The organism is Streptomyces soli (genome assembly GCF_003999195.1).
GTDB classification, from domain to species: Bacteria; Actinomycetota; Actinomycetes; order Streptomycetales; family Streptomycetaceae; genus Actinacidiphila; species Actinacidiphila soli.
Map to the genome: position 1 here is coordinate 1 of NZ_RJVR01000359.1, position 45,159 is coordinate 45,159.

Sequence of the window (45,159 nt, forward strand, 5' to 3'; positions counted from 1 at the left end):
CGGGCCATCGGGGTCGTGCCGTCGGCGTCGGCGGAGCCGACGGCCTGCACCTCGACGTGGTCGCCGCGAGCCACCAGGCCCACCGCTCCCGGCACCGGTCCGTTGCTGACGTGCTTCTGCAGGAGGTCGTGCAGGTTGGTCATCGGTCCACCGTCAGGGGGTCGTCGGCTTCAGGTAGGTGTGGAAGACGCCCTCCGGGTCGTACGCGGCCTTGAGGGCCTGGAGGCGCCGCCACACGGCAGGAGTGTACGACCGCTGGGCCCGGGACGGGTCGGCGGTGAGGTCGGCTTCGGCGATGTAGTGGCCGGTTCCGTACGGCTCGACGGCGTGCATGGTGTCGCGGAGCCAACGGATGTTGGCGGCGTCGTCGGCCGGTTCGTCCCAGATGGCGAAGGGGGCGAGGTAGGTCTCGCCGAGGACCGAGAAGGCCATGTCGCGGGAGAGGTTGCGGTCCCGGGATGCGGGCCAGAAGGGGGCGAGGATGAGCGTCTTGTCGGAGGGGGCGTCGGAGATCGACGCGGCGAGCTTCGGCAGAAGCGTGGTGAACGGCGTGTCGGACCAGAGGGTTTCCACGGCGTTGCGGTGGGCGGCGGGCCAGAACGCGTCGGACGCCTCGTAGAGGCCGGGGAAGGTCGTCGGCTTGTCGACCGCACTGTCGAGGGCGCGGTCGGCGAACGGGCAGTCCCGGAGGGGCTCCAGGGCCCGGCGGGCGTCGTCCGGCGAGGTCCCGAAGGCGGTGCCGGTGACGGAGATGACCTTGGGGCGCGGCGAGTTCGGCGCGAGGGCCGGGGAGGCGGTCGCGAGGGTGAAGGACGCCTCGACGTTCGCCGGGAGGCGCTCGGCGGCCTCGTTGGCCCAGCGAGTGACGGGTTCGACGTCCGCCAGGGGGAAGGTGTACGTGGTTGCCGCGATCGCCGCCGGGAGTTCGTAGAGGCGTACGTGGAAGCCGGTGGCGACGCCGAAGAAGCCGGGCCCGGCACCTCGGGCCGCCCAGAAGAGGTCGGGGTACTTGTCCTGGTTGCACGTGACGACCTCGCCGTCCGCCGTGACGACCTCGACCGCCTCGACGCTCGCGCAGGCCGGCCCGAGCGCGCCGGCGTTCCAGCCGAGGCCACCGCTGAGGAGGTAGCCGCTCAGGGCGACGGATCCGCAGTGTCCGGCCGGGAAGGCCAGGCCGTACGGGGTCAGCGCGGACACGAACTCGCTTCCGCTCAGCGCCGGTTGTACGGTCGCTGTCCGCGAATCCGCGTCGATCCGGCAGCCGTTGAGCGCCGAGAGGTCGATGAGCATTCCGCCGTCGCGAAGCGGCGACCCGCACCAACTGTGCCCGTGAGCGCGGACGGCGACCCGGAGACCTTGGGAGCGGGCAAGGCGGACGGCCTCCGCGACGTCCGCTTCGGAGGTGGCCCGGACGATGAGGTCAGGGAAGCGCTGGGGCTTGAGGCCGTTCCACAGCATCGCCTCCCAGGTGCTTTCGTACGCGGCGTCACCCCGACGGATGACTTCCCCCTCGATTGCCATGGTGAACTCCTTCGCCGTCAGCCGGTGGTCAGGGCGAAAACCATGATGCACAGCCCCCAGATAAGTGCCACGAGCGCGGCGCCCGCAATATGGGTGCGCACCGAGCGCGCCCGGCTGGGCACCAGCCAGAAGGCGAAGGCCCTGTTCACCAGCGGCATCAGCAGCCAGGTCAGGATGGAGACGCTCAGCACGTTTCCGATGAACAGGCCCAGATATCCAGGCACGCCCAGGGAGCTGAGTTCCTTACCCTCCGTCAGATTGAGCACCATCACCGTGGGATAGAGCGCCAGCACCACCGACATGGCCTGTTTCCAGTTGGGCGGGACGCCCTCCTCCGCGCCTTCCCCGAAGCGGAACCAGCCGCTGAACGCCGAGCCGACCTTGCGCACGTCGTAGGAGGAGAAGTAGTCGCGCCCTTCCTCCAGGAGTTCTTGGCGCTCGGCGGATCCGAGCCAGTCGTCGAGGTGTTCCCGGGTGTCGAAGCGGAATACGACGACCCAGTGGTCCTGAATTCCCTCGACAGGTTTGAACAACTCGGTGCCCATAAAGCCCGGATGCTTTTCCTGTGCCCTCAGGACCTTGTCCTGCCACCCCATGAAGTCGTCCTCGCGCCCGGGCCGCACCTCGTGGGAGATGACCGCCGTGACGGCCTCCTGGGCGGGCTCGGCGGGCGCCGCCCCACCGGCGAGGACCTCCTGCGTCGGCGTCCCCTCGAACAACGAGCGGCTCTCGTCGAGCAGTTCACGACGCGCACCGGACTCCAGCCACGACGTCAACTGGTCAATACGGGAGAAGCGGAAGACCACGACCCATTCGCGCTCGTCGCCGGCACCCGGTGGGTACATTTCCGTACCCTCGAATCCGTCGAATCCCCGCACCATCTGGTTTGTCCGCTCCTGCCAGCGCTGGTACTCGTCATCGCGGCCTTCCCGGACTTTCTGGGAGGTCACGACGGTCACGCTGCCGCTCTGCGGGGTACCGCTTGCAGTGACACCCATGCGGAGTAGTCTAGTTCAAAAGGAATTTAACACACAAACGGGAGCAAATTCGACTCGGCAGTGCTGAGTGGAGGTCCGAAGTATGGGACACAAGGAGTTCCTCACCGAAGCTGTCCGGCTGGCCACGGAATCCGTGGAAGAAGGCTGGGGCGGCCCATTCGGCGCCGTCATCACCCGCGACGACGAAGTCGTCGCCCGTGGCCAGAACCGCGTCCTCCTCACCGGCGATCCGACCGCTCACGCGGAAGTGGAGACGATTCGCAAAGCCGTGCAGGCTCTCAATCCTGAGGCCCCCTCGATATCGCCGGAGCACCAGAACGAGAGCACGCTCGAATACATCCCGCGACCCGAAGGATCGCCCGACTCGGTGGCCGAGCGGGCCCGCATGCTCAAGGGGTGCTCGATCTACATCAGCGGCGCTCCCTGCCCGATGTGCATGAGCGCCATCTACTGGTCGCGGATCGACAACGTGTACTACAGCTGCGATCTGAAGGACACGCGCGAGATCGGTTTCGACGACTCCTTCCAGTACGAGGACTTCCAGAAGCCCCTCAGCGAGCGCAGGATCCAGGTCGCGCAGATCTTCCCCGAGATCGGCGCCCAGGCCTACCAGGCCTGGACGGACAAGAAGGACCGCCACCCGTACTGACCTCGCGTCAGAGGACGGCAACCCCGGACAGCCCCTGAGACCGGGCGAGTTCGTGGCCGAGTTGGCGTACGACGGCCATGTCGCTGAAGGGGAGCAGCTGGTCACCGATGATCTGGTGCGGTTCGCTGCCCTTGCCCGCGACGAGGACGATGTCGTCGGGCCCTGCGGCGGAGAGAGCGAAGGCGATCGCCAGGCGGCGGTCGCCGATTCGCTCGTACGGGGTGCCGGTGGCCGCGATGCCGGGAGCGATCTGGTCGAGGATGGCGTCCGGGTCCTCGGTGCGCGGGTTGTCGGAGGTCAGGACGCAGAGGTCGGAGAGGCGGCCGGCGATCTCACCCATGGCGGCCCGCTTGGTGGTGTCACGGTCGCCGCCGCAGCCGAAGACGGTGATGACGCGGCCCGTGGCGAAACCGCCGATCGCGCCCAGTACCTTCTCCAGGGAGTCCGGGGAGTGGGCGTAGTCCACGATCACCGACGTACCCAGCTCCGTGACCTGCCGCTCGAAGCGCCCCGGCACCGGCGGCATCAGATGCAGCGCGGCGACAATCGCGCCGAGGTCGTGGCCCAGGACATGGCAGGCGGCGACAGTGGCGAGGGCGTTCGACACGGAGAAGCGTCCCGGGACGGGGATCGCCGCCGGATACGTGCGGCCCCCGTGGTGCAGGGTGAAGCGGGTGCCGGAGGCGTCCATCACGAGGTCGGTCGCGCGGTAGTCGGCGTCGGTGTCGACGGCGTACGTGGTGGTCGCGGCTCCCGGCATCAGGGTCTGGATGCGGGCGCCGACCGGGTCGTCGGCGTTGACCACGGCGCGGCGGCACAGGCCCTGGAAGAGCCGGAGCTTGGCGTCGCGGTAGCTCTGCATGGTGCCGTGGTCGTCCAGGTGGTCCTGGGTGAGGTTGGTGAAGACGCCGACGTCGATGTGGGCGTCGTCGACCCGGTGGGTGAGCAGCGCCATGGAGGTGGCCTCAAGCACCACGGCGGTCGCCCGGCGGTCGCGCATGTAGCCGAGGACGTACTGCAGGTCCGGGGCCTCGGGGGTGGTGAGGACCGACCGGGGCATCGGCACCAGTACGTCGCCGACGCGGCTGCCCGCCGTCCCGATGACGCCGACGCTCGCGCCCTCGGCGATCCGTAGGACCGACTCGACCATGTACGAGACCGAGGTCTTCCCGTTCGTGCCGGTGATGGCCACGATGTCCATGCCGCGGCCGGGCTCGCCGTGGTAGCGGGCGGCGAGCGCCGACGCCGTCACCCGGATGTCCGGTACGCCTACGACGCACACACCGCCCAGCACGAGCGGGGCGTCGCCGCCCTCCTGCACAAGGACCGCCACCGCACCCAGCTCGACGGCCTGCGCCACGGCCCGTGGACCGGGGCCGCCCTCGGTGTGGCCGGGTACGGCGACGTAGAGCGAGCCGGGGGTCGTGCGGTGAGCGTCGAAGGTCATGCCGGCGCTGATCCAGGCGGTGCCGGTGTCGCCCTGGAGAACCTGGTGGGTGTGGCCGTCGAGCAGTTCGTTCAGTTTCATGACTGTCCCCTCGAAGGCGGCTCTCCGGCACGCCGCACGTGTGCCGAGTGCCGAACGGAAGCCCGGAGGGGGACCGCAGGAGGACCGCAGGGGAAAGCAGCGCCAGGGCTACTCAGCCCCGGGAGTCTACGCCCGGCAAACCGATGATCCCGTTCCGCCGGAGTACGCTGGCCGGACCCAGGACATTTCACGCGCCGGCCCCCTGCCGCCGTCTTCCTGCGGTGAGTGGATACACCGGGCACGGGTCCGGGGACGGGCCGAGTGCCGATGACCACTGATTCTCCGCTCGCTGCTGACCGGACGGCAGGCAGTGACTTCGCCGGACTGTCCCGGCTGATCACCAGCGCGGGCCTGCTCGAACAGCGTCCTGGCTACTACCTGGCCCGGATCGGCGGCGTCGGTCTGCTGTACGCGGGCGTGTGGGCGGCCTTCGCGGTGCTGGGCAACTCCTGGTGGCAGCTGCTGACCGCAGGCGTGCTCGCGGTGCTGTTCGCCCAGGTCGCGCTCGTCGCGCACGACCTCGCGCACCGCCAGGTCTTCCGGCTGCGCCGCCCCAGCGAGACGGCGGGGCGTATCGCCGGGAACCTGTGCATCGGCATGAGCTACGGCTGGTGGCAGGACAAGCACACCCGCCACCATGCCAACCCCAACCACGAGGACCTCGACCCCGACGTCCTGCCCGACATCCTGGTCTGGTCCTCCGACCAGGCACGAGTGGCGCGCGGGCTGCCGCGCTGGATCGGCGCCCGCCAGGCGTACTGGTTCTTCCCGCTGCTCACCCTCGAGGGCATGAACCTGCATGTCGCCGGCTTCCGGGCGCTCTTCCGCCGCCGCCCCCCGCTGAAGCACCGGCGCTTGGAGGCGTCCCTGCTCTGCTTCCACGTGGTCGGCTACGCGGCCGCGCTGCTGCTGGTGCTGTCGCCGGTCAAAGCGCTGGTGTTCCTCGCGGTACACCAGGGGCTCTTCGGCCTGTACATGGGCTGCACCTTCGCCCCGAACCACAAGGGCATGCCCACCCTGACCGGAGACGACCGGCCGGACTTCCTCCGCCGCCAGGTCCTGACCTCGCGCAACGTACGCGGTGGACGCCTCGTCGACCTCGCCCTCGGCGGCCTCAACCACCAGATCGAGCACCACCTCTTCCCCAGCATGCCCACGCCCCACCTGCGGCGGGCCCGGCCCATTGTGAAGGCGTACTGCGACGAGCGCGGCGTCACGTACACCGAGACGGGGCTCGTCGCCTCGTACGTCCAGGCGCTGCGGCACCTTCACCGCGTGGGAGCGCCGCTGCGTCGCGCGACGGCCTAGGCCAAGGCCTGTCCGCGCTGGACCGCCCGGGCGGGAGATGGCCGGAGTAGAATGACGATCACCGAGAGTTTTTTCGCATGCCGGCTTCCGTGTCGGCGTCGTTTTCGGCGAGTCACAACGCCGGGCGGATGCGAAAAGCGCCCCGCCCGGGGACAGGCGCCACGCCATGGGCGTGATGACCCAGCCACTGGTCACCGGACCGGCGGTCCCCTCTCAGACCCAGCCACCGCAGCCGCTGCGCGTACGCCTGGCACCGCCCGGCGTGAAGCCAGGACGCCTGGACGGAGCCTGGTGGCCCCGGTCGCGTGACCTCGCCGCCGAACTTCCCTCCCTGATCCACGCGTTGGACCCCCGCTGGGGCCGCGTCACCCACCTCTCCGTGAACTCCGCGCTCTGGCCGGTCGTCCCCCGCAAGGTCCCGGCCACCGGCCACGTCGTGCGCGTCGGCTGGTTCAGCCCCGAGCTGGACCGGCACGGGCTCCTGGTGCTCTCGTACACCGTGGGCCGCTGGGACCTGCTGGTGATCCCCCCGGAAACCGGCCCAGCCGCGGCCGACCGGCTGATGACCGCAGCGGCCGATCCGCACGGCATCCTCACCGCGAGCGCGCTGATGGCGGCCGAAGCGGCCCTCGTACAACCGACAGGGGTGCACCCGTGATCCATCTGCTCAACGGCCGGCACGCCGAACGGATCTCGGCCTTCCACGACAGCCAGTCCCTTTTCGGCGGCGTCACCCCCCGTCGTGACCACCGCGACGGCGGACGCGGACGGCTCCGCCCGCGCGGCAGTCAGACCCGCTCCCGCCGGACGTGACGCACCGCGCCCTGCCCTCGGTTCCTTCAGATTGCGAATTCCCTTGTGAATGACGACCGTTCCCTCCCCGCACCGGGCCTCGCCGAGGTCCGCATCACCGCTGCCTCCCCCGACGTGGCACGAAAGATCGCGCAGGCGCTCCGCCGCTGGTTCGCCAGTACGGAGCAGCGCAGCTACCCCGCAGGCAGGTCGGGCAGCGGCACCCGCCTCCAGATCACCGTGGACACGACCCGCACCCCCGGGCCACCCGCCGCAAGCCGGCCATGGCTGACCCCCCGCGACAAGGCGGGCTCCGCATGACCGCCCTGCGCCTCAACCTGCTTGCCGCCGGCGCCGGCCCGCACCGCCTGGACGGCGCCTGGTGGCCGCACTCCCATGACCTCGCCCGCGAACTCCCTGCCCTGCTGGCCGCCTTGGACGACCGATGGCCCGACATCACCCGCATCACGGTCAGCCGTTCCCTCTGGCGTACCGGCCCCCGGCGCCTACGCCTCCCGGACCGCGTCCTGCACATCAACCGCTCCGACGTCGTCCACAACCCGAGCGCGGTGTGCCTGCTCTCCTACGGCGTCGGCCGCTGCGACCTCTTCGTCGTACCGCCCGGCGCCTCACCCACCGAGGGCGAGCGCCTCATGGCCGCCATAGCCGGGGACGACCTCGCGGCACCGGTGGCCGGTTAGGCCGCGCCGCGTCGCCACTACCGCCGCCAAAAGGTGGGCAGCCAGCAGCACAGCACCGAGGTGTCGTCCGGCCACGGCGCGGACTGCTCGGCCTCCCAGTCCTCGAAGGAGTCCCGGGACGGGTCGACGGTGCGCCATGCCCGGTCAACCGGCTCGTCCGGCCTGGGCGGCCGGACGTACGTGAGGCCGTGGCCGTCGCAGCGCCGGAAGATCGCCTTCGACCCGGGCATCCGGTCGAGGACGAGGTGCCCGCAGCACTGGCAGGGTTTGGGGTCAGGCACGGTTGACCGATCGCGTGATGCCGGTGGCGATGGTGGTGGCGAGGATCCAGCCGGCGGCGGTGAGGACGTAGCCGACCCATTGGGTGCCGGGGGTGGGGGTGAAGGCGGAGCCCTGGCCGAAGCTGACGACAGGGAGGAGGTGGTCGAGGGTGAAGACGACCGGGTTGAAGGTCTCCGGGCCGGCGGGGTCGTTGCGTATGGGCTGGTGGAGGGAGAAGACCACGGAGCCGGCTGCCAGGAGGCCGAGGAGCCAGAGGGGGGCGCGGGTCGGGCGGTAGCCGTAGCCGACGGTGGAGTCCTGGACGGCGCCCCAGAGGCGGGCGTACCAGGGGAGTATGCGATGGCGGGCGCGTTCCTTGGCGAGGAGGACGGTGCGGGCCTCGTTCTCGTGGCCGAGGGTGCGGTAGGCGAGGGCAAGTTGCTCGAAGGGCTGGGGAGCGTAGCCGGAGCGGTCGTGGGTCAGCCAGCGGAGCCGCTCGGGGGCGGGGAGCGGGCTCTCGAAGCGGTCGTAGCGCAGGCCGTCCAGGCGCAGGTCCGCCGGCCAGGTCTCCGGGTCGTCCCGGATGACGCCGAGCGAGGCGTGCCGGAGGTCGACGCAGCCCTCGGGGGCGTCGGTGGTGCGCAGGTCGGTCTCCCTGGCCTGGGTCTGCCACAGGCGCAGGACGGTCCGGCCGGGGCCGGCGGTCAGCCGTGCGTCGCGCAGATTCAGCTCGCCGCCGACCCGTACGGCCGTGAGCGCGGTACGGCCTTCGGCCTCGAAGCCGCCGGTGAGGTGCAGGCTCCCGGCGACCTCCAGGCCGTACGCACGCAGCGCCGTGCCGCCGGGGTTGCTGAGCCGGGCGCCCCAAAGGCGTACGCCGCCCGCGACAGTCGCGCCGGGAAGCCGCAACTCACCTTCCGTACGCATGCCGTTGCCGATGATGTCGCCCTCGACCCGCATACGGGATCCTGCCAGGGCGGTGCCGCCGGGGTTGGACAGCCGCGCGCCGGTCATGTCGAGGTCGCCGCCGACCTGTGCGCCGCGCAGGACCACCTCGCCGCCCTCGGCGGTGAAGCCGTCGCGCAGCCAGATGTGGTCCTCGACCCGGACCCGGTTGGCCGCGAGAGCCGGGCTGTCGGTCGCGCCGAACAGCCGGGCGCCATCCAGCTGGAGGATGCCGGTGATGTGGGCGGCGTCGAGCCGGAGCAGGCCGGTGAACCGGGAATCGTTGAAGCGGGCGTTGCCGTCGATGGAGGCGTTGGCCGCGTTGAGGCGGACCAGGTGACACCGCTTGACGCTGAGCTGGCGCGTCCGGGCGCCGTAGAGGCTGATCGGGTCCGCGAAGTAGCAGCCCTTGAAGGTGAGGCGGTACGGGATCTCGGAATAGTCGAGGTCGAGCCCACCGTCGACCCGGACCCCGGTGAGCCTCAGCGCCGGCACCCGGCCGGGGACGGGATCACCCGGGCCGCCCCCGAGCAGCAGCAGCGCCAGCACGGCGGCCCGGACCGTGCGCGCCGGGCCCCAGTCGGCGCTGTTGGCCGGGTCGTCGACCTCCGGATCACAGGCTCGGAGGTCGACCTCCTCGCCCCGCGCGAAGGCGTCCCGTATCTGTCGTTCCGTCGGAGTCAGATCCTCTTCCCGCACACGGGGAAGGGTATCCGCCGTACGGATCAACCAACCTTCGCCAGCGGGCTCTTGGCACCGCTCGCGGCGAAGTAGAGCAGCCCGGAGACGATGACGCCGGCGCCCCCGCCAGCAGCGCCGCCATCGAGGCGTTGAAGGAGCTGGAGACCGACACCCTCCCCGCCGGCGAACTCCTCAACGTCCTCCAGGACGCGGTCCGCCGCGCCGGGCAGGCCGTCCAGGACCTCGACACAGCCGCCGACTCGGGCACGGGCTCGGCCGCCGACTCCGGCACGACGCTCACCGACGACCCCCGACCGCGAGCAGGCCGTACGGGACCTCGTCGGCCTGGCCAACCAGGTCGGCGGCCCGGACAACGTGACGTGTGTGGTGGCCGATGTGGTGGAGCCGGGGCTCTAGGTACGGCTGTGGCTCCACGTCTCGTACGGCTCGGAGGACCCGCCGGAGGACCCGCCGGCGGCCAGGGGCCCCTCCGAACCCTCGGCCCGCGTCCAGCCCCAAGAGCGGTAAGCCGCCAGCGCCGGGGCGTTCGTCGGCTGCACGCGGGCCGTGGCGAGCGCGGCGCCGGCGCGGGTGAGGAGTTGCTCCAGGAGCCGGGTCGCGACCCGGCGACGGCGGTGGGAGGGGAGCACCATGACCTCCACGACGGTGAAGACCTGGCCGTCGGAGGTGAGGTCCTCATGCCCCGGCCAGGAGGAGTCACCGCGGTCGGTACGGAAGCCGCAGACGCACCCCACGACGGCGCCCGCCTCGCTGGCGATCATCATGTCGAAGCCGGGGTGCTGGACGTAGTCGGCGAAGCGCCACAGGAAGTCCTGGCGGTCGTTGAATTCCGTAACTGAACCGCCCCCGTAAGCCTCGACGTACAGGTCCGCGAAGGCCTCGCGCTGCTGCTCCGCCTGCCACCTGCTGAGATGCCGCAGGAACACCGTGTCCGCCATGTGTCTCATCGTGACACCGCGCGAGGATCCGGGAAATACCGCGTGGTGAGGTACGGTGTGGGCAGTATGAGCTGCGGTGACGCGCGCCCCTGCCGTAAATCTCCCGCTTCGATGAGATCTGTGCTAGCTTCGCGTCAGTTGCAGTTTTGGTACCCATGATTTCTGTGTGCGCCTGACGGGATGTGACCCTCGGGCGCATTTTCGTTTTTACGGCCGTCCGGATGGGGTCAATGCGGCGACGCGGAAATGCACGAGGTGTGTATTTCCGGCAATGCCCCTATCAGAGGAGATTGACAATGGCTACTGGCACCGTGAAGTGGTTCAACGCGGAAAAGGGCTTCGGCTTCATCGAGCAGGACGGCGGCGGCGCCGACGTCTTCGCCCACTACTCGAACATCGCCACCTCCGGCTTCCGTGAGCTGCAGGAGGGCCAGAAGGTGTCGTTCGACGTCACGCAGGGCCAGAAGGGCCCGCAGGCCGAGAACATCATTCCGGTCTGATCCGGGACGAAGCATCACCTGGCCGGGGGCCCGCACCACGACGGTGCGGGCCCCCGGTTTCGCTGCCTGCGCGGCTACCTTCGCCCGCCGTTCCGTGAGAGTCTGGCGACACTGGCCCCGCCCACCTACCCCTTGCTGAGGCATGATGCGCGTCACCATCGCCCGCCGACACTTCTACATCCACGCGATCGAGGTGGAACAGGCGATGAGCGGGGTCACTCCCGAGCCCGTCTCCGGTGCCTCGATCAAGATTGGCGGGGTCACCTACCCCCCGATGCAGGTCGGCGCCGTTGTGACCCGCCAGGACCGTCGCGACTTCAGCGCGGGCGAGGTCATCCGGGCGATGCGTGCTCTGGGCTTCACCTGCGAGACCGGTGCCAACAGCAATTCCGGCGGTATCTGAACGTTGTCAGTGGCGCCCGGCATCATGGGGTGATGCCGCCGCCCCGCCCGCACGACCCGCTCCGCTCCCTGAGCCCGGCGACCGAGTCGATGACGCTGCTCGTCGCCGCCGTGATCGTCCACGACCGCGAGAACGACCGCGTCGTCCTCATCCAGCGCGGCCCCGAGGCCAAGTTCGCCCAGGGCCTGTGGGATCTTCCCTCCGGCAAGGCCGACCCGGGCGAACCCGTCACCGCGACCGCCGTACGCGAGCTGCGCGAGGAGACCGGCATCGTCGTCGATCCGGCCTCCCTCCGCCTCGCCCAGCTCATCCACGGCGCCTGGGGCGTCGAGTCCCCCAACGGTTTCCTCACCGTCGTCTTCGCCACCCACGAGTGGTCCGGCGAGCCTCGCAACACCGAACCGGCCAAGCACTCCCATGTCGGCTGGGTCGATGTCGACGCCATCCCCGAAGCCTTCGTCCCAAGCACGTCGAACGCCCTCGCCCACTACCTGGCCGGCGCCTCGAAGGTGCTGCTTCACGGATGGGACGGCTGACGGATTTTCTGAGTAGTAGGGTCGCCGACCGTGGACTACATACTGCCTCTGCTGGCCATCTCCCTCTTCGCGTACGGACTGACGGTCTCGGCCATGGAGAGCAAGATCAAGCGCGTGGAGCGCAAGCTGGATCTGCTGCTGCAACATCTCGGTGCCGACGAGCCGACGCCCGCCGGGCTGGAGCGGGTGCGCGAGCAGCTGCGGCAGGGCCGGCAGATCCAGGCCATCAAGATCTACCGTGAGCTGACGGGCGCGGGTCTGAAGGAGGCCAAGGAAGCAGTCGACCGGCTGGACGGTCAGGGCGGCGCCGAACGGCCTTGACGGGCGCGCTCGTTGAAGGGGCTCCTTGAAGGCGCTCATCGAAGGGCCTCTTTGCAGGCGCACCTGAACGCCCCGGCATGGCCATCCGTATCCCTCACCGACCGGGATCGTCACGCACCCCCGCCGAGATCGAGATCGTGAGGACCAGCCGATGACCACCGCTCACTCCAGCCTCTCCTCCCTCCAGGCCCTCCCCGACGGGGAAGCCGAGCTCCAACTGGTCGTCCACCTGCGCTGGGAGGATCTCGCCGCCCTCGGCCGCGAGGCCAGCCGGCTCGCGGTACGCATGCAACGCCCCGTCGGCCTCGACGAGGCCGCCACCCACCACCTCCGCAGCCGCCTCGCCGCCCCACCGGCCCCGGCCCCCGCCCCGGAACCGGCGGCGCCGACCGCCGCACCGATCGCCATCACCGCAGGTCACACCGCCGGTCATGCCCAGCAGGCGCAGCAACCCGTCTCCACCGGCGCGCACGCGGCCGTCGCCGAGCACTCCGCGCGCGTGTCGTCGCTCGCCGGCCGCGCCCAGCAGGACCAGACCCCGGCGGCAGGCTGATCGGGGGGCCGGTGGCGTAGCCCTGGTGACATGCGGCCCGTGGTGGACGACGGACAGCGGCACCTCCCGCAGCCGCTCGCCGAGCAGGGCGGCATGGCGGCGGCCGGTGTCCGTGAGGCCGCTCTCGTCGGGTAGTGCCTGGCCGTGGCGGGCGAGATAGAGGTAGCGGGTCGCGTTGCGGGTCATGGCATCTGGGACGTCGATCCGCAGGGGCCGGTTGCCGTCGTGGGAGGATTCACCTGCGACGATCAGAAGATCAGCAGCCGGTCTGCGGGAGGACGAGCGCCCATGCGCGACGAGACGATCGACAACTTCCTGGAGCGGCTGGCCGCACGCGTGCCCGCCCCGGGCGGAGGCGCGGCAGCCGCCCTGCACGCGGCGCAGGGCGCGGCGCTGGTGGGCATGGTCGCCCGCTACAGCACCGGCGAGAAGTACGCGCAGCACCGCGAGACCGTCGAGCGGATCATCGCCGCGAGCGACGAACTGCGGTCCACCGCACTCCGGTTGGCGGAGGACGACGCGGCGGCCTTCACCGCCGTCACGGAGGCGTACAAGCTGCCGAAAGCCACCGACGAGGACGCGTCGGCCCGTTCCGCCGCCATCGCCGCCGCGCTGATCGGCGCGGGTCGGCCGCCGGCCGAGGTGATCGCGGTCGCGGGCCGGGTGGTCGACCTGGCCGCCGAGCTGCTGCCGATCGGCAACCCCAATGTCGTCTCGGATGTGGCCGCCGCCACCGAGGCGGCCCGCGCCGCCGCGACCACCGCCCGCGTGAACGTCGAGATCAACCTCGGCGGCATCAAGGACGAGCAGGCCCGCGCCGAACTCACCGCCTCGGCGGACGCGGTGGACGCCATCGCCGCCCGCGCCGAGCGCGTCACGGACGCCGTGCGCAAGGAGATCGCCAAGTGAGCGCCCTGGGCCTGTCGGGCAAGGAGCTCGCCGCGTCGATCCGTACGGAGACCGCCGCCCGCGCCGCCGAGCTGACGGCAGCGGGCCGGCGACCGAAGCTGGCCGTCGTCATCGCCACGGCGGACGAGTCCAGCGCCTGGTACGTACGCTCCATCGCACGCGCGGCGGAGAAGGCCGGCATCGCCTGCGACCTCGTCGACCTCGGCGCCGACGCGAGCGCGGAGGCCATCCGCGCCCGGCTGGCCGCGCTCAGCGACGACCCCGCCGTACACGGCATCATCCTGCAGACCCCGCTCCCGGAAGGAGCCGCGCTGGAGGACCTCGCCTCCGCCATCGCCTTCGAGAAGGACGTGGACGGCGCGAATCCGCTCAGCCTCGGGCGGCTGGCCGCCGGACTCCCCGCCTACGCGCCCGCAACCGCCGAGGCGGTCGTGGCGATCCTCGACCACCACAAGGTCGAGCTGACCGGCCGCCATGTCGCGGTCGTGGGCCGGTCGACGGTGGTCGGCAAGCCCGCCGCGCACCTGCTGCTCGACCGGAACGCCACGGTCACCGTCTGCCACTCGCGTACGGCCGACCTGGCCGCCGTCACGTCGGCCTGCGATGTCGTGGTGGCCGCCGTCGGGCGGGCGGGGCTGATCACCGCCGCGCATGTGCGCCCGGGGGCGGTCGTGGTCGACGTCGGCACCAATCCGGCGGAGGACGGTGGCCTGGTCGGCGACGTGGACGCGGCATCGGTCGCACCTGTGGCGGGCGCGCTGACGCCGGTGCCGGGTGGCGTCGGGCCGGTGACCACGGCTCTGCTGTTGCGGCACACAGTGGGGGCGGCGGCATTGTAGTGGCGCCACCGTAGTTGTGTGGACCGTGTGAAAGCAGAGGCCGACGAGACTGTCAGTTCCCACATTCGTATGGCAGTCTCATTTTCGTCGTCATCCTTACGACCGAAGAGAAGACCCTGTGGCGCCTCTGCCCATCACCCTTGCGGCACGACTGCTGCCCACCGTCGTCCTGGCGATCGTCGGCTGGTCCATGACGACGACCGGCAACTCGACCGCCGATGCGGGCAGCCAGGCCTCAGCTCAGTCGCCCGCGCCGTCCTCCTCGTCCTCCGGTTCCGGTACGAATTCGGGGTCGGGGTCGGGGTCGGGGTCGAAGTCCGGATCCGGGTCGGGTGCGTCGTACTCCACGCCGCCCGCGGCCTGCGGTTCGATCACGGCCGCCACCCTCAAGAAGCTCGTCCCGGACGTCAAACCGGCCGGCAAGGAGCTCAAGCTCACGGACCCGACACACCGGACCGGTTGCTCCTGGAACGCTCTCAAGGGCTTCGACTACCGCTGGCTCGACGTGACCTTCGAGGTCGCCTCCGCCGACAACGGCACGACAGGCCAGAGCGCCGCGGCGACGGCGCGCAAGACCTACACCGCGCAGAAGCAGACCTCGGCCCTGACCGGGGTCGGCGACGAGGCCTCCGTCAGCACCTCGCTGACCAAGGACGGCGGCCAGCAGACGCAGGAAGCGGTCCTCGTCGTACGCAAGGGCAACGCCCTGGTCACCGTCACCTACAACGGCAGCAACTTCGAGACCAAGAAGGCCCCGAGCGCCACCGACGTACGCCAGGGCGCGCTGTCCGCCGCCAAGGAAGCCCTCACAGCACTCGGCAAGGCCTCGACCGTCGCTTCCTGAGCGCTCCGCCCTCGGCCTACCCTTCCCGGGCCACTCGGTCATCAAGTCGATCGTGCTCGCCGACGTCCGCCTGGCCGAGAAGCCCGAGGGCCTGCTCACCGTCAACGGCACGGGCGACGCCTTCGCCTTCATCGCCCCCTTCGGCGACGGCTGGTACCGCGTCATGGGCTGGGACCGGCTCAGCCAACGCCCCGACACCGACCCCATCGACCGGCCGACGTCCGCGACATCGCCCGCCGCGCCCTCGGCACCGACTACGGCATGTACGAGGCCCGCTGGCTCTCCCGCACCACGGACCCCCGGGTCACACCGGCGACCTGGTCAGGCGACCGCCGCACCACCCTGCTCGTCCGCCCCGACGGTTACATCGCCTGGGCCTCGGACACGGCCGACTCGGCGGACCTCCGAGATGCCCTCGACCGCTGGACGGGCCCGGCCACATGACGGGGCCGTGAGGGTGCCCTTCGAGGTCCTCCGCCTCACCCCGCCTATGCTGCACACACAGCCCCTCAACTGGTGAAAGGCCCCGCGACATGAGCCCCCGCACCGCAGTCGTCACCGGCGCAAGCAGCGGCATCGGCGCCGCCACCGCCCGCAAACTCGCCACCGCCGGATACCACGTCGTCCTTACCGCCCGCCGCGCCGACCGCCTCGAATCCCTGGCCAAGGAGCTCACCGCCGCCGGCGCCTCGGTCTCCGCCCACGCCCTCGACGTCACCGACCGCCCCGCCGTCGACGCCTTCGCGGCCTCCCTCCCCGAAGTCCACGTCCTCATCAACAACGCGGGCGGTGCCTTCGGCACCGAGTACGTCGCCAAGGCCGACCCCGACGACTGGCGCGCGATGTACGAGGTCAATGTGCTGGGCGTCCTGAATGTCACGCAGGCACTCCTCCCCGCACTCACCGCCAGCGGTGACGGCACCGTCGTCATCCTGTCGTCCACGGCGGGCTTCGTCGCCTACGAGGGCGGCGGCGGTTACGTCGCCGCCAAGCACGGCGCCCACGCGATCGCGGCCACGCTGCGACTGGAACTGTGCGGCGATCCGGTCCGGGTCATCGAGATCGCGCCGGGCATGGTGAAGACGGACGAGTTCGCCGTCACCCGCTTCCGGGGGGACGCGGACAAGGCCGCGGCCGTGTACGAGGGCGTGGCCGAGCCACTCACTGCGGATGACGTCGCGGACACCGTCGTGTGGGCGGTCACGCGGCCCTCGCACGTGAATGTGGACCTGCTGGTGCTGCGGCCCAGGGCCCAGGCGGCGCAGCACAAGGTGCACCGGGTGCCCGGAGAAGGGTGACCTACTCCTCCTCCGCGAGGCGGTGGGCCTCGGCGGCCTCGCGGGCCTCGGCGGCTTCGGCGGGGGCGTTGGCCCGGGTGAAGGCATCGGCGGCCCGGGCCAGGACGGTACGGGCCGAGGCCGGCGACCACATCGAGATCGGCCCCGGAGCCACCTTCCGCGACGCGGTGGTCGGCAAGGAGGTCGACGGCGTCGAGGGCCAGGACCACCACCCCGGCGCCGGCGACCACATCGAGATCGGCAAGGGCGGCACCTTCGAAGGCCCCGTCACCGGCAAGCGCGTCGGCGGCCGCTAGCGCCGAGCAGTAGCAGCCCCAAGAACCCGGAGGGCCCGGCTCTCGCCTTCTCCCCCACCGCCTGGACGTCCTTCGTGAACGCCGTCCGGGAGGGCGACCTCCCCGCCTGAGCGGCGCAGTCAGTAGTAGCCCTTCTCGCCGTCGAGAAGCTCCCGTATGACGTCCAGGTGGCCGGCGTGCCGGGCGGTTTCCTCGATCATGTGGAACAAGAACCACCGCAAACTGGCTGCAGAAGAAGGGAAGTCCGGGTGCCGGCCCGTGTCATCCAGCGCGTGGGCCGCGATGATCTCGTTCGACACCTCACACTGCCGGTCGTACTCCTCAAGGAGCTGCGCGAGCGGGATGCCCTCGACCATCATGTCCGCGTCCTCGGGCTCCTCGAACTGCGGACCCTCGGCGGGCCGGCCCAGGAAGACGACCTCGAACCAGAGGTGTTCCACCCAGCGCAGGTGGGAGACGATGCCCGCCGTCGTCATGTACGGCGAGGCCGGAAGCAGGGGCCGGTGGGCGCTCTCGTCCGACAGGCCTTCGCACTTCCAGCGGATGACCGCGCGCTGCATGTCGAGCCAGCCGACGAGCTGGGCCCGCTCGTCGGCGTCGTAAGAAGGACGGACACGGGAAGGAGTCATGCGCGGCGACGCTACCCCAGCCCAAGTCCCATCGCACCGGAGTTTTGGCGGTGAAGTCCCCCAACCAGCGGCCGGGTGGGCAGGGGCAGGGCAGCAGCCGGAAGGGGGCAACCGTGCGCGGCTGCCCCCACCGTTCAACCCTTCACGCAGACGACCTGCTTCAGCTTCGCGACGACCTCGACCAGGTCCCGCTGCTGGTCGATGACCTTCTCGATCGGCTTGTACGCACCCGGGATCTCGTCAACCACGCCTGACTCCTTCCGGCACTCCACACCCCGGGTCTGCTCCTCCAGATCCCGAGTCGAGAACCGCTTCTTCGCCGCGCTACGACTCATCTTGCGGCCTGCGCCATGCGAGGCGGAGTTGAAGGCTGCGGCATTTCCCAGGCCCTTGACGATGTACGAACCCGTGCCCATGGACCCCGGGATGATCCCGTAGTCACCGCTTCCGGCGCGGATGGCGCCCTTGCGGGTGACCAGCAGGTCCATGCCTTCGTAGCGCTCCTCGGCCACGTAGTTGTGGTGGCAGGAAATGACATCGTCGAAGGTGACCCTGGCCTTCTTGAACTCCCGCCGGATCACGTCCTGCGAGAGGGCCATCATGATCGCGCGGTTCCGCTTCGCGTACTCCTGAGCCCAGAAGAGGTCGCGCCGGTAGGCCGCCATCTGCGGGGTGTCCGCGATGAAGACGGCGAGGTCGCGGTCGACCAGGCCCTGGTTGTGCGGGAGCTTCTGGGCCTCACCGATGTGGTAGTCGGCGAGTTCCTTGCCGATGTTGCGGGATCCGGAGTGGAGCATGATCCAGACCGAATTGTCCGAATCAAGGCATAGTTCCCAAAAGTGATTCCCCGAGCCGAGCGTTCCCATCTGCTTCACGGCCCGCTCGTGACGGAACTTGACCGCTTCCGCCAGCCCGTCGAACCCCGCCCAGAAGTCGTCCCACCCGGCGGTCGGCACGCCGTGGAAGCGGTCCGGGGTGACGGCCTCGTCGTGCATGCCTCGGCCGACCGGAATCGCCTGCTCGATCTTGGAGCGGAGGCGCGACAGGTCACCGGGAAGATCGTTCGCGGTCAGGGAGGTCTTGACCGCGCTCATCCCGCACCCGATGTCGACGCCCACCGCCGCCGGGCAGACGGCGCCGTGCATGGCGATGACGGAGCCGACGGTGGCGCCCTTGCCGTAGTGGACGTCGGGCATCACAGCGAGGCCCTTGATCCAGGGCAGGGTGGAGACGTTGCGCAGCTGCTGCATGGCGACGTCCTCGACGCCGGACGGGTCGGTCCACATGCGGATCGGGACGCGGACGCCGGGTACCTCGGTGTATGACACTTTCATCCCCAGACAAACAGGTACAACAAATCAAGTCTTATCGAAAGCAGAAATCAAGCACAAAGCGGACTAAAAAGGTCCATGATCGGGCGCCCACCCAGACCAGTGCGGTAAACATTGTGTCCACCGGTCGCGTTACCGCGCCACGGGATTTCGAGGAAGGGGCCAGGTCAGTGCTGCCATCGGGAGACCGACCCCATTCGTCCCGTGCGATGCGGCGGGCCGCGCTGTCCGTCACCGCGTTCACCGTCGCACTCGCCGCGCTGACGGCGTGCAGTTCATCGAGCGGCTCGGCCGCCGGCACAGCCGACGGCAAGGCGGCAACCGGATCGGCGAGCCCGTCGGTGGCGCCGGGGAAGTACCGGGTGCTGCCGGAGCCGTGCGGGGCGGTGAACATGAACACCCTCAAGTCGCTGGTGCCGGGCGCGAAGGACTACGCGGGCACGGCGGAGCTGACATATGACACCGACCGGCGGGTCGGTTGCGGGTGGACGGGCACGACGAGCGACGGCAATCGCTATCTGCACGTCGATTTCCTGCGCGTGGTGTCCTACGACAACGCGGTGAGCGACGAGTCGCAGGCCGCCACGGACTACGACGAGAAGGCGCTCGCGGCCGGCATCGAGACGGCGACGTCCGCCTCGGCCACCCCGTCGGACTCGGCCTCCGCCTCGACCACGCCGTCCGCCTCCGCTTCCGCCTCGGACTCCGCTTCCGTCGCGCCCCGCACTCTGAGTGGCCTTGGCAACAGCGCGTACATCGATGACGTGCTCAAGACCCAGGACTCCGGCGTGCATCGCGACATCACCATCGTGTTCCGGAAGTCGAATGTGCTGGTCACCGTCGAGTACTCGGAATGGTCGACGGACAATTCGGTCAATCCGGGAAGCCAGGAACTGCAGGACGGGGCCCGCAAGGTGGCGGGCGAAGTGGCAGATCAATTCGCCCGATAAGGCAAAACGCGTAGTCTGGCCGTTTGCTGTCTGTACGAAGTGAGCGAAGGACCCATGCAACGATCAGCCCCGCGCCCCGCCCGACTGCTCGCCTGCGCGGCCGCCGCGACCATCTCCGCAGCCCTTGTCACCGGCTGCTCCTCGGCCTCGTCGAGCTCGTCCGACAAGTCGACGGCCGGCGGTTCTGCTTCCGCCTCGACCTCGGGCTCCGCCTCGCCGAGCCTGGCCACCGCGAAGTACCAAGCGCTGCCGGAGCCGTGCAGGACGATCTCCGCCACGACCGTCACGTCGCTCGTCCCGAAGGCGAAGAACGCCTCCGGTGACGCCGCCAAGTCCTCGGACTCCTCCTCCCGGGGCGGCTGCTCCTGGAACGGCCTGGACGGATATCAGTACCGCTGGCTGGATGTGGCGCTGCAGCGCTTCGACTCGGTCGCGGGCATCGGCACGGCCCAGAGCCAGGCGGAGAAGCGGTACGCGGAGCAGCTGACCGAGACCAAGGCGGTCAGCGGCGCCAAGGCGGAAGCGGTCACCGGCGTCGGGGACGAGGCGACCGTCGTCACGGCGGGGGTGAAGAAGGACAAGGAGCAGTACGAAAACGTGACCGTGATCGCGCGGACCGGGAATGTCGTGGTGACCCTGTCCTACAACGGCGCGGGGTTCGAGACCGCGAAGACACCGAAGGCATCGGCCCTGCAGTCGGACGCGCTGAAGGCGGCCAAGGAGGCCGTGGCGTCGGTCGCGGCGAAGAACGCGTAACAACTGCCACCCCTCCTGCACCGATTACGCCGCTTTGTGCGTCTTGCTACTCATCTCATGTGACAGGCTGGCCCCGCCAGTTCGGCGAATGCAGGAGGGGCGGGCGTGGCCGCGATACCTATGACTCGGACGCACCGGATCTTGGCCGGTGTGGTCGTGACCGGGGCGGTGGTGATTGCCGCGATCGGCTTCGCGGGCTCGTACGCGGCCGTGCGGGAGTTGGCGCTGGCCAAGGGCTTCGGCTGGTTCGCGAACGTCTTCCCGGTCGGCATCGACGCGGGCATCGTCGTGCTGCTGTCCCTGGACCTGCTGCTGACCTGGCTGCGGATCCCGTTCCCGCTGCTGCGGCAGACGGCCTGGCTGCTGACCGCCGCCACCATCGCCTTCAACGGCGCCGCCGCGTGGCCGGACCCGCTGGGCGTCGGGATGCACGCCATCATCCCGGTCCTGTTCGTGGTCAGCGTCGAGGCGGCGCGGCACGCGGTGGGCCGGGTCGCGGACATCACCGCCGACCGGCACATGGAGTCCGTACGCATCACCCGCTGGATCCTCGCGCCCTGGCCGACCTTCCGGCTCTGGCGGCGGATGAAGCTGTGGGAGCTGCGCTCGTACGACGAAGTGATCCGCCTCGAGCAGGAGCGGCTGGTCTACCAGGCACGCCTGCGGGCCCGTTACGGGCGCGCCTGGCGCCGCCGCGCACCGATCGAGGCACTGATGCCGCTGCGGCTCGCGCGGTTCGGCGTACCGCTGTCGGAGACGATCCCGGCAGTGCCGGACGAGCTTTCGCCGACCACCCCGGCGCCGTCGCCCCCGGCCATCGTCGCCCCGGCCGCTGAGGCCGCAGTTCCCGTGCCGTTCCCCGCCCAGCGCCAGGCGGCCCCGCCGATCGACGCCAACGGCCTGCCCATCGCGCCCTGGGCCCCGTCCCCGACACCGCAGCCCGAGCCCATGTGGCAGCCCGAGCCGGAGGCCGTACAGCCCCGGACAGCCGCCAACGGCCGCCGTCCCCTCGCGACCGGCCCGGAGCCGGAGCCGCCGTCCGTCCCGCTCCCGGACGGCGTGTCGCGGGAGGACGCGTACTTCCACGCCTACCGCCAGCTGATCGCCGAGACCGGTGAGCGGCCCAACGCCCGGCGCCTGGTCCGCAAGCTCAACGAGCTGTACGGCGGCGACATCCTCCCGGAGAGGGCCGTGGTCAACGACCTCCGGGAGCTGCACGAGCGCTTCAGCAGCGAGATGGACGACCAGTACGTGCCGTAGTCAGGGCCGCACATTCGGCCCTGACTACCGCCTGGTCACCCGCCGAGCAGTTCCCGCACCCGGTCGGCGCCCACTGCGAGCAGCAGCGTGGGCAGCCGGGGCCCGGTGTCCCGCCCGACCAGCAGCTTGTAGAGCAGCGCGAAGAACGACCGCTGCGCCACCTTCAGCTCGGGTGTCGGCTTGACGTCCGGCTCCAGGCCGGCCTGGATCTTGGGCACCGCGTAGACGAGCGTCGTCAGCCCGTCCAGCGACCGGTGCTCGTCCAGGCCGTCGACCAGCAGCTTCAGCGCCTGCCGGTCGCTGTCCGACAGCGCCGCGAGCGTCTCTCGGTCCGGCTCGGTCCGCACCTGCGTACGGTTCTCGGGCTCGACGTGGGTGTTGACCCAGTTCACCGCGCAGTCCAGCCGCGGCCGTGCCTCGTCCAGCGAGCCGAGCGGGTGCTCGGGGTCGAAATCGCGCAGGATGCGGAGCGTCTGCTTCTCGTCCCCGGTGGTGATGTCGACGACCGACGCGAGCGTACGGAAGGGCAGCTTGCGCGGCGTCGTCGGCAGCACGCCGGACGCGGTTCCTGCGGCGCGCGAGTGGACCGCGACATCGACCGGGGCGGCCGTTCCGGCCTCGATCTTGCGCTCGAGGGCGTCCCACTCGTCGTACGTACGGGAGATCTCGTCGCCGAAGGAGATGTTGAAGGCCTGGTTCGGCCGCCGACGGGCGTACAGCCAGCGCAGCAGCTGCGGCTCCATGATCTGCAGGGCGTCCGCAGCGACCGGCACCCCGCCCTTGGAGCTGCTCATCTTGGCCATTCCGCTGATGCCGACGAAGGCGTACATCGGGCCGATGGGCGGCTCGGCGCCGAAGATCTCGCGGACGAGCTGGCTGCCGACGGTGAAGCTGGAGCCCGGCGAGGAGTGGTCGACACCGGACGGCTCGAAGTCCACACCCTTGAAGGCCCAGCGCATCGGCCAGTCGACCTTCCAGACCAGCTTGCCTCGGTTGAACTCGCTCAGCCGCACCGTCTCGGAGTGCCCGCACGCCTGGCAGGTGTAGGTCAGCTCGGTCGTCTCGTCGTCGTACGAGGTGACCGTCGTCAGGTCGCGGTCGCAGTTCGAGCAGTACGGCTTGTACGGGAAGTACTCGGCGGCGTCGGCGGCCGGCGCGGCGTCCTCGTCGTCCTGCTCCGTCTCGGGCTTCTTCTTCGTCCGGTAGCGGCCGAGCACCTCGTCGATGCGGCGCCGCTCGCGCATGGCGAGCAGGATCTGCTCGCGGTAGGTGCCGGACAGGTACTCGTGGGTCTGGCTGATCTCGGTGACCTCGACGCCCAGCGTCTTCAGCGCGGCCCGGAAGGGCGCCTTGAAGTGGTCGGACCAGGTCTCGTACTCACTTCCCTCTGGAGCCGGGACGGAGGTCAGGGGCTTGCCGATGTGCTCGGCGAAGGTGGGGGTGCCCCCGGCGGAGCCAGGGGGAGGTTCGTAACCGGCCGGGACCTTGCGGTAACGGTCGAAGTCGTCCCAGGAAAGGATGTGCTCGCACGGCACCCCCCGGCGCTTGATCTCGTCCGCCACAAGGTGCGGGACCATGATCTCGCGCAGGTTGCCGAGGTGGATCGGCCCTGAGGGGCTGATCCCGGATGCGACGATGACCTTTTTGCCCGGGGCCCGCCGCTCGGCTTCCGCGATGACGTCGTCCGCGAAGCGGGCGACCCAGTCGGCCTCGGTGCTCTGAGCCACTGTCTCGACTTCCTTCCAGAGGTTTAGGGCCTGTCCGGCGGATCATGGCCGGGTCCGCGGCGTCTGGCACGGCGCCTTGCGATGCACCGCACCTGGGGGAGCCGCGGCCTATCCGACCCTGATCCGCCGGACAGGCCCTAGCGGGTACCCACCAATTGTCCCAGAGAATATTGGGTGGTAGCCGCGTGGGATACTGAGAATCGATCTCAGCCCCCTCTCAGGAACGGCATCCATCCCATGGCCTCGGTCCCTTCCCTTTCCGCCTCGATCCAGCAGCGCGTCGCTGACGCCCTCGGTGCCGACCCGCTGCTGCGACGTAGCGACCGGGCCGACTTCCAGGCCAATGGAGTACTGGGTCTGGCCAAGCGGAACAAGGCCAATCCGCGTGAGGTCGCCGCCCAGGTCGTGGAAGCCCTCCCCACTGGCGACGACGACGGCCTGATCGCCGCCATCGAGGTCTCGGGCCCCGGCTTCCTCAACATCACGGTCAGCGACGCCGCGATCACCCGGACGCTCGCCGCCCGCGCCGCCGACGACCGGCTCGGCGTGCCCCTGAAGGCCGACCCCGGCACCACCGTGGTCGACTACGCGCAGCCGAACGTGGCGAAGGAAATGCACGTCGGCCACCTGCGGTCGTCCGTGATCGGTGACGCGATCACCAAGATCCTCGAGTTCGAGGGCGAAAAGGTGATCCGGCGGCACCACATCGGCGACTGGGGCACCCAGTTCGGCATGCTCGTCCAGTATCTGATCGAGCACCCGCACGAGCTGGACCACGAAGCCGGCGAGACGGCGGCGGGCGAGGAGTCGATGTCCCGCCTGGACCGTGTCTACAAGGCGTCGCGGAAGCTGTTCGACGCGGACGAGGACTTCAAGACCCGCAGCCGCAAGCGGGTCGTCGACCTCCAGGCCGGCGATCCCGAGACGCTGGCGCTGTGGCAGCGGTTCGTCGATGAGTCGAAGATCTACTTCTACTCGGTGTACGACAAGCTGGACATCGCCATCCGTGACGAGGACATCGTCGGCGAGTCCGGCTACAACGACATGCTCATCGAGACCTGCACGCTGCTGGAGGAGTCCGGCGTCGCTGTGCGCTCCAACGGCGCGCTGTGCGTGTTCTTCGACGACATCAAGGGCAAGGACGGCGAGCCGGTCCCGCTGATCGTCCAGAAGGCGGACGGCGGCTTCGGCTACGCCGCCACCGACCTGTCCGCGATCCGCAACCGGACAGCCGACCTGCACGCCGACACCCTGCTCTATGTCGTCGACGCGCGGCAGGCCCTGCACTTCAAGATGGTCTTCGAGGCCGCGCGGCGGATCGGCTGGCTCACCGACGAGGTCACCGTCAAACACCTGCCCTTCGGCACAGTGCTGGGCAAGGACGGCAAGCCGCTGAAGACCCGTGAGGGTGTCTCCACCAAGCTGGAGGACCTGCTGGACGAGGCGGTCCAGCGGGCGGCCGTCGTCATCCGGGCGAAGAACGAGGAGCTGTCCGAGGAAGTGGTCGCGGCGCGCGCCGCCGAGGTCGGCATCGGCGCGATCAAGTACGCCGACCTGTCCACCTCGCTCGGCCGGGACTACGTCTTCGACCTCGACCGGATGGTCTCGCTCACCGGCGACACCAGCGTCTACCTCCAGTACGCCTACGCCCGTATCCGGTCGATCCTCCGCAAGGCGGGGGACGCGAAGCCGGCGGCGCACCCGGAGCTGCCGCTGGCGCCCGCCGAGCGGGCCCTCGGGCTGCTGCTCGACGAGTTCGGCAACACCCTCGCCGGTGTCGCGGAGACGTACGAGCCGCACAAGCTGGCCTCGTACCTCTACTCGGTGGCGTCCGCCCTCGCGACCTTCTACGAGCAGTGCCCGGTCCTGAAGGCCGACACCCCCGAGACCGTCGAGAACCGGCTCTTCCTCGCCGACCTCACCGGCCGCACCCTGCGGCAGGGCATGACGCTGCTGGGTATCCGCACGCCCGAGCAGCTCTAGGGCCTGGGGGGGCGGGCCGCCGTTGTCAGTGGCCCGCCCTACAGTCATGCGGTATGGCGATGCTTCCCAACCCCCTGCCCCAGCTGGCCGATGACCCGACCGGCCACTCCCTCGGGCTCCAACTGCCGCCCGGCAGCGTCCTCGACACCCCCGAGCAGCCCGCCCTGCTCTGGTACGCGGACGAGCCGGCCGCCCCCGATTCCTGGTCGCGGCTGCTGCCCGCGCGGATGGCCGCCGGGCTCCAGCCGGTGCTGGTCGACCTCGAGGACCAGCCGCTGGAGGAGTGGGGGCTCGACCCCGACGCGATGTCCTACCCCGGCGAACACGATCCCGACGATGTCCTGGCCGAGCTGTGGGAGTACGACGAGGACTTCGTGGACGAGGACTGGCCCGGCCTGGCGCCGGCTCAGCAGCCGGCCGCCGGCACCGAACCCGACGCCAGGGCAACGGAGATCGCGGCCGCCCTCGTCCGGGACAAGTGGTCCAGCGACCTCCGCCCGGCCCTGGTCCACGCCCGCCGCAGCGCCGACATACCCGCCGCCCTCGGCTGGTACGGCCCCGTCAACCACGAGAACGACGTCGCCCGGCTCTCCGCCGTCCTGCGCTCCTGGGAGGACCGCTTCGGCATACGCGTCGTCGCCATCGGCTTCGACCAGCTCGTCGTCTCCGTCGGCGCCCCACCGAAGACCCTGGACGACGCCGAGGCCGTCGCCGCCGAGCACTACTCCTTCTGCCCCGACAACATCACCCAGGGCGACCGGGATTACGACACCCTGCGCGCCTACGCCGAACACGCCGTCCTGGGGAAGGACTTCTGGCGCTTCTGGTGGGACTGAGCTTTAGGGCCTGTCCGGCTGATCTCCGTGGCGTCGCGTGCCTCCCCCAGCCTGGCGGCTGGGTGGGGGTCCTCCCCCTGGCTTCGCCGGGGGGACCCCCACCGGCCGAAGGCTGGTGGGGGTCCCCCCGGACGGAGTCCGGGGGAGAGTGCCCACAGGCACCAGCGCTCGCGGCGTTGCCGAAATGCCCTAGTAGCTCTCCCCCAGCCTTCGGCCGGGAGGTACCCCCACCCCCAAGCTCTCGGCTTCGCTCGAGCAGGGGGGACCCCCATCGAGGGCACTCTCCCCCAGACTCCGTCCGGGGGTGCCCCCAGCGCCTTGCGATCGCAGGTGCCGCTGCGGACATCAGCCGCTGGCGCGGCGGGCCGCTCCTTCTCCCACGGAGATCGGCCGGACAGGCCCTAGCGCTTCAGCCGAGCCGCCGGGCGACCTCGGTCGCCCAGTAGGTCAGGATCATGTTCGCGCCGGCGCGGCGGATGCCCGTCAGTGTCTCCATGATCGCCCGGTCACGGTCGATCCAGCCGTTGGCGGCGGCCGCCTCGATCATCGAGTACTCCCCGCTGATCTGGTAGGCCGCCACCGGCACGTCCACCGACTCCGCGACCTTCGCCAGCACGTCCAGATACGGCATCGCGGGCTTCACCATCACCATGTCCGCGCCCTCGGCCAGATCCAGGGCCAGCTCGCGCATCGACTCCCGGAGGTTCGCCGGGTCCTGCTGATACGTCTTCCGGTCGCCCTGCAGCGACGACCCGACGGCCTCCCGGAAGGGCCCGTAGAAAGCCGACGCGTACTTCGCGGTGTACGCGAGGATGCTCACGTCCTGGTATCCGGCGCCGTCCAGTGCCTCCCGGATCACCCGGACCTGGCCGTCCATCATGCCGCTCGGGCCGACCACATGGGCGCCCGCGTCCGCCTGGACCCGGGCCATCTCGGCGTACCGGAGCAGCGTCGCGTCATTGTCGACCCGGCCGGCGGCATCCAGTACGCCGCAGTGGCCGTGGTCGGTGTGCTCGTCCAGGCAGAGGTCGGACATGACCACGATCGCGTCGCCGACCTCGCTGATGACATCCCGGATCGCCACCTGCAGGATCCCGTCCGGGTCCGTCCCCGGCGTACCCACGGCATCCTTCTTCGCATCCTCCGGCACCCCGAACAGCATGAGCCCGCCCACGCCCGCCTCGGCCGCCTCCGCGGCCGCCTTCCGCAGCGTGTCCCTCGAGTGCTGTACGACCCCCGGCATCGCGCTGATCGGCACGGGCTCGCTCACGCCCTCCCGCACGAACATCGGCAGGATCAGCTCCGCCGGATGCAGCCGCGTCTCCGCCACCATCCGCCGCATCGCCGGGCCCACCCGCAACCGCCTCGGCCGCGCCCCCGGAAACTCGCCGTACCCGCTGCCCATCGCTCCGCCTACCTCTGCCTCACACCACGCTTCCCTGTCATCCCACGGTACGCCCGTCCTACCCGCCCTTTTGCCGACGCCGTGCCGGGTCCGATCCTTCACGCCGTGCTCGCACCGCTCGGCCCCAGGGGAGCCTCTCGGGCTTCGCCCGGCTGCGCCGAACTCTCCCCCAGACTCCGTCTGGGTGGGGGTCCTCCCCCTGGCTTCGCCGGGGGTACCCCCACCGGCCGAAGGCTGGTGGGGGTACCCCCGGACGGAGTCTGGGGGAGAGTGCCCCCTCCGCCGTGCCGGGGGCACCGCCCCGTGCCTGGTGTCGTCGGCTGGGCGCGGGCCCGTGGCCGGTGAGCTTTCCCCCACCCCGCCCCTTCCCGAAACCAGGGGCGCTGCCCCTGGACCCCGGACGCGTGCGTTGTTCGGTGCCGGTCCGTGGCCGCTTAGAACCAGCCCGTCCGGCGTTTGAGGACCTGGGGGTGCCCCCGGCGACGCTGGGGGAGGATCTGGGGGTGGGGGTCCTGGTTTCGGGAAGGGGCGGGGGTCAACCGCCCGATGCAGTCAGACGCGGGCGCGGCGCCGGGAGCCGGGGCGGCGTTCGCTGGGGCGGGTGACGGGGTCGCCGGCGGCGACGGCGGAGTCACGGCGCCGGGTGCCGAAGTCCGCGAGGGCCTGGGCGAGCGCCTCCACGGACGGCTCCGGCGACATCACGTCAACCCGCAGCCCATGCTCCTCCGCCGTCTTCGCGGTCGCAGGACCGATGCACGCAATGACGGTCACATTGTGCGGCTTACCCGCGATACCGACCAGATTCCGCACCGTACTCGACGAAGTGAACAGCACCGCGTCGAACCCGCCACCCTTGATCGCCTCGCGCGTGTCCGCCGGCGGCGGCGACGCCCGCACCGTGCGGTAGGCGGTGACGTCGTCGACCTCCCACCCGAGCTCGACGAGCCCCGCGACCAGCGTTTCGGTCGCGATGTCGGCGCGCGGAAGGAACACCCGGTCGATCGGATCGAAAACGGGGTCGTAAGGAGGCCAGTCCTCCAGCAGCCCCGCCGCCGACTGCTCACCACTCGGCACGAGGTCCGGCTTGACGCCGAACTCGACCAGCGACTTCGCCGTCGACTCGCCCACCGCGGCGACCTTTATCCCGGCGAAGGCGCGCGCGTCGAGCCCGTACTCCTCGAACTTCTCGCGCACCGCCTTGACGGCATTCACCGACGTGAAAGCGATCCACTCATAGCGCCCCGTCACGAGCCCCTTCACGGCCCGCTCCATCTGCTGCGGCGTACGCGGCGGTTCAACGGCGATCGTCGGCACCTCTTGCGGCACGGCGCCGTAGGACCGGAGCTGGTCCGACAGGGACGCGGCCTGCTCCTTGGTCCTCGGGACGAGGACCTTCCACCCGAAGAGCGGCTTGGTCTCGAACCAGGAGAGCTGCTCGCGCCGCTCCACGGTCCGCTCGCCGACGACGGCTATCGCCGCGATCGGCCCCTCGGGCGTGGGGAGGGCCTTGGTGGCCTTGAGCTCGGCGGCGATGCTTGCGAGCGTGGCGGTCCACGTACGCTGCCGGGTCGTGGTCCCGGCGACGGTCACCGACAGCGGGGTGTCGGGCTTACGCCCGGCGGAGACCAGCTCGGCTGCGGCGGCGGCTACGGTCTGCAGGGTCGTGGAGACGACCAGCGTGGCGTCACTCGCGCCCGCCTCGGTCCAGCTCCGCGAGCCCGCGCTGGACGCGTCGAGGAAACGTACGTCGCCGCTCAGCGGGACACCGGCGTACGCCGGGACACCCACGGCCGCGGCGACGCCCGGCACCACCTCGAAGGGGATGCCGGCGCGGGCGCAGGCGAGCATCTCCTCGGCGGCGCCGCCGTCGAGGCCGGGGTCGCCTGCGATCGCACGGACGACCCGCTTGCCGGTGCGCGCGGACGCCATGAAAAGCTGGGTAGCGACGGCGGACGCGTCCATCGCGCCCTCGCCGGGCGTGGGTTCGGCCGTGTCCACGCCTGCCCTGGCGTGCGCGCGTACGACGTCGAGGACGTGCGGGTCGGCGATCAGCAGATCGGCGCCGGCCAGAGCCTCGACTGCCCGTAGGGTCAGCAGTCCGGGATCTCCCGGTCCGGCACCGAGGAAGGTGACGTGTCCGCAGGCGGGACTCTTGGTCCCGGAGGTCGTGGTCGCCGCGGCGGCGGTGGGGCTCAAAGTTCGCGCTCCCCCATAAGACCGGCCGCACCCTTGGCGAGCATCTCGGCGGCGAGTTCGCGGCCGAGTGCCGCGGCGTCCTCGCGAGAGGCAGGGGTGGCACCGGTGGTGGACATCTGTACCAGCGACGTGCCGTCGGTCGTGCCGACGACGCCGCGCAGGCGCAGCTCGGAAACCTGCCCGTCGGCCACAAGGTCGGCTAGCGCGCCCACAGGGGCGGAGCAGCCGGCCTCGAGGGCGGCGAGCAGTGCGCGCTCGGCGGTCACGGCGGCCCGGGTGAACGGGTCGTCGAGCTCGGCGAGCACGGAGGCCAGCTCTGCGGATTTCGCAGAGCATTCGATGGCCAACGCCCCCTGGCCGGGGGCAGGCAGTACGGCGTCGGCGGGTATCAGCTGGGTCGCCTCGGCCAAACGGCCGAGCCGGCTCAGCCCGGCGGCGGCGAGGACAACGGCGTCCAGGTCGCCCGAGGCAACATATCCGATCCGGGTGTCGACGTTGCCACGAATCGGCACCGTCTCGATCGCGAGGCCGTGCTGCCGAGCCCAGTGGTTCAGCTGTGCCAGCCGGCGCGGCGAACCGGTACCGATCTTCGCCCTGCGCGGCGAGGCGGCGAGCTGCTCGAAGGTCAGCCCGTCGCGCGCCACCAGCGCGTCCCTGGGGTCCTCGCGGACCGGGATGGCGGCCACCGTCAGCCCCTCGGGGTCGGCGGTCGGCAGATCCTTGAGCGAGTGGACCGCGAAGTCGATCTCACCGGCGAGCATCGCGTCACGCAGCGCCGACACGAAGACCCCGGTGCCCCCGATCTGCGACAGGTGCGCGCGCGAGGTGTCGCCGTACGTGGTGATCTCCACCAGCTCGACGTCCCGCCCGGTCAGCTCTCGGACCTGCTGCGCGACCTGGCCGGACTGCGCCATGGCCAGGGCGCTGCGCCTGGTGCCCAGTTTCAGTGCGTTCGGGCTACTCATGCCCGCCCTCGATTCGGTTCAGCCGTTTCGTCGGCCCGGCTGACGGCGGCGACCGCCTGCGGGTCGAGGTCGAACAGTTCGCGCAGCGCGTCCGCGTACCCGGCGCCGCCGGGTTCGCCCGCGAGCTGCTTGACCCGCACGGTGGGCGCGTGCAGGAGCTTGTCGACGACGCGGCGCACAGTCTGGGTGACCTCGGCCCGCTCGCGTTCGTCCAGGTTCGGGACCCGGCCTTCGAGGCGGGCGAGTTCGGTGGCGACCAGCTCGGCGGCCATGGCACGCAGTGCGATCACGGTCGGCGTGATGTGCGCGGCGCGCTGGGCGGCGCCGAAAGCCGCGACCTCGGCGGAGACGATTTTGCGGACCCTGTCGACATCGGCGGCCATGGGCGCGTCCTGCGCGGCCGTGCCGATGGTCTCCAGGTCGACCAGGTGGGCGCCGTCCAGCGTCCCTACCACGGGGTCGGTGTCGCGCGGCATCGCCAGGTCGAGCAGGCCGATGGGCGCGGAGGCCGTACGGGAGAGCAGCGCGCGGGCGACCGTCTCGGCGGCGATGACCTGCCCGGTCGCGCCGGTACAGGAGACCACGATGTCGGCGTGCGGCAGCTCGGCGGCCAGGTCGTCCATCCGTACCGCCCGGCCGCCGACCGCCTGCGCGAGGCGGGCGGCGCGGTCGTGGGTTCGGTTGGCGACGACGATCTCGCTGACGCCGGCGCGGGCCAGGGTGTTGGCGGCCAGCGAGCTCATGGATCCGGCGCCGACGACCAGGGCGCGCTTGCCCTTGGCCCAGCTGTCGAAGGTGTCGACGCCGCCGATGGCCTGGGCGAGCTGGTCGAAGCCGAAGCTGACCAGCGACTGGCCGGCCCGGTCGATGCCGGTCTCGGAGTGGGCGCGCTTGCCGACCCGCAGCGCCTGCTGGAACAGGTCGTTGAGCAGCCGCCCCGCCGTGTGCTGCTCCTGGCCGACGCTGAGGGTGTCCTTGATCTGGCCGATGATCTGGCCCTCGCCGACGACCATGGAGTCCAGTCCGCAGGCCACCGAGAAGAGGTGGTGGACGGCCCGGTCCTCGTAGTGCACGTACAGATAAGGGGTGAGCTCCTCCAGCGGCACCTCGCTGTGTGCCGCGAGGAGCGTGGACAGCTCGGCGACCCCGGCGTGGAACTTGTCCACGTCCGCGTAGAGCTCGATGCGGTTGCAGGTGGTGAGCACCGCGGCCTCGGCGGCCGGCTCGGCGGCGACCGTCTCGTGCAGCAGCTTGATCCTGGTCTCGTCGGCGAGCGCCGCCCGTTCCAGCATGCTGACCGGGGCGCTGCGGTGGCTCAGACCGACCACGAGAAGACTCATGCCGGCATCACGGCGGGGAGGTCCCCGTCAGATCCCGGACGCTTGATCCCGCCACGTACGGTCTTCGCGGCGACCGGCGGCGTGACCGAATCGACGGCCTCGCTCAGCTCCTCGCCGGCCTTGCGCTGCTCGTGGAAGGCGAGGATCTGCAGCTCGATGGAGAGGTCGACCTTCCGTACGTCCACGCCGTCGGGCACGGTCAGCACGGTGGGCGCGAAATTGAGGATCGAGGTGACCCCGGCGGCGACAAGGCGGTCGCAGACCTCCTGGGCGGCTCCGGCCGGGGTGGTGATCACGCCGATGGACACCTGGTTGTCCTCGACGATGTCCTCCAGCTCGTCGGCGTGCCGTACGGGCAGTCCGGCGATGAGCCTTCCGGCGAGGTGCGCGTCGGCGTCGATGAGCGCGGCGATACGGAAGCCGCGGGAGGCGAAGCCGCCGTAGTTGGCGAGGGCGGCGCCGAGGTTACCCATGCCGACGATCACGACGGGCCAGTCCTGGGTCAGGCCCAGTTCGCGGGAGATCTGGTACACGAGGTACTCGACGTCATAGCCGACGCCCCGGGTTCCGTAGGAACCGAGGTACGAGAAGTCCTTGCGGAGCTTGGCGGAGTTGACCCCGGCGGCCGCCGCGAGTTCCTCGGACGACACGGTGGGCACCGAGCGCTCGGAGAGCGCGGTCAGAGCCCGCAGGTACAGCGGAAGACGGGCGACGGTGGCCTCGGGGATCCCTCGGCTGCGGGTCGCCGGTCGGTGAGTTCGGCCAGTTGCCACGATGCTCCTGCGGGTAGAGCGTGGACGACAGGCGCCACAGTCCCTATGGTCGCCCCGTGTACGCCAATCTATGTCTTTGTGAACGCGTGCACAAAGATGGTGTCCGATTTGCCCGGGGGAAGTGACCGGCATCACGCGCTCTCATTTCCGACATAAGAGACAATTTTCTGCGCCGGAACGTTCCTGCTGCGCGCCACCTCCGTGCTCCGGCGTCCCACCCATGGTGCCTCGACCGCTGCCATCTGCGGCCAGTCCAGCGCCGCCGCCTTCACGACCGCTCCCACCGCGTACGGCTGACGCGCGTGCGAGTGCCGCTCCACCGGCTCGGTCACATACCGCGTGAACAGCCGCGCCGTGGCCCGCGCGTCACCCAGCGCGGTGTGCGCGGACCAGCCGGTGACCCCGGCCGCCTGGGCGCAGGCCCGCAGGCTCAGGGCTCCGGGCAGGGCGCCGCGCAGCGCCGCCATGCGCATCGTGCACATCTCCGGTACGGCGGGGAATTCGACGCCGATACGGGCGTACTCGGCGGCCAGAAACGCCCGGTCGCAGCCCACGTTGTGCCCCACCAGCACCCTGCCGCACAGCAGCCTCAGCAGTTGCGGCGCGATCTGCGCGAAACGCGGGGCTCGGGCAGCCAGCACATGGTGGTGCTCGATGCCGTGGATATGAGTCGGCCCCACCGGGCCCTCGGGGTCGACCAGGGTGGAGAACTCGCCCTCCACGGTCAGTTCGGCGTCGAGGAGCACCACCGCCACCTCGACCACGCGATTGCGCCGCGAACTGGACCCGGTCGCCTCAAGGTCCACCACGGCGAAACCCCCGTGCACCCCCTGAAACCTGCCCGGGAGCACGCCGTCACCATCCTTAGACACGCACCCCCGCTGCAGAACTTCTGCAAAACGACCTCGATGGTAATCGAAGCCACGGGCGGAAAGGAACGTGACCATTTCGCCCACCGGGGGCCACGCGGCCCGGCTCAGCCGCCCAGCGCGCGCCTCAGCCGGCCCTCGTCCACCCGCCAGAAGGTGTGCTGTTCGCCGTCCACCAGGACGACGGGGATCTGTTCCCAGTACGCGCGGTACAGCTCCTCGTCCTGGTTGATGTCGCGCTCCTCCACCGCCGCTCCCAGCTCCGCGGCGACTTTCTCGATCACCACGCGTGCGTCGTCGCACAGATGGCAGCCGGGTTTGCCGATGAGCGTCACAGTCCTCATGCCCGCCATTGTGCCCCCGGGCCCGCTCGGGTTCCGGCCCACCGCTGGCCCGGAGTAACAGATCCGTCGCAAGGAGTTCACCCGACCGCTCCATGCCCGCATCGGGACTGCTGAACAGACTGACTATGCTCGCCACATGGCCGCTCTGCGATGGCTCACCCCCCGTAGGCGCTCCGCGACCGCGCGCAGCGTCCTGGCAGGCGAGGCCGCGGCCGAGGCCGCCCTCGCGGCTCCGCTGCCCAAGCAGGCGGAACCCGCGGAAGAAGGCGTGCCCGCCGCACCGCCGGAGTTCCCCGTCGTCGGGGACCCGCACGCCGCCGCCTTCTTCGACCTCGACAACACGGTGATGCAGGGCGCGGCCCTCTTCCACTTCGGCCGGGGCCTGTACAAGCGGAAGTTTTTCCACAAGCGCGACCTGGTCCGCTTCGCCTGGCAGCAGGCGTACTTCCGGATGGCCGGCTCCGAGGACCCCGAGCACATGCAGGAGGCGCGCGACAGCGCCCTGTCGATCGTCAAGGGGCACCGCGTCGAGGAACTCATGTCCATCGGCGAGGAGATCTACGACGAGTACATGGCCGGCAAGATCTGGCCCGGCACCCGCGCCCTCGCCCAGGCCCACCTGGACGCCGGCCAGCGGGTCTGGCTGGTCACCGCCGCCCCCGTCGAGACCGCCACGATCATCGCCCGCCGCCTCGGCCTCACCGGCGCACTGGGCACCGTCGCCGAGCACATCAACGGCGTCTACACCGGCCGCCTGGTCGGCGAACCGCTGCACGGCCCCTCCAAGGCCGAGGCCGTCAAGGCGCTGGCCGTCGCCGAGGGACTCGAACTCTCGCGCTGCGCCGCGTACAGCGATTCGTCGAACGACATCCCGATGCTCTCTTTGGTCGGACATCCGTACGCGATCAATCCTGACGCCCGGCTGCGCAAGCACGCCCGCCGCGAAGACTGGCGGCTGCGCGACTACCGGACGGGCCGCAAGGCGGCGAAAATCGGCATCCCCGCGGCCGCCGGAGTCGGCGCCGTGGCCGGGGGCGCGGCGGCCGCCGTGGCCCTGCAACGCCGCCGCCGCTAGGGACACGCGCGGTCACGACACCGGTCACGGCAGGCCGGCCGAGCCCATCCCTTCGGTCTTCCCCCTCTGGGCCCACCCCAGTCCCCGCTGTGTCACACAGCCACAACACGCACTCCACGCGAGCATTTCACGACCCCATATGGTCAATTCCGTTTTCACGTTCGATAATTGAGTGGTCACCAATCCGCCAGAGAGTGGGCGGAATCGGCGATTTCAGCGACTCGGTGTAGCGTCTCCTGCACGAAGCGTTATTCTCCTCAGACGCAATCCGGTTCCCACGCGTCGCTACGACGGGTGAACGGTTCCGTACTGCACGTGATGGAAGTTCTGCCTCTGGGAGTCCCGTGTACCCACACACCGGGGTTGACGCCTCTGGCTTGGCTACGTTGCGCGCACTGGTGGCCGACCACCTGCGCGCCCTTGTCCCCACGTACGCCATGCCCGCCCTCGCCACGCCCGTGCCCGCCGGTTCCGCTTACGGTCCGCTCTACGCCATGGCCGAGGCGGGCACCGCCGTCGGCCGCCGCACCACCCGGCACAACACACAAGCCCAGGGCGCCAACTCCGCGTCCCGCCGCCCCGCCGCCGACAGCGACAGCGGCCGCATGATGGACCTGGTCGAACGAGCCCAGGCCGGCGAGACCGAGGCCTTCGGCCGACTGTACGACCACTACTCCGACACGGTGTACCGCTACATCTACTACCGCGTGAACGGCAAGGCCACCGCCGAGGACCTCACAAGCGAGACCTTTCTGCGCGCCCTTCGCCGTATCGGGACCTTCACCTGGCAGGGCCGCGACTTCGGCGCCTGGCTGGTCACCATCGCCCGCAATCTGGTCGCCGACCACTTCAAGTCGAGCCGTTTCCGCCTCGAAGTCGTCACCGGCGAAATGCTCGACGCCAACGAGGTCGAGCGCAGCCCCGAGGACTCCGTCCTGGAGGCGCTCTCCAACGAGTCACTGCTCAAGGCCGTCCGCAAGCTCAACCCCCAGCAGCAGGAGTGCGTCACGCTCCGCTTCCTCCAGGGCCTTTCGGTCGCCGAGACCGCCCGAGTCATGGGCAAGAACGAGGGCGCGATCAAGACCCTCCAGTACCGCGCGGTGCGCACACTGGCCCGACTGCTCCCCGAAGACGCCCGGTGAGATCCGTTGCGCGAATCCGCACGATCCGATCATCATGACTGCGTAACCCAACTCGTACGGCACTCGTTGCATCAAATGCAGACCCCCCACTGCGGTGCCCTGCTCGCTTCCGGTCACTCGATCGGGTGGACAGGCTCAAGGAACGCAACCTTCCGGGCGCTTCGGGGAGTCGAGTGTGAATGACGAGAGGAGGTGCCGCCCGTGATCGCGAACCCAACAGCGCACCGGCGGGCGAACGCCTTCGCCGAGGCCCTGGAGGACGCCGGTCCCCAGGCGGTCGGCGAGCAGCAGCACGGTGCTCATGCCGCTCATGCGGCGGACCGGCATGCCGACCCGGACCAGGGCCGAATGCTGGCCCTGGCGGACGCCCTTGAGGACGTACCCCGGCCAACGCTGGACCCCGCGAAGAAGATCGAGCAGCGCGCCCAGCTGATCGCCGCCATGGAGGCGGCGCTCGCCGACGGCACCCTCAAGGTGCCCGAGCAGCGCGGCAGCAGCAGCACCCGCAACGGTGCCCACCGCTACAAACCCAGCTCCCGCTGGGGCCGCCGGCTCGCCGCCGGCGGACTGTCGGTCGGCGTCGCCGCCGGCGCCCTCGGCGGCGTCGCGGCAGCCAGCACCGACGCGCTGCCCGGCGATACGCTCTACGGCCTCAAGCGCGGCATGGAGGACATGCGGCTCAATTTGGCCGACAACGACGCCGCCCGGGGCAAGGTCTACCTCGACCTCGCCTCCACCCGCTTCCAGGAGGCCCGCCGCCTCATGGAGCGCGGCAGGAACGGCAGTCTCGACGACGCGTCGGTCGGCGAGATCGGCAAGGCCCTGTCCGGCATGCAGCAGGAGGCCTCCGAGGGCCACCGCCTGCTCAGCGCCGCCTACCGCAGGGACGGCTCCCTGCAGCCGATCGAGGCGCTCTCCGCCTTCTCCTCCAGCCACCGCCAAGGCTGGACCGAGCTGCGCAACCGCCTCCCCTCCAGGCTCACGGACGTCGGTAACCGGGTCAACTCCGTCTTCGACGCCATAGAGCAGGAAGTCGGCCCGCTCCAGAAGCTGCTCCCCCCGTCCACCGGCGGCACCGCCGACAACCGCAACGGCCCCCCCAACGGCACCCGTTCCGGCACCTCCGGCAAACCGGCGCCCTCGGTCACGGGCTCCGCCACCGGCAAATCCACCGGATCCGGCAAGTCCAGCCCCTCCTCCTCCGGCACCTCCTCCGACAACAACCTCATCGGCGGCCTCGTCGACGGCGGCTCCACCTCCACCCCCAGTAACTCCCCCTCCAGCTCCGCCGACTCCACCCAACCCTCCGTCACCCTCCCCCCGCTCCTCCCCGGCCTCCTACCGGGCCTGGGCCTGGCGGCCGAGGACGACTAGCAGCAACAAGGCGGCGGGCGGAGCTGAGAATCAGCTCCGCCCGCCGCCTTGTTGCTTCGCAAGAGGGGCCCCAAGGAGTGCCTAGAAGAACACCGAACGCCGCTGCACCAGCAGCTTGTAGAGGGTGTGCTGGATCGTCTCGCGCACCTGATCCGTCAGGTTGAACACCAGCATCGGGTCGTCCGCCGCCTCCGGCGCATAGCAGTCCGTCGGGATCGGCTCGCCGAACTGGATCGTCCACTTCGTCGGCAGCGGCACCATCCCCAGCGGCCCCAGCCAGGGGAAGGTGGGCGTCACCGGGAAGTAGGGAAAGCCCAGCAGCCTGGCGACGGTCTTGGCGTTGCCGACCATGGGGTAGATCTCCTCCGCGCCCACGATGGAGCACGGCACGATCGGCACGCCGGTCTTGAGGGCCGTGGCGACAAACCCGCCCCGCCCGAAGCGCTGCAGCTTGTAGCGCTCGGAGAAGGGCTTGCCGAGGCCCTTGAAGCCCTCGGGCATGACGCCGACGACCTCGCCGCGCTCCAGCAGCCGTTGCGCGTCCTCCGCGCAGGCAAGCGTGTGGCCGGCCTTGCGCGCAAGCTCGTTGACGACCGGCAGCACGAACACCAGGTCCGCGGCGAGCAGCCGCAGGTGCCGCCCCGCCGGGTGGTGGTCGTGTACGGCGACCTGCATCATCAGGCCGTCCATCGGCAGCGTGCCGGAGTGGTTGGAGACGACCAGGGCGCCGCCCTCGTCCGGGATGTTCTCGATGCCCTTGACCTCGACCCGGAAGTACTGGTCGTACAGCGGCCGCAGCAGCGACATCAGCACCTGGTCGGTGAGCTCCTGGTCGTAGCCGAAGTCGTCGACCTCGTAGTCGCCGGTGACGCGGCGCCGCAGGAAGGCCAGGCCGTGCGCGACCTTGCGGTCCCAGAGGCCACCCAGCAGTCGGTCGGCAAAGCCCCCGAGGGCGTCCGTAAGCGCCTCGACGGACGCGGGCAGCGACGGCTGCGCCGCCGAGCCGCCCGGGGCCTCCTGGGGCTCGGCGGACACCGGAGCCGGGTCCTCCTGCCCGTCCTGGCCACCGCCACCGGCCTGGGTCTGCGGTACGGCACTGAGCGGAGGCGGCACCGCCGGACTGCCCGGACCCGTGTCACCCTTTGTGCGGGCCCGGCCTCGGGGACGCGGTGTGCCCCGGCGCGAACGGGTGTCCTCATCGAACGGGATGACCTTGGCGTCCGCCATGGCTCGGCTCCTCCTCGTTTGGGCACTCACGTCTGGTCACCGCCCGTGGGCACCAGCGCGGCCAGCCGGTCGACGCCACGGGCCAGCCGTTCGGGCGGCAGCAGACCTGGTCCGCGGCTGCGCGCGAAGTCGCAGAAGGCACCGGCGGTGGTGAACTTCGGTGTGAATCCGAGCGTCTCACGCATCTGCGTCGTGTCCACCACCCGGCCGTGTGTCAGCAGCCTGATCTGCTCGGGCGAGAAGTCCGTGATCCCCGCCGTGCGCAGCGTCTGCGCCACCCACGTCACCGCCGGCAACAGCACCGGCACCGTCGGTTTGCCGAGCCGCCGCGCGGTCTGCGACAGCAGCAGTACCCCGTCCCCCGCCACATTGAACGTCCCGCTGTTGAGCGTGCCGCGCGCCGGGTCCCGCAGCGCGAGCAGCAGCACATCGATGACGTCGTCCTCGTGGACGAACTGCAGCCTCGGGTCATAGCCGAAGACCGTCGGCAGCACCGGCAGCGCGAAGTACTCCGACAGCGGCGTATCCGTCCGCGGCCCAAGGATGTTTGCGAACCGCAGCACCGCCACCGCCACATCCGGGCGGCGGCGCGCGAAGCCTCGTACGTACCCCTCGACCTCGACCGCGTCCTTGGCGAAGCCGCCCCTGGGCAGCGACTTGGGCGGCATCGTCTCGGTGAAGACCGCCGGGTCGCGTGGCGCCGACCCGTACACGCTGGTCGTGGACTTCACCACCAGCCGCCGTACGGTCGGTGCCTTCTGGCACGCGCCGAGCAGCTGCATCGTGCCGATGACGTTGGTCTCCTTGACCGCCGCGCGGCCGCCCTTGCCGGGCAGCGTGCCGCTGACGTCCATGTGGAGAACCGTGTCGACGCCGTGCTCGGCGAGCACTCTGGCGATCATCGGGTGGCGGATATCGGCCCGTACGAACTCGGCGCCGCCCAGATGATGCTCCGGCGGCACGGCGTCGACGCCGATCACCCGGTCGACGTCCGGCTCGCGCATGACGCGCCGTACGAGCCTTCCGGAGAGCTGCCGGGCGACTCCGGTGACGAGCACCACCTTGCCCAAGATCCGTGCCTCCCCTGGCTGTGCTGGCTGTGCGATTGCTGTGTACGCACCGTATCGGGTTGATGTTGCGCTGTGATGACGTCCGAGCCTACGAACATCGGGGAAATAAAGGACATGGCCGGAAGACGCCGCTGCCCTCCCGCCTCCGCGGATGCGGTGACGAGAGGGCAGGGAAAGCGATACGCGTAGCTCGCTTACTTCTTGTTGCGACGCTGCACACGCGTCCGCTTCAGCAGCTTGCGGTGCTTCTTCTTGGCCATACGCTTGCGCCGCTTCTTGATGACAGAGCCCACGACTACCCTCGCTTCGTTTCCACTCGGTGCGGGGCGTCCGAGCCCACACGACCTACGTCGGCCAAGCCTACCCGCCCCGAAGCGGGGAGCCTAAACCGGGCAGTACGAAGGCCGTGCAGACCGCTGTCAGGCAGATTCCCCCACCCCCACGTAGGACTCGCGAAGATAGTCATGGACGGCCTGCTCCGGTACCCGGAAGGACCTGCCCACCCGGATGGCCGGCAGATGACCGCTGTGCACCAGTCGGTACACGGTCATCTTGGAAACTCGCATCACCGCGGCGACCTCCGCCACAGTCAGGAAAACGACCTCGTTGAGAGGCCTGTCGCTAGAAGCCATGACACACCTGAACCTTCCGCACATGTCGGACACCGGCTTCCCCTCCGGCGCTCCTGCTCGCACGTGCGCTCCTCCCCAGACTAGGTGCGGGTGATGCAAGTGGGGAAGAGGAGTAGCGATCGGTTCACTACTGTGACAGACACGCTCGATTGAGTACATAGCGCGTAAGCGGTCGGTAGTAATCGGACCGCACAGCGTCATCAAGCGGAACCACGACCGACATCCGGCCCTCCGCCTGCGCCACGAACACCGCAGGATCGTCGGAATCAGCCAGTCCGATCGCCTCAATGCCCAGCTGACCTGCCCCGCATACCCATCCGTGGTCCCCCACCACGAGGCGCGGCAACCGCCGTCCGCGTCCGCCCGCCCCGGCGAGCGCGGCGCGAACCGGGAGGGGGGAGTGCGTGTGCACCCCCGGCTCACGCCCGGGCGCGATGGTGGGCGTGGCACACACGACCGCGACTCCGCCTACGTACCGCAGATAGTGGCGGCGTAGACCGAATTGCGTCGGCATGTCGATACATCGACCATGCGATGGTGTGAGAACCGGACACCCCGCCGCCGACAACGCTCCCGCCAATGCGGCGTAGAAACCATGCAGCCGTTGCGGATGTCCCGTCCCGAGCAGCACGGGTTCCCTGTGGTCCGCCGCCGATCGGATCCGGTCCGCGAACGCGTCAAGTGCCGCCACCGTACGGTCCGGGTCGATCACATCGTGCCCCGAGGTGTGTGCCGGATCAGGCGATACGCCACACCGTTCCGCCATCAACCGCAGCAACTCCCCCACCGTCCATGCCCGCTCCGGATCCAGCCCCAGCATCTGCCGCGGATCCCCCGCCGCGAACAGCCGATAGCTCCGCAGGCTCTTCTCCCGCAACGTAGCGATCGGCCCCGCCAACCGGGCCGCCAGCAGGTGCGCGCGCAGCGCGCCGACACTCAGCACGGCGCGATGCTCTCGCTATACGGGCCTGTGCTGGGCCGGAACGACCGAAATCAACCCGAACGTGTCGTCCCAGTCCAGCCCGTCCGGCGAATGAGGACTTGGGGGTTACCCCCTCTGGGGGAGGGTCCAGGGGGTGGGGGCACTCCCCCAGAGGGGGTAACCCCACCCAAACGAAGCTTTGGGGGAGAGCCCGCTGGTTTCGGGAAGGGGCGGAATTGGGGCGGAATGGGGGAGAAAAACCCCCTACGGCAACAACCCGTGCGACGGGAACACCGCCCGCCGAGTCGCAAGCACCGCCTGGTCCAACCGATCCGCCGGGTCATACCCCGCGTCATCGAACCCCCGCCAAGCCGCATCCCGCCCGTCCGTCATCCGCAGCGGCGCCAGCCTCCGCGTCCGCCGGTACACCTCGTGCCGCCACCCCTCCGGCGTCTCCGCCTCCGGCGCGATCGGCCGCCCCGCCGCGAACGCCACCAGATGCGTCCACGTACGCGGCACCACATCGACGACCTCGTAGCCGCCCCCGCCCAGGGCGACCCACCGCCCCTCCGCATGCTCATGCGCGAGGTCATGGCAGGCCTCGGCCACCGCCCGCTGCGCGTCCAGGCTTACCGCCAGATGGGCCAACGGGTCCTCGAAGTGCGTATCGGCGCCATGCTGCGTCACCAGCGCCTGCGGCCGGAACGCCGCCACCAGCTCCGGCACCACCGCGTGGAACGCCCGCAGCCATCCCGCGTCACCCGTCCCGGCCGGCAGCGCGACATTGACCGCCGAGCCCTCCGCCTCCGGCCCACCGGTCTCCTCCGGCCAGCCGGTCTGCGGGAAGAGGGTGCGCGGGTGTTCGTGCAGCGAGATCGTGAGCACGCGCGGGTCGTCCCAGAAGATCGCCTGCACACCGTCGCCGTGGTGCACGTCCACGTCCACGTACACGACCCGCTCCGCGCCCAGTTCCAGCAGCCGGGCGACCGCCAACGCCGCGTCGTTGTACACACAGAAGCCGGAAGCCGTCCCCGGCATCGCGTGGTGGAGGCCCCCCGCGAAGTTCACGGCGTGCGTCGCCTCCCCGCGCCACACGGCCTCGGCCGCGCCCACGGACTGCCCCGCGATGAGCGCCGCCGCATCGTGCATGCCCTCGAACGCCGGGTTGTCCGGCGTACCGATCCCGTACTCGATCTCCGCGGCACTCGGATCCTCCGACGCCCGCCGCACCGCGGCCACGTAATCCGGCCGGTGCACCAGCCCCAGCGTCGAGTCCCCCGCCTCGGGGGCCGCCGTGACCGTGACGCCCTCGGCCCGGTCCAGGCCGAACTCCCGGATCAGCCCGATGGTCAGTGCGAGTCGCACCGGATCCATCGGGTGACCGGGGCCGAAGTTATAGCCCGTTACCTGCTCATCCCACATCAGCTGTGCGCGGCCGCTCATGGCCGACACCGTATCTGGCCGGGTCCGCATCGAACGAGCGGGCATACAGAAGCGTGGCGCCCACGAGCACCATCGGGACCAGCATCGCCCCGCGGTAACTCCACACGTCGCCCAGCGCCCCCACCAGCGGTGAGCCGATCAGAAAGCCGACGTAATTGAAGACGTTCAGCCGCGCGATCGCCGCGTCCGAAGCCCCCGGGAAGAGCCGGCCGGCGGCGGCGAAGGTCTGCGGCACGATCACACACAGCCCGAACCCGAGGATCGTGAAGCCCAGAATCCCCACCCACGCCCCTGGCGCGGCCGCCACCACCGCGAACCCGCCCATCGCCAGCAGCGAGCCCGCCCTGACCACCGCCGCCGCCCCGAAGCGCCGCACCCCGAAGTCCCCCAGGGCACGGCCGAGCAGCGTCGTGACCATGTAGACGTTGTACGGAACCGTAGAAAGCTGGTCCGAGCTGCCCAGCACATCCTGCAGGTACTTCGGGCTCCAGTTGGAGACCGTCGAATCCCCGATGTACGCGAAGGCCATCACCATGCACAGCGGCAGCAACAGCTTCATCGCCACCGGCACCGGCGCCGCCGTCCCGGCCCCCTCGCCCTTCGCCCCCGGGACCTGGCCCTGCTCCTGGTCGACGTACCAACGGCTGGCGACCAGCACCACCGGAATCAGCACCGCCGCAACCGGCCCGTACAACACCACGAGCGACAGATGCCAGTGCGCCCCCACCCAAGCCAGCGACGCCCCCAGAATCCCGCCCAGGCTGTACGTCGCGTGGAAGCCCAGCATGATGCTGCGCCCGTACGCGTGCTGCAGGCTCACCCCCAGCACATTCATCGACGCGTCCAGCCCGCCGACGCAGATCCCGAACACCGCCAGCGACACCGCCAGCTCCCACAACCGGTCGCCCGACCCCGCACCCACCAGCGCCAGACACACCGCCGGCTGAACCCACCTCAGCACCACCGACGGCCGGACCCGCTTCAGCACATGCTCCGTCGTCACGCTGCCGACCCCGGCCAGGATCGGCACAGCGGCAAGGAAGAGCGGCAGCATCCCGTCACTGACCCCGTAACGGTCCTGCAGCGCCGGGATCCGGGTCACCAGCAGAGCGAAAACCACACCCTGCGCGAAGAAACTGACGGCCAACGAGGCCCGCCCATGCCGCAATCTGCCGTCTATGCCGTCCATGAGCGTGCAGCGTAGGGCCGGAAGCTACGCGTCGGTAGATAGCCCCGGTCAACAGTTCGTATCAGCTGAAGAGCACGCCGGGCAGCTCCGCCATATCCGCGAACAGCGTCCGCGCCCCCGCCAGCTTGCCCGGCGGCGTCATGGCAATGAACCCGTACACATCCATCCCCGCCGCCACCGCGGCCTCCACCCCGAGCGGACTGTCCTCCACCACCGCACACCGCTCCGGCGCGAACCCCATCACCCGCGCCGCATGAAGGAAGAGATCCGGCGCCGGCTTCCCACGCCCCACATCCTGCGAGCTGAAGATCCGCTCCTCCGTGAAGCGCTCGTACAACCCCGTCGTCCGGAGCCCCACCCTGATCCGCTCATGGCTCCCGGACGACGCGACGCAGTACGGAATCCCCTCCGCCTCAAGCTTCTCCAGGACGGCCGCCACGCCGGGCACAGGCTTCAACTCCCGCCGGAACGCCTCAAAAACCCTCTGATGAAAGGTGTCATCGAAGTCCGCCGGCAACCGCCGCCCGGTCCGCTCGACGACCACGTCATGGACCCGGTGCATCGCCGAGCCCATGAAGTCCCGTATCGAATCCTCGTACGTGGTGGGGTGCCCCAGCTCCGTCAGATACTCGGCGAGCATCCGGTTGGAGATGGGCTCGCTGTCCACCAGGACACCGTCGTTGTCGAAGATCACCAGGTCATAGCGCACCCGCCAACTCTAATCTCCACAACGCAAAAAAGCCTCAGCCCCCGAGCGCAAGGCTCAGGGGCTGAGGCTAATGATTGTTCGGCGGCGTCCTACTCTCCCACAGGGTCCCCCCTGCAGTACCATCGGCGCTGAAAGGCTTAGCTTCCGGGTTCGGAATGTAACCGGGCGTT

50 protein-coding genes, 1 rRNA gene and 3 pseudogenes are annotated in these 45,159 nt (G+C 70.2%); 27 read left to right on the forward strand and 27 right to left on the reverse strand.

Annotated elements, in window-relative coordinates; all coding sequences use genetic code 11:
- Positions 1-153 precede the first annotated feature (153 nt).
- The gene (locus tag EFK10_RS44030; RefSeq protein WP_127361247.1) at positions 154-1,521 is read right to left on the reverse strand and encodes an FAD-binding oxidoreductase; all 1,368 of its coding nucleotides are present in this window, start codon (positions 1,519-1,521) and stop codon (positions 154-156) included.
- Positions 1,522-1,538: 17 nt separating this feature from the next.
- Positions 1,539-2,480, reverse strand: a complete 942-nt coding sequence (locus EFK10_RS44035) for an antibiotic biosynthesis monooxygenase (protein WP_240677850.1) — start codon at positions 2,478-2,480, stop codon at positions 1,539-1,541.
- A gap of 121 nt (positions 2,481-2,601) precedes the next feature.
- Between EFK10_RS44035 and EFK10_RS44040 the strand changes: the two genes are divergently transcribed.
- Complete coding sequence (locus EFK10_RS44040; RefSeq protein ID WP_127361248.1) at positions 2,602-3,168, forward strand: nucleoside deaminase; 567 nt, start codon at positions 2,602-2,604, stop codon at positions 3,166-3,168.
- A 7-nt stretch (positions 3,169-3,175) separates the two neighbouring features.
- Here EFK10_RS44040 and EFK10_RS44045 read toward each other — a convergent pair whose 3' ends face one another.
- Positions 3,176-4,696: a UDP-N-acetylmuramoyl-L-alanyl-D-glutamate--2,6-diaminopimelate ligase gene (locus EFK10_RS44045; RefSeq protein ID WP_127361249.1), complete on the reverse strand. Its 1,521-nt coding sequence runs from the start codon at positions 4,694-4,696 to the stop codon at positions 3,176-3,178.
- Between the two features lie 267 nt (positions 4,697-4,963).
- Here EFK10_RS44045 and EFK10_RS44050 point away from each other — a divergent pair, with 267 nt between their 5' ends.
- From EFK10_RS44050 to EFK10_RS44065, 5 genes are all read left to right on the forward strand, one after another.
- Positions 4,964-6,004: a fatty acid desaturase family protein gene (locus EFK10_RS44050; RefSeq protein WP_127361250.1), complete on the forward strand. Its 1,041-nt coding sequence runs from the start codon at positions 4,964-4,966 to the stop codon at positions 6,002-6,004.
- A gap of 175 nt (positions 6,005-6,179) precedes the next feature.
- Entirely contained in the window at positions 6,180-6,662 is a 483-nt protein-coding gene (locus tag EFK10_RS44055) for a DUF5994 family protein (protein ID WP_127361251.1), read from the forward strand.
- On the forward strand, positions 6,659-6,817 hold the full coding sequence (locus tag EFK10_RS48245; RefSeq protein WP_164836423.1) for a hypothetical protein: 159 nt from the start codon (positions 6,659-6,661) through the stop codon (positions 6,815-6,817). The genes EFK10_RS44055 and EFK10_RS48245 overlap by 4 nt, the downstream gene beginning before the upstream one ends.
- Positions 6,818-6,862: 45 nt before the next feature.
- Positions 6,863-7,117 (forward strand): hypothetical protein, encoded by a 255-nt coding sequence (locus tag EFK10_RS44060; RefSeq protein ID WP_127361252.1) that lies wholly within the window; start codon positions 6,863-6,865, stop codon positions 7,115-7,117.
- Positions 7,114-7,497 carry a DUF5994 family protein gene (locus tag EFK10_RS44065; protein WP_127361253.1) on the forward strand — a complete coding sequence of 128 codons (384 nt, stop codon included), beginning with the start codon at positions 7,114-7,116 and terminating at the stop codon, positions 7,495-7,497. The genes EFK10_RS44060 and EFK10_RS44065 overlap by 4 nt, the downstream gene beginning before the upstream one ends.
- Positions 7,498-7,514: 17 nt before the next feature.
- Here EFK10_RS44065 and EFK10_RS44070 read toward each other — a convergent pair whose 3' ends face one another.
- From EFK10_RS44070 to EFK10_RS44085, 4 genes are read right to left on the reverse strand one after another with little or no spacing between them, the layout of a single operon-like run.
- Positions 7,515-7,778 (reverse strand): hypothetical protein, encoded by a 264-nt coding sequence (locus tag EFK10_RS44070; protein ID WP_127361254.1) that lies wholly within the window; start codon positions 7,776-7,778, stop codon positions 7,515-7,517.
- The gene (locus EFK10_RS52445) at positions 7,771-9,402 is read right to left on the reverse strand and encodes a translocation/assembly module TamB domain-containing protein (protein ID WP_127361255.1); all 1,632 of its coding nucleotides are present in this window, start codon (positions 9,400-9,402) and stop codon (positions 7,771-7,773) included. The genes EFK10_RS44070 and EFK10_RS52445 overlap by 8 nt, the downstream gene beginning before the upstream one ends.
- Positions 9,403-9,428: 26 nt before the next feature.
- A complete protein-coding gene (locus EFK10_RS48250) occupies positions 9,429-9,758 on the reverse strand; it encodes a hypothetical protein (protein ID WP_164836425.1) in 330 nt (109 codons plus the stop codon).
- Positions 9,759-9,797: 39 nt separating this feature from the next.
- The gene (locus EFK10_RS44085) at positions 9,798-10,343 is read right to left on the reverse strand and encodes a GNAT family N-acetyltransferase (RefSeq protein WP_164836426.1); all 546 of its coding nucleotides are present in this window, start codon (positions 10,341-10,343) and stop codon (positions 9,798-9,800) included.
- 296 nt (positions 10,344-10,639) lie between these two features.
- On the opposite strand from EFK10_RS44085, the gene EFK10_RS44090 reads away from it, so the two are divergent.
- The 5 genes from EFK10_RS44090 to EFK10_RS51605 all read left to right on the forward strand — a co-directional run bounded on the left by EFK10_RS44090 (position 10,640) and on the right by EFK10_RS51605 (position 12,656).
- Positions 10,640-10,843, forward strand: a complete 204-nt coding sequence (locus tag EFK10_RS44090; protein ID WP_127361257.1) for a cold-shock protein — start codon at positions 10,640-10,642, stop codon at positions 10,841-10,843.
- A gap of 142 nt (positions 10,844-10,985) precedes the next feature.
- Entirely contained in the window at positions 10,986-11,246 is a 261-nt protein-coding gene (locus tag EFK10_RS44095) for an SCO5918 family protein (protein WP_322973472.1), read from the forward strand.
- A gap of 32 nt (positions 11,247-11,278) precedes the next feature.
- Positions 11,279-11,782, forward strand: coding sequence for an NUDIX domain-containing protein (locus EFK10_RS44100; protein WP_127361258.1), 504 nt, complete (start codon positions 11,279-11,281; stop codon positions 11,780-11,782).
- Between the two features lie 30 nt (positions 11,783-11,812).
- Positions 11,813-12,103, forward strand: a complete 291-nt coding sequence (locus EFK10_RS44105) for a ribosomal protein L7/L12 (RefSeq protein WP_240677851.1) — start codon at positions 11,813-11,815, stop codon at positions 12,101-12,103.
- A gap of 151 nt (positions 12,104-12,254) precedes the next feature.
- On the forward strand, positions 12,255-12,656 hold the full coding sequence (locus EFK10_RS51605; protein WP_240677852.1) for a hypothetical protein: 402 nt from the start codon (positions 12,255-12,257) through the stop codon (positions 12,654-12,656).
- Positions 12,657-12,689: 33 nt separating this feature from the next.
- Here EFK10_RS51605 and EFK10_RS51610 read toward each other — a convergent pair.
- A pseudogene (locus tag EFK10_RS51610) lies at positions 12,690-12,842 on the reverse strand (histidine phosphatase family protein); the annotation flags it as partial.
- 102 nt (positions 12,843-12,944) lie between these two features.
- Here EFK10_RS51610 and EFK10_RS44120 point away from each other — a divergent pair.
- From EFK10_RS44120 to EFK10_RS51620, 8 genes and pseudogenes are all read left to right on the forward strand, one after another.
- Positions 12,945-13,565, forward strand: coding sequence for a cyclodeaminase/cyclohydrolase family protein (locus EFK10_RS44120; RefSeq protein WP_127361259.1), 621 nt, complete (start codon positions 12,945-12,947; stop codon positions 13,563-13,565).
- A complete protein-coding gene (locus EFK10_RS44125; protein WP_127361260.1) occupies positions 13,562-14,404 on the forward strand; it encodes a bifunctional 5,10-methylenetetrahydrofolate dehydrogenase/5,10-methenyltetrahydrofolate cyclohydrolase in 843 nt (280 codons plus the stop codon). The genes EFK10_RS44120 and EFK10_RS44125 overlap by 4 nt, the downstream gene beginning before the upstream one ends.
- Before the next feature lie 118 nt (positions 14,405-14,522).
- Positions 14,523-15,248 carry a hypothetical protein gene (locus EFK10_RS48255; RefSeq protein WP_164836428.1) on the forward strand — a complete coding sequence of 242 codons (726 nt, stop codon included), beginning with the start codon at positions 14,523-14,525 and terminating at the stop codon, positions 15,246-15,248.
- A 1-nt stretch (position 15,249) separates the two neighbouring features.
- Positions 15,250-15,563 (forward strand): annotated as a pseudogene (locus EFK10_RS44135) (FAD-dependent oxidoreductase); the annotation flags it as partial.
- A gap of 51 nt (positions 15,564-15,614) precedes the next feature.
- Entirely contained in the window at positions 15,615-15,692 is a 78-nt protein-coding gene (locus EFK10_RS53675; protein ID WP_407647263.1) for a hypothetical protein, read from the forward strand.
- A gap of 89 nt (positions 15,693-15,781) precedes the next feature.
- Positions 15,782-16,546 carry an SDR family NAD(P)-dependent oxidoreductase gene (locus tag EFK10_RS44140; protein ID WP_127361262.1) on the forward strand — a complete coding sequence of 255 codons (765 nt, stop codon included), beginning with the start codon at positions 15,782-15,784 and terminating at the stop codon, positions 16,544-16,546.
- Positions 16,543-16,842: a hypothetical protein gene (locus EFK10_RS51615; protein ID WP_164836422.1), complete on the forward strand. Its 300-nt coding sequence runs from the start codon at positions 16,543-16,545 to the stop codon at positions 16,840-16,842. Before EFK10_RS44140 ends, EFK10_RS51615 begins: the two co-directional genes overlap by 4 nt.
- Before the next feature lie 26 nt (positions 16,843-16,868).
- Positions 16,869-16,952: pseudogene (locus EFK10_RS51620) on the forward strand (DUF397 domain-containing protein); the annotation flags it as partial.
- 9 nt (positions 16,953-16,961) lie between these two features.
- On the opposite strand, the gene EFK10_RS44150 reads toward EFK10_RS51620, so the two are convergent.
- Both EFK10_RS44150 and EFK10_RS44155 read right to left on the reverse strand, forming a co-directional pair.
- Positions 16,962-17,471 carry a DinB family protein gene (locus tag EFK10_RS44150; RefSeq protein ID WP_127361263.1) on the reverse strand — a complete coding sequence of 170 codons (510 nt, stop codon included), beginning with the start codon at positions 17,469-17,471 and terminating at the stop codon, positions 16,962-16,964.
- A 134-nt stretch (positions 17,472-17,605) separates the two neighbouring features.
- Positions 17,606-18,799, reverse strand: a complete 1,194-nt coding sequence (locus EFK10_RS44155; protein ID WP_127361264.1) for an RtcB family protein — start codon at positions 18,797-18,799, stop codon at positions 17,606-17,608.
- A gap of 173 nt (positions 18,800-18,972) precedes the next feature.
- On the opposite strand from EFK10_RS44155, the gene EFK10_RS48265 reads away from it, so the two are divergent.
- The 3 genes from EFK10_RS48265 to EFK10_RS44170 all read left to right on the forward strand — a co-directional run bounded on the left by EFK10_RS48265 (position 18,973) and on the right by EFK10_RS44170 (position 21,768).
- The gene (locus EFK10_RS48265; RefSeq protein WP_164836430.1) at positions 18,973-19,752 is read left to right on the forward strand and encodes a hypothetical protein; all 780 of its coding nucleotides are present in this window, start codon (positions 18,973-18,975) and stop codon (positions 19,750-19,752) included.
- Between the two features lie 54 nt (positions 19,753-19,806).
- A complete protein-coding gene (locus EFK10_RS44165; protein ID WP_127361265.1) occupies positions 19,807-20,508 on the forward strand; it encodes a DUF3558 family protein in 702 nt (233 codons plus the stop codon).
- Between the two features lie 120 nt (positions 20,509-20,628).
- Positions 20,629-21,768, forward strand: a complete 1,140-nt coding sequence (locus EFK10_RS44170) for a DUF2637 domain-containing protein (RefSeq protein ID WP_127361287.1) — start codon at positions 20,629-20,631, stop codon at positions 21,766-21,768.
- A gap of 35 nt (positions 21,769-21,803) precedes the next feature.
- On the opposite strand, the gene lysS is transcribed toward EFK10_RS44170, so the two are convergent.
- Positions 21,804-23,495 (reverse strand): lysine--tRNA ligase, encoded by a 1,692-nt coding sequence (gene lysS / locus EFK10_RS44175; protein ID WP_127361266.1) that lies wholly within the window; start codon positions 23,493-23,495, stop codon positions 21,804-21,806.
- A gap of 237 nt (positions 23,496-23,732) precedes the next feature.
- Here lysS and argS point away from each other — a divergent pair, with 237 nt between their 5' ends.
- Entirely contained in the window at positions 23,733-25,478 is a 1,746-nt protein-coding gene (gene argS / locus EFK10_RS44180) for an arginine--tRNA ligase (RefSeq protein ID WP_127361267.1), read from the forward strand.
- 53 nt (positions 25,479-25,531) lie between these two features.
- Positions 25,532-26,314 (forward strand): DUF4253 domain-containing protein, encoded by a 783-nt coding sequence (locus EFK10_RS44185; protein ID WP_127361268.1) that lies wholly within the window; start codon positions 25,532-25,534, stop codon positions 26,312-26,314.
- Between the two features lie 409 nt (positions 26,315-26,723).
- Here the strand turns inward: EFK10_RS44185 and hemB are convergent, their stop codons facing one another.
- The 7 genes from hemB to EFK10_RS44220 form a co-directional block, all read right to left on the reverse strand.
- A complete protein-coding gene (gene hemB, locus EFK10_RS44190) occupies positions 26,724-27,719 on the reverse strand; it encodes a porphobilinogen synthase (protein WP_127361269.1) in 996 nt (331 codons plus the stop codon).
- Positions 27,720-28,271: 552 nt separating this feature from the next.
- On the reverse strand, positions 28,272-29,915 hold the full coding sequence (locus EFK10_RS44195; protein WP_127361270.1) for a bifunctional uroporphyrinogen-III C-methyltransferase/uroporphyrinogen-III synthase: 1,644 nt from the start codon (positions 29,913-29,915) through the stop codon (positions 28,272-28,274).
- Positions 29,912-30,880, reverse strand: coding sequence for a hydroxymethylbilane synthase (hemC, locus tag EFK10_RS44200; protein ID WP_127361271.1), 969 nt, complete (start codon positions 30,878-30,880; stop codon positions 29,912-29,914). Before hemC ends, EFK10_RS44195 begins: the two co-directional genes overlap by 4 nt.
- Positions 30,877-32,220, reverse strand: a complete 1,344-nt coding sequence (locus EFK10_RS44205) for a glutamyl-tRNA reductase (RefSeq protein WP_127361272.1) — start codon at positions 32,218-32,220, stop codon at positions 30,877-30,879. Before EFK10_RS44205 ends, hemC begins: the two co-directional genes overlap by 4 nt.
- Positions 32,217-32,993, reverse strand: coding sequence for a redox-sensing transcriptional repressor Rex (locus EFK10_RS44210; RefSeq protein ID WP_127361273.1), 777 nt, complete (start codon positions 32,991-32,993; stop codon positions 32,217-32,219). Before EFK10_RS44210 ends, EFK10_RS44205 begins: the two co-directional genes overlap by 4 nt.
- A 131-nt stretch (positions 32,994-33,124) precedes the next feature.
- Positions 33,125-33,820, reverse strand: coding sequence for a 3'-5' exonuclease (locus EFK10_RS44215; protein ID WP_240677853.1), 696 nt, complete (start codon positions 33,818-33,820; stop codon positions 33,125-33,127).
- A 149-nt stretch (positions 33,821-33,969) separates the two neighbouring features.
- Positions 33,970-34,215 carry a glutaredoxin family protein gene (locus EFK10_RS44220; protein ID WP_127361275.1) on the reverse strand — a complete coding sequence of 82 codons (246 nt, stop codon included), beginning with the start codon at positions 34,213-34,215 and terminating at the stop codon, positions 33,970-33,972.
- Positions 34,216-34,342: 127 nt separating this feature from the next.
- Here EFK10_RS44220 and EFK10_RS44225 point away from each other — a divergent pair, with 127 nt between their 5' ends.
- The 3 genes from EFK10_RS44225 (at position 34,343) to EFK10_RS48270 (ending at position 37,797) form a co-directional block, all read left to right on the forward strand.
- Positions 34,343-35,281, forward strand: a complete 939-nt coding sequence (locus EFK10_RS44225; protein WP_127361276.1) for an HAD family hydrolase — start codon at positions 34,343-34,345, stop codon at positions 35,279-35,281.
- A gap of 344 nt (positions 35,282-35,625) precedes the next feature.
- A complete protein-coding gene (locus tag EFK10_RS44230) occupies positions 35,626-36,423 on the forward strand; it encodes an ECF subfamily RNA polymerase sigma factor, BldN family (RefSeq protein WP_127361277.1) in 798 nt (265 codons plus the stop codon).
- 201 nt (positions 36,424-36,624) lie between these two features.
- Positions 36,625-37,797, forward strand: a complete 1,173-nt coding sequence (locus EFK10_RS48270; RefSeq protein WP_164836431.1) for a DUF5667 domain-containing protein — start codon at positions 36,625-36,627, stop codon at positions 37,795-37,797.
- Between the two features lie 81 nt (positions 37,798-37,878).
- On the opposite strand, the gene EFK10_RS44240 is transcribed toward EFK10_RS48270, so the two are convergent.
- From EFK10_RS44240 to rrf, 9 genes are all read right to left on the reverse strand, one after another.
- On the reverse strand, positions 37,879-39,024 hold the full coding sequence (locus EFK10_RS44240) for a lysophospholipid acyltransferase family protein (RefSeq protein WP_127361278.1): 1,146 nt from the start codon (positions 39,022-39,024) through the stop codon (positions 37,879-37,881).
- Positions 39,025-39,050: 26 nt separating this feature from the next.
- Entirely contained in the window at positions 39,051-40,094 is a 1,044-nt protein-coding gene (locus tag EFK10_RS44245; RefSeq protein ID WP_127361279.1) for an NAD-dependent epimerase/dehydratase family protein, read from the reverse strand.
- A gap of 194 nt (positions 40,095-40,288) precedes the next feature.
- Complete coding sequence (locus EFK10_RS44250) at positions 40,289-40,387, reverse strand: 30S ribosomal protein bS22 (RefSeq protein WP_003948845.1); 99 nt, start codon at positions 40,385-40,387, stop codon at positions 40,289-40,291.
- 126 nt (positions 40,388-40,513) lie between these two features.
- Positions 40,514-40,726 carry a helix-turn-helix domain-containing protein gene (locus tag EFK10_RS44255; protein WP_164836433.1) on the reverse strand — a complete coding sequence of 71 codons (213 nt, stop codon included), beginning with the start codon at positions 40,724-40,726 and terminating at the stop codon, positions 40,514-40,516.
- Positions 40,727-40,853: 127 nt separating this feature from the next.
- The gene (locus EFK10_RS44260; protein ID WP_127361280.1) at positions 40,854-41,669 is read right to left on the reverse strand and encodes a phosphatase; all 816 of its coding nucleotides are present in this window, start codon (positions 41,667-41,669) and stop codon (positions 40,854-40,856) included.
- A 243-nt stretch (positions 41,670-41,912) separates the two neighbouring features.
- Positions 41,913-43,091: an acetoin utilization protein AcuC gene (locus EFK10_RS44265; RefSeq protein ID WP_127361281.1), complete on the reverse strand. Its 1,179-nt coding sequence runs from the start codon at positions 43,089-43,091 to the stop codon at positions 41,913-41,915.
- Complete coding sequence (locus EFK10_RS44270; protein WP_127361282.1) at positions 43,060-44,280, reverse strand: MFS transporter; 1,221 nt, start codon at positions 44,278-44,280, stop codon at positions 43,060-43,062. The genes EFK10_RS44265 and EFK10_RS44270 overlap by 32 nt, the downstream gene beginning before the upstream one ends.
- A gap of 61 nt (positions 44,281-44,341) precedes the next feature.
- Entirely contained in the window at positions 44,342-44,989 is a 648-nt protein-coding gene (locus EFK10_RS44275) for an HAD family hydrolase (RefSeq protein ID WP_127361283.1), read from the reverse strand.
- A 76-nt stretch (positions 44,990-45,065) separates the two neighbouring features.
- A 5S ribosomal RNA gene (gene rrf, locus EFK10_RS44280) occupies positions 45,066-45,159 on the reverse strand; the annotation flags it as partial.

Bases quoted from the DNA above. Each gene is read 5' to 3' on its own strand.
- EFK10_RS44030 (WP_127361247.1), bottom strand. From the start codon at position 1,521: ATGGCAATCGAGGGGGAAGTCATCCGTCGGGGTGACGCCGCGTACGAA.
- EFK10_RS44040 (WP_127361248.1), top strand. From the start codon at position 2,602: ATGGGACACAAGGAGTTCCTCACCGAAGCTGTCCGGCTGGCCACGGAA.
- EFK10_RS44045 (WP_127361249.1), bottom strand. From the start codon at position 4,696: ATGAAACTGAACGAACTGCTCGACGGCCACACCCACCAGGTTCTCCAG.
- EFK10_RS44050 (WP_127361250.1), top strand. From the start codon at position 4,964: ATGACCACTGATTCTCCGCTCGCTGCTGACCGGACGGCAGGCAGTGAC.
- EFK10_RS44055 (WP_127361251.1), top strand. From the start codon at position 6,180: ATGACCCAGCCACTGGTCACCGGACCGGCGGTCCCCTCTCAGACCCAG.
- EFK10_RS44065 (WP_127361253.1), top strand. From the start codon at position 7,114: ATGACCGCCCTGCGCCTCAACCTGCTTGCCGCCGGCGCCGGCCCGCAC.
- EFK10_RS44085 (WP_164836426.1), bottom strand. From the start codon at position 10,343: ATGGCGGACACGGTGTTCCTGCGGCATCTCAGCAGGTGGCAGGCGGAG.
- EFK10_RS44090 (WP_127361257.1), top strand. From the start codon at position 10,640: ATGGCTACTGGCACCGTGAAGTGGTTCAACGCGGAAAAGGGCTTCGGC.
- EFK10_RS44095 (WP_322973472.1), top strand. From the start codon at position 10,986: ATGATGCGCGTCACCATCGCCCGCCGACACTTCTACATCCACGCGATC.
- EFK10_RS44100 (WP_127361258.1), top strand. From the start codon at position 11,279: ATGCCGCCGCCCCGCCCGCACGACCCGCTCCGCTCCCTGAGCCCGGCG.
- EFK10_RS51605 (WP_240677852.1), top strand. From the start codon at position 12,255: ATGACCACCGCTCACTCCAGCCTCTCCTCCCTCCAGGCCCTCCCCGAC.
- EFK10_RS44120 (WP_127361259.1), top strand. From the start codon at position 12,945: ATGCGCGACGAGACGATCGACAACTTCCTGGAGCGGCTGGCCGCACGC.
- EFK10_RS44140 (WP_127361262.1), top strand. From the start codon at position 15,782: ATGAGCCCCCGCACCGCAGTCGTCACCGGCGCAAGCAGCGGCATCGGC.
- EFK10_RS44150 (WP_127361263.1), bottom strand. From the start codon at position 17,471: ATGACTCCTTCCCGTGTCCGTCCTTCTTACGACGCCGACGAGCGGGCC.
- EFK10_RS44165 (WP_127361265.1), top strand. From the start codon at position 19,807: ATGCAACGATCAGCCCCGCGCCCCGCCCGACTGCTCGCCTGCGCGGCC.
- EFK10_RS44170 (WP_127361287.1), top strand. From the start codon at position 20,629: ATGACTCGGACGCACCGGATCTTGGCCGGTGTGGTCGTGACCGGGGCG.
- argS (WP_127361267.1), top strand. From the start codon at position 23,733: ATGGCCTCGGTCCCTTCCCTTTCCGCCTCGATCCAGCAGCGCGTCGCT.
- EFK10_RS44185 (WP_127361268.1), top strand. From the start codon at position 25,532: ATGGCGATGCTTCCCAACCCCCTGCCCCAGCTGGCCGATGACCCGACC.
- hemB (WP_127361269.1), bottom strand. From the start codon at position 27,719: ATGGGCAGCGGGTACGGCGAGTTTCCGGGGGCGCGGCCGAGGCGGTTG.
- hemC (WP_127361271.1), bottom strand. From the start codon at position 30,880: ATGAGTAGCCCGAACGCACTGAAACTGGGCACCAGGCGCAGCGCCCTG.
- EFK10_RS44205 (WP_127361272.1), bottom strand. From the start codon at position 32,220: ATGAGTCTTCTCGTGGTCGGTCTGAGCCACCGCAGCGCCCCGGTCAGC.
- EFK10_RS44220 (WP_127361275.1), bottom strand. From the start codon at position 34,215: ATGGCGGGCATGAGGACTGTGACGCTCATCGGCAAACCCGGCTGCCAT.
- EFK10_RS44225 (WP_127361276.1), top strand. From the start codon at position 34,343: ATGGCCGCTCTGCGATGGCTCACCCCCCGTAGGCGCTCCGCGACCGCG.
- EFK10_RS44240 (WP_127361278.1), bottom strand. From the start codon at position 39,024: ATGGCGGACGCCAAGGTCATCCCGTTCGATGAGGACACCCGTTCGCGC.
- EFK10_RS44255 (WP_164836433.1), bottom strand. From the start codon at position 40,726: ATGGCTTCTAGCGACAGGCCTCTCAACGAGGTCGTTTTCCTGACTGTG.
- EFK10_RS44265 (WP_127361281.1), bottom strand. From the start codon at position 43,091: ATGAGCGGCCGCGCACAGCTGATGTGGGATGAGCAGGTAACGGGCTAT.
- EFK10_RS44270 (WP_127361282.1), bottom strand. From the start codon at position 44,280: ATGGACGGCATAGACGGCAGATTGCGGCATGGGCGGGCCTCGTTGGCC.